This window comes from Pelomonas sp. BJYL3 (genome assembly GCF_027257975.1).
Lineage (GTDB): Bacteria > Pseudomonadota > Gammaproteobacteria > Burkholderiales > Burkholderiaceae_C > Roseateles_B > Roseateles_B flavus.
In genome coordinates, this window is sequence record NZ_JANZKX010000007.1 from 110,589 (window position 1) to 164,066 (window position 53,478).

Here is a 53,478-nt window from a genome sequence, read left to right on the forward strand (position 1 = left end):
AGGGCATCGTCGAAGAAGGAGAGGTCCGGCGGCAGGCCGTAGTGCATCAGCGTCCACAGGGGCTGGATGCCGGCGCGGCGTGCCGCCTGCGCCAGCTGCACGGCGCGCCCGAGGTCCAGCGCGCCGCCCGCACCCTCGCTGAGCCGCCAGCCGATGGTCTCGCGCAGCGTGCGCAGGCCCAGGCGGGCGGCGCGGCGGTAGTCCTCGTCCAGGCGGGCCAGGTGGCCGGTGGCGCGGACCATGTCCAGGGCCTCGCCGGCGGCGTTGACATGATCGGCGCCCTCGTAGCCCCCCATCCAGAAGGAGCGCAGCAGGGGCCCGGGGGGACATTCGCTCAAGAGCGGCCTTTCCCCGGCAGGGCTCAGCAGCCCGCCGCCGGCTGGGGCGCGGCGAGGCCCAGGCCATGCTCGATCTGGGCACACAGTGCATGGCCGATGAAGATGTGGGCCTCCTGGATGCGCGCCGTGTCCTCGTGCGGCACCACGATGCACTGGTCGCAGAAGCTGGGCATGTAGCCGCCGTCCCGGCCGGTGAGACCCACGGTGTGCAGGCCGGCGGCCCGGGCCACGGCCAGGGCTCGCAGCACATTGCGGGACTTGCCTGACGTCGAGATGCCGATGGCGCAGTCCCCCGGCCGGCCCAGGGCCGCGACCTGGCGGGCGAAGACCTCGTCGTAGCCGTAGTCGTTGGCCACGCAGGTGAGCACCGAGCTGTCGGTGGTCAGGGCCATGGCGGCCAGGGGGCGGCGCTCGCGCTGGAAGCGGCCGCTGAGTTCGGCGGCCAGGTGCTGGCTGTCCGCCGCCGATCCGCCGTTGCCGAAGAAGAACAGGGTGTGGCCGGCGCGCAGCACGGCGGCAAGCTGCCGGCCGATCTGGCCCACCAGCACCTGCTGCCGGTGCAGCTCATGGAAGACCGACTGGTGCTCCTGCAGCAGGCGGTGGAACAGCTGGCCCAGCTCGTCGACCTGGGGCTGGGCGGGCAGGCATGAAGCGGCCTTCATGCGGAACCTTCCTCGAAGATGCCCATCTCGGCCAGGCTCAGCCGCGCGGTGCCGAACTTGCCCACCACGATGCCCGCCGCCCGGTTGGCCGCGCGCACGGCCTGTTCCAGGCTGGCGCCGCGCACCAGGAAGCAGGTGAGGGCGGCCAGGGCGGTGTCGCCCGCGCCGCTGACGTCGTAGACCTCGCGCGCCTCGGCCGGCACGTGCAGGGTGGCGCCGCCGCGCGAGTACAGCGTCATGCCCCCGGCGCCGCGCGTCACGAGCAGGTGCTGCAGATCCAGCCGGGCCATGAGCGCCTGCAGCTTGCCCTCCAGGTCGGCCTCGTCCGTCCAGTTGCCCAGCGCCGCCTGCAGCTCGGCCAGGTTGGGCTTGAGCAGCCAGGCGCCGCGGTAGGCCGCGAGATCCGGGTTCTTGGGATCGACCAGGGTGCGGCAGCCCGCCCGGCGCGCGTCCATCAGCAGCTGCGCGCTCTCGCTGAGCGTACCTTTGCCGTAGTCCGAGAGCAGCAGGTAGCGCACCTGCGGCAGCAGCGGCCGGACCAGGGACATGAGGGCCTCGGCCACCTCGGCCGGCAGGGGCTGTTCGATGTCCATGCGCAGCAGCTGCTGGCGCTGGCTGACCATGCGAATCTTCTGCGTCGTCGGGAAGAGGTGGCTGCGCACCCAGTGGCGCTCGATATGGGGATGGTCCAGCAGGCGTTCCAGGCACAGACCCGCGGCGTCCTCGCCCACCGAGCCGGCCAGGCGGCAGGGGCAGCCCAGGCTCGCCAGGTTCAGCGCGACATTGGAGGCGCCGCCCGCCCGCGGGTCGCGGCGCTGCATGCGCAGCACCGGCACCGGCGCCTCGGGCGAGATGCGCTGCACGGCGCCTTCCAGGTAGACGTCCAGCATGCAGTCGCCCACGATCAGCACTTCGGGCGGCTTCATCGGCTCGCCTCCCGCCGGCCTTCGGAGGCGCTGCCCCGGATGCGCTGCAGCAGCGCCGTCGTCGAGTGCCCGGCGGCATAGGGCTCGATCTCCGTCCGCCCGCCCCAGGCGGCGACGAGGGCGGTTTCTGGCAGGCGCTCGGCGTGGTAGTCGCCGCCCTTCACGTAGACCTCGGGCTTCAGCAGCGCCAGCAGCGCGGCGGGCCCGCTGTCGTCGAACCAGCTGACCCAGCTCACGCAGCCCAGGGCCGCGACAAGGCGCGCCCGCTGCGGCAGCGGCAGCACGGGGCGGCGGCCCGGCTTGCCCAGCCGGCCGGCCGAGGCGTCGGTGTTCAGCGCCACGAGCAGGCAGGCGCCATGGCGGCGCGCCCGCTCCAGGCAGGCCACATGACCGACATGGAGCAGGTCGAAGACGCCATTGGTGAACACCAGCGGCCGCGGCAGCCGGGCCATGAGAGCGGGCAGGGCTGCCGGCGCCAGGCATTTGCTCGAGCTGTCCCAGGCGTTCTGCACAGTGCAGTGCCTCCATGTTGAAAGAGTGATGCGCCAGGGCAGCGGGCGTGCCCGGTCCTGGGCAGCAAGCGGGCATCGGGCGGAACGAAGGACTTGCCGCAAGGATTGCCGCGACCCAGCGCCACGGCGGGCTCAGGGCGCCGAGGTCTCGGCGCTGCGCGGCTGCTGCGCGGCCGTGGAGATCAGGCGCAGCACATGTTCCGGGTCCACCGGCTTGGTCAGGTGGTGGTCGAAGCCGGCGGCGATGGCCTCGCGGCGATCGGCCTCCTGGCCCCAGCCGGTGATGGCGATCAGCACCGGGTGCTCCCCGCCGGGCAGGGCGCGGATGGCGCGCGCGACCTCCTTGCCGTCCTGCAGGGGCATGCCGATGTCCAGCAGGCAGACGTCGGCCGGATCGGCACGGAAGGCCGCCACGGCCTGCTCGCCGTCGTAGGCGCAGCTCACCCGGTGGCCTTGCATCTGCAGCAGCGCGGAGAGGCTCTGCGCCGCTTCCTCGTTGTCATCGGCGATCAGCACATGCATGGGACGGGCCGGCTGCGGCCGCGGCGAGGCCGGAGCCGGCTCGCGCGGACCCGGCTGGCTGACATGCAGCAGCGGGATGCGCACGGTGAAGCAGCTGCCGCAACCGGGGCCGTCGCTGGCGGCCGTGATGCTGCCGCCGTGCAGGTCCACGAGGCCGCGTGCCAGCGCCAGCCCGATGCCCAGGCCGCCGCCGGGCTTGCCTTCGTCGCCGCTGCCCAGGCGGGTGTACATGTGGAAGACGTCACCCAGCGACGCCGGTGGCATGCCGATGCCGTTGTCGCTGACCTCGATGCACAGCTCGCCCTTGCCCGCCCGCGCCCGCAGATGGATCTCGCCGCCGGGCTCGGTGTACTTGGCCGCGTTGCTGAGCAGGTTGGCCACCACCTGGGAGAGGCGCAGGGCATCGGCGTCGAAGCGCAGCGGGCGGCGGGGCAGCTCCAGCAGCAGGCGGTGCTGCTTGGCGTCGATGAGGGGGCGCACCGCCTCGACCGCATTGTTGATGATGCCGCTCAGCTCCGCGCGGTCCAGGCGCAGCAGCAGCGCGCCGCGGGCGATGCGGGAGATGTCCAGGAGATCGTCCAGCAACAGGGCCATGTGGCGCACCTGGCGGTCGATCAGCTCGTTGCCCCAGCGCTTCTGCTCCTCCGTGGCCTCGGGGGCGCTGGACAGGTGGGCGGCCTGGCGTATCGGCGCGAGCAGATTGCGCAGCTCGTGCGCCAGGGTGGCGATGAACTCGTCCTTGCGGCGGTCGGCGTCGCGCAGCTGCTGATCGTGCCGCCTGCGATCGCTGACATTGGCCGCCCACACCGCCAGCGAGTGGCCCATGGGCGAGACGATGCAGTGGAAGTGCTGCTCCAGCCCCCGGCCGCCCTCCGGTGCGCTGAACTCGAACTCGCAGGTCTCGTTGCGCAGCAGCGCGCGCTGGCACTGGGCCAGCAGGTCGGGGCGGCGCTGCCAGACACCCACCAGGATGTCCTGCACCGGCCGCCCGACCAGCTGCTCGCGCCGGCCCTTGAGCGCACGGACCGTGGCGGCGTTGAGGTAGTCCAGGCGGAAGTCTTCCAGCTGGCCGCTGTCATCGCGCACCGGGCTCAGCACGACGAAGGGCACGGCCGAGGCCTCCAGCACGGCCTCGAAGCGGAGCTCCGAGGCCTGCAGCGCCGCGCGGGTGCGGGCACGCTCGATGAAGAGCACGGCCTTGTTGGCGCACATGTCCATGGCGGTCCGCTCGCGCGCATTGGGCAGCCGCGCCTCCTGCAGGAACAGGCTCATGGCGCCCATCAGCTCGCCCTGGTCGCTGATCAGCGGCAGGGCATGGGCGGCATGGAGCCGGCGGCCGGTCATGAGGGCGCGGATGGGCTGGCAGCGGGGGTCGCTCTGCATGTCCTGCACCATGAGGCGGGCCCGTTCCTTCATGGCCATGCCGCAGATGCCGCCGCCATTGACCAGGCGCTCCAGCTCGGCGGCAGGCATGTCAGAGAAGCCGTGCTGGGCCATGATGCGGGGCCGGCCGTCGTCCAGCATGCTGATGAGGCCGGCGCTGCTGTGGTGGATTTCAAGCGCCGTGGCCAGCACCTGCTCCAGCTGCTCCTCAAGGGTGCCCGGCGCCAGCAGGCGGCTGCTGAGCTCGTGCAGGCGCCGCAGGTCCTCCAGCTGCTCGCCCAGCGCCGCCTTGGCGCCCTGCAGGTCCACCTCGGCGCGCTTGCGGGCGCTGATGTCGATGCCGGCGCCCTGGACGCGGGTGTGGCGGGTCTCGATGTCCAGGCTGACCTGGCCGCACAGCAGGACCCAGTAGGGCAGGCCGTCGGCATCGCTGAGGTTCAACTCGTGGAGGAAGAAGCGGCTCGGGCCGGTGGCCAGGCCGTCCAGCACCTCGCGCAGCCGGCGGGCCGAGACCCCCGGCAGCAGGGCAAGCCAGGCATCCAGGGCCTGGGGGGCGGGCGACCAGGGCAGCTGCAGCATCTCCGCGAAGCGGGGCGAGGCCTGGAGGCTGCGGTGCTGCAGGTCCAGCTCGAACAGGCCCAGGCCGGCCTTCTCGACGATCTGGCGCTGCTGCTGTTCGGACTGCTCGGCCTTCAGCACAGACTGCTGGACGTGGCGCAGGCGGTGCGCCACGAGCGCCAGCAGCGCCCCGCCCAGCACGGCCTGCGCCGCCAGCGCCCCCACGGCCGGCGCAGGGGCCAGGCCCAGGGCGCCACCCAGCCAGGGCAGCGCCAGCCCGCCCAGCAGCAGGGTGAGGCCCGGCAGCGGGCCGGCCAGGACGCAGCAGACCAGGGCCAGCGGCACGGCGGCCCAGGGGGTGCTTGCAATGGAGGGTGACTGCTGGACGACGGCGTGCTCGCAGAGGGTGGCAAGAAGGGCCGTCGCCAATGCGAGGGCGTGCGCCTGCCAGCGACTCGGGCTCCCTGCAGTTGGCATGGGTGTCTGCCCCTATGGGTACTCAATCGGCTGTCCTGGCGCGGGCTCCGCGGATTCTGAGGGGAAGGGAGCCGGGCCGGGCGTGCCATTGAAGCACATCAATGGTGGTGTGGGAAAGCATCGATCCCCTCAGTGCCGCATGCTGCCTGGCATCGCAGGGAATGCCAACGCCCGTGTCGTCTGGCTTATGGAACGTTTGCGCACGCGCCTGCACAGCGCCGGGGTGTCGCAGGCTCAGGGCAGGGTGGCCTTGCGACGCCGATGGGTGCGCTGCACGCAGCAGACGCCCATGAGGCTCAGCGTGAGCAGGCCGAGCCATGTCAGGCGGCGGTTGCTGCGGCTGCATGACCCCTTGGACTGAAGGGACTCAGGGCCCTTGAAATGCGATGAATACATGGAACTCTCCGATTGGCATGCAGTGCGGGCCTCGGGCAATGGACGTTCCTGCGGCAACAAAGGGCAGTGTCACAAGCTGATGCAAAAAGAGCGCTCGCGTCTTGAACATTTCACGCGTCAACGTTGCAAGATGCACGCAGCCTCTCTGCCTGCATCCGTGCGGGCAGCAAGGCGCTCATGAGACCTGGAAGGGAGATGGCGTGGCACATGCGCTGATCGTTGATGACGATGGCGATTCGGTCGAATCGCTGCAAGCACTGATCACGGCCGAACAATTCACGGTGTCCGTTGCCCATAACCTGAGGGACGCCCGGCGGCACATCGCCCTGCAGCAGCCTGACCTCATCCTGCTGGATCTCGAACTGCCCGATGGCAACGGCATGGACCTCTTCACCGACCCCCAGCTGGTGGCCAACTCGGAGGTCGTGCTGATCACCGGCCATGCCTCGCTGGAGACCTCCATCCAGGCCTTGCGCCTGGGCGCCGCGGACTACCTCGTCAAGCCCATCAACCTGCGCCATCTGCAGGGCGTGCTTTCGCGCGTCACGCGGCCCGCGGTGCTGAAGGCCGAGGTCGCCGACCTCAACGCCCACCTGGCCGAGGACGGCAACTTCGGCCATCTGTGGGGGCGCGCGCCGGCCATGCTGCCGGTGTACGAGCAGATCTCGCGCGTGGCGGGCACGGGCGTGTCGGTCTTCATCCTGGGCGAGAGCGGCACCGGCAAGGAGCTGGTGGCCCAGACGGTCCATGACCTCAGCCGGCGGCGCAAGAAGCCCTTCCTGGCGGTCAACTGCGGCGCAATCTCGCCCAACCTCATCGAGAGCGAGATCTTCGGCCACGAGAAGGGCGCCTTCACCGGCGCCGACCACCAGCACCAGGGCTTCTTCGAACGCGCCAGCGGCGGCACGCTCTTCCTCGACGAACTGACCGAGATGCCCCTGGAGCTGCAGGTCAAGCTGCTGCGTGTGCTGGAGACCGGCCGCTACATGCGCGTGGGCTCCACGCAGACCATGGAGGCCGATGTGCGCGTGATCGCCGCCTCCAACAGGCCGCTGATCCAGGCGGTCGAGGCCGGCAAGCTGCGCGAGGACCTGCTGTACCGGCTCAATGTCTTTCCCATCGAGCTCCCGCCCCTGCGCGACCGCCTGAGCGACGTCCCCCTGCTGGCGCGCCACTTCCTGAGCGCGATCGGCGCCAAGGAAGGGCAGCACAAGCAGTTCACCGTGGCGGCCATGGAGCGCCTGTGCCGCTATCGCTGGCCGGGCAATGTGCGCGAGCTGCGCAATGCCGTGCAGCGGGCCTATGTGATGGCCTCGGGCGAGCTGATCACCGACCAGTGGCTGCCCGCGCCCGACCTGCCTGCCGCGCCCGGCAGCGTGGAGTCTCCGCCTGGCGTGCTGCTGGTTCAGGAGCCGCCGCCCCAGGGCGCCCTCGGCGCCCTCGGCGCCTTCGGCGCCGTACCGTCGGAGGGCGAGGGGGCCACCGGGCCGGGCGTGCCGCTCGGCACCGGGCTTGCTTCACCTGTCTATGCCGCCACGGCCGCCACGGCCGCCACGGGCCCGCTGGTGGCAGCGTCGGGCATGGCGGCCGGGGATGGCATGACAGCGGGCATGTCCCCAGGGTTGGCGGCGGCCGGGACCGGCGCCACCAACGGCGTGGAGCAGGACGCGCTGCTGGTGCCCATCGGCTGTTCCATGGCCGAGATCGAGCGGCGCTTCATCCTCGCCACGCTGGCGCACTACAAGCAGCACAAGGAACGCACCGCCGCCGTGCTGGGCATCAGCTTGAAGACGCTCTACAACCGCCTGAAGGAATACGCGGCCACCGAGTCCGACTGGCCCGAGGGCAGGCCCTGAGGCCGGCCGCGCTGCAAGGCTCCGGCGGGATTCATCAGCGCGGCATAGCGGCGCATCATCAGCCCGCTCACGCGGGACCAGTCCAGGGTGCGGGCCCGGCACAGCGCGAGGTCCAGGCGCAGTGCCTCCGGATCGTCCAGCGCCTGGCGCATGGCAGCGGCCCATTCGGCGGGGCTGGCGCTGTCGACGGCCAGCGCCACGTCCGCGCCCAGCTCGCCCAGGCCGGCCCGGCTGCTCAGCACCACCGGCGTGCGGCAGGCCATGGCCTCCAGTGCGGCCAGGCCGAAGGTCTCCTGATCGCCGGCATGCACGAAGGCATCACAGCTGGCCATGATGCGGGCCAGGCCCGACGGGTCCGCCACCGGCGGCAGCAAGCGGACTTGCGATCCCGAGGGGGCACAGGGGCCGGCGCCCACGCACAGCAGCACATGGCCGGGCCCGAGGGCTCGCACCGCACGGGCCAGCAGGGGCAGGCGCTTTTCCGGCGCAAATCGCCCGCAGTACAGCAGCAGTCGCGTGCCGGGCGGCAGGCCCAGCTCGCGCTTGAGCCAGCGCGCCCAACCGCCCTTGCGCGCGGCCGGCCGGAAGGTGCTGCAGTCCACGCCCAGGGGCTGGTACTGCACCTGGTCCAGGCCGCAGAGCCGCAGCTGATGCTCCAGCGAGCGGCTGGGCGCCAGCACCAGGTCGAAGCCGCCGTACAGGCGGAGCAGGTAGCGCTGGGCCCGTTCACGCGCCCATGCGCCGGCCCTGCGGCCGCCCAGCTGTCCCGCCCATCGTTCCAGCAGGGCCGGAAGATGGCTGTGGCAGAAGGCCACGGCCGGCACGCCCAGCTGCTGCGAGGCCTCCAGGCTGGCCCAGCCCAGCACGTAGGGGTCGGCTGCCTCGATGAGGTCCGGCTGGGCCTGCTTCATCAGGGCGACGGCACGGCGGCGGTCCACGACGAAGCGGTAGCCGCCCGAGCGCGGCAGGCTCAGCCCGCCACAGGCCAGCAGGCCGGGGCCCTGGCCCTCGGGGACCAGCAGGCTGTGGCGCCAGCCCGCGTCCAGCAGCTGCTGACGCTTGGCACTGATCACGCGCCGCACGCCGCCGGTGGGGCTGCTGCTCCAGAACATCGTGGCGTCCAGCACGTGAGGTCCGGGCGCTGCGTCCGGAGCCCGGGCGGTCTGCGAGGGAAGTGAGAGGGTCGGGTCTTGCATGGCAGCGGCTCAGCAAACCCTGTGCCCGGCACGCCGGCTGCCGCCGCACAGCATGGCGCGCTCCACCCCCGCACCGGCCCCCACGGCCCCGACCACGCCCCTGCGCTGGACCCCCAGCGACAGCCCCGGCCTGCGACGCGAGGGCCCGCCAGGCCGGTTCCGCTATCGTCTGCCGGATGACCGCCTGCTGCGCGCGGGGCCTGAGCTGGCCCGGATCCGCGCCCTGGCCATTCCGCCGGCCTGGCAGTCCGTCTGGATCTCGGCCGATCCCCGGGCCCATCTGCAGGCCACGGGCCGGGACCCGCGCGGCCGCAAACAGTACCTCTACCACCCGGCCTGGCGGCAGCAGCGCAGCGAGCACAAGTTCGCCCAGCTGCTGGACTTCGGCCGCGGCCTGCCGCGACTGCGCACGCGCCTGCGCCGCAGCCTGGAGACCGGCAGCACGCCGACGCGCGCCCGCGTGCTCGCCGCCCTCGTGCAGCTGCTGGACTGCAGCTGGATGCGCATCGGCAACGACAGCTATGCCCGCGAGAACGGCAGCTACGGCCTCAGCACCCTGCGCTGCCGGCACCTGCGGCTGCAGGGGGAGGCGCTGCACCTGCGTTTCATCGGCAAGACGGGGGTGGCTCATCATGTGAGCCTCAGCGATGACGGGCTGGCGGCGCTGGTGTGGCGCTGGTGCGGCACTGCCGCGAGCTGCCGGGCGACGAACTCTTCCAGTACCTGGACCAAGCCGGGCACGTTCACCGCGTCAGCTCGGCGGACGTCAACGCCTGGCTGCTCGAACAGCTGGGCCCTGGCATGACGGCCAAGGTGTTCCGGACCTGGCATGGCAGCGTGCTGGCCCTGGACCTCGTGCTGGCCGCGGCGCTGCAGGACCAGGCCCCGGACGTGCCGGCCCTCGTGCGCCAGGTGGCAGGGCGCCTGGGCAACACACCCGCGGTGTGCCGGGCGTCCTCCCTGCATCCGGCCGTGCAGGCCCTGGCGGCCGAGCTGGCCGATCCGGCCCGGCGCCAGGCACTGCGGCGCGAGCCCTGGCTGCAGGTGCCGCGGCGCCGTGGCCTCAGCCAGACCGAGGCCCGGCTGATGGCGATGCTTGCAGCGGCCCGCCCTGGGCCAGCAGCAGCGCCTCGAGCTCGGACCACTGCCTGACGCGGTGATCCGGCTCGCGCAGGGGGCTCATGCGCCACACGGTCTCGCCGCCGCAGTCGAAGAGCAGGCTGCGGCAGCCGGCGCGATGGCCGGCCTCCACGTCGTCCAGGGTGTCGCCCACCATCCAGGAGCGGGTCAGGTCCAGCTTGAGCTGGGTGGCGGCCTGCAGCAGCAAGCCGGCTGCCGGCTTGCGGCAGTGGCAGGCCGGCGCGCCGGCGTCGTCGGGCAGATGGGGGCACAGCAGCACGCCGTCGAGTTCCACGCCGTCGGACTCGCGCAGGCGCTGCCGCAGGGCCTGCTCCAGCAGGTCGAAGGCGGCCCGCGTGAACAGGCCACGCCCGATGCCGCTCTGGTTGGTGATCATCACGAGCGCGAAGCCCGCCGAGGACAGGCGCGCCAGGGTGCTGCCTGCACCCGGCATGAAGCGCAGCCGGGCGGGGTCGACGTTGTAGGGCACGTCCTCGACCAGGGTGCCGTCCTTGTCCAGGAACAGCGCGGGCGCCCAGGGCCTGCGGCTCTGCCTGGCCCTCAGGGCCGGCAGGCGCGCGCTCAGGGCCACGAGCTTTCCCGCTCGGGCAGCACCGTGAGCTCTGCGATGCAGGTGCCGCGCGGTTGCTCCAGCACATGGCGGATGGCGCGTGCCACATGGGCCGGGTCCTGCAGGCGCTCGGGGTCCAGGTCGGGGAAGCGGTCCAGCAGGAAGGGGGTCCGCATGCCGCCCGCCACAATGGCGCAGACGCGGATGCCCTGCTCGCGCAGCTCCGCATGCAGGGCGTGCGAGAGCCCGAGCAGCCCCCATTTGCTGGCATGGTAGGCGCTGGCGTTGGGCCAGGCACGCTTGGACGCCGTCGAGGCAATGTTGATGATGTGGCCGCCACCGCCGGCCTGGCGCGCCATGCAGTCCGCCGCGTACTTGCTCAGCACGAAGGGACCGGACAGATTGGTGTGCAGGATGCGCAGCCAGTCCTCCACCTCCAGCTCGGCCAGGGGCGCGGTGACGTCGGTCGCAGCATTGTTGATCAGCGCGTCCAGGCGGCCGAACTGCTGCTCGACACGGCCGATGGCCAGGCGGCACTGGGCCGGGTCGGCCACGTCCAGCGCGAGCGGCATCACCTCGATGTCCAGCGGGGCCAGTGTCGCGGCCTGCGCTTGGGCGCGCTGCAGGTCCATGTCGGCGAGCACCAGTCGGGCGCCCTGCCGGCCCAGCTCGAGGCTCAGCGCGGCGCCCAGGCCCTGGCCGCCACCGGTGATCAGCACCACGCGGCCCTTGAGGGAAAGCGGCCTGGGGGCTTCGCCGGCCTCGCTGTCGGGGCTGAGGAAGAGGTCCTGGGTCTTCGGCGTGGCCGCAGCAGCGGACCGGGTGGAGGAAGTGGAGGTGGCGGAGGAAGCTGGATTCATGCTGTGTTCCGGGCAGGAGGCCTCGCGGGCCGGGGTGGAAGGGAGGGGCTGCTGCACGCCGCCCCGAGCCCCTGAGCACGCGGCATGCCGGCCGTGCTGACCGCCTGTCCGCCTGCCCGGGTAAGCCTTGCAGCAGGATTTCCTGCGGCCTGGCCGGGGGATGGCGCGGAGCGGTGGCATGCCGCTTGCCCCAGGACGCCGGCAGGTCTCTGCAGGGTGAGCCGGAGCGCCGGCCTCCTTCTCCTGATCTTTGAAAGGAATGCACGATGGGCATGAATGAAACGCACGGTGGCGTGAGCAGCGCCAGGACTGAGGCCGCGGACCTGGTGGATCGCACCGCACAGGGCGCGCACCAGACCGTCGACCGCCTGGCCCAGCAGGCCGCGCCTGCGGTCCAGAAGCTGCAGGACCAGATGGAGAACGCCGGCGAGATGCTCCAGGAGCGCGCCGAACAGATGCGCGACATGGGTCGCCAGTGGCGCGAGGGCCTGCGCAGCAGCGTGCGTGAGCATCCCCTGACCACCGTGGTCGCGGCCCTGGCCGTCGGTGCCCTGATCGCACGGCTCTCTCGGTGACGGCGCCGCCCATGCCGCCGGGCATGGAGCCCGGCTCGGCTCGCGAGGGCCGCGACAGCCCGCCCGACGACGGCCCGCCCTCCGGCTGGCTGGGCGGGGTACAGACCCTGGTGCTGAGCTTCGTGGGTCTGCTGGGCGACGGCCTGGAGCTGCTGTCCCTGGAGCTGCAGCGCGGCCTGCGCCTGCTGGAGCGCCTGCTGTGGCTGTCGCTGCTGGGGGCCGCCGCCCTGTTCACGGCCTGGCTGTTCTTCTGGATCGGCCTGGCCGTGGTGCTGACGGACGCCGGCATGATGTGGCCCCTGGCCTGCGCCATCGTGGTGCTGGGCAACGCCGGCGTGCTGGCCATGTGCCTGTCACAAGCGCGGCTGCTGCGCCCCATGTTCGCGATGCCGGCGCTGCGGCGGCAGATGGGTCTGGGCAGCGAGGAGTCCCAGGCCGAGGCCGCCCGGGCCCAGGCGGCTCGCGACTACGCAGCCCGGCACGGCGCTTCCGGCGCTGCACCGGACGCCTCTGACACATCGTCGGGCCCCTCCCGCGCGGGTCCGGATGAAGGCCGCCATGATTGAACGCCCCGAGTCCTCGCCCCCCCGCAAGCCTTCGGCCGAGTCCGATCTGGAACAGCAGATCCTGGCGATCGAGGTGCGCATGCTGCAAAGACGCCGCCTGTTGCTGGGCTCATGGAACGAGGTCGAGCATGCGGTGGACCAAGTGCTGGCGCCGCGGGCCTGGCTGTGGCCCCTGGCCCTGGGCGGCGTGGCTGGCTGCCTGCTGGGCCTGCTGTGGCGGCGGGGTGACCGCGGCGCCACGCCTGCGTCTCGATCGGCGCACCGTGGCCAGGCCCACGCCCACGCCCACCACGGCGCCAGCGCGGCCGGTGCCGGTGCCCTGGCCGGAGCCCTGGCTCTGCTGGGGCCTTGGCTGCGCAGCCTGCTGACGCCCCTGGTGCACCAATGGCTGCGGCCCGCCGTGCTCGAGGCCGCCGAGGGGCTGATGCTGGCCCTGCTGGGCGGGGTGCTGAAGACACCGGCCCAGCGCCACCACGCCCGGCCGGTGGGCCCGGCCGCTGCCACGCCCACGCCTGCGGCTGCCGCGCCGGCCGGCTCCCGGCCGCCTGCCGCACCCTCGCATGACTGAGTGCCCGGGGGCGGGCGCCGCCCCGCCCCCGGCTGCAAAGGGTCAGGTCTTGCCTTTGAACGGATGGTGAACGCCTTGCCCCCCTGGCCGCCCTTGCCCGACTGGTCGTCCGTACTCGCCTTCTCCCTGCACCCGCTGGAGCTGGCGCTGCGCGGAACGGTCATGTACTGGCTGCTCTTCCTGATGTTCCGCTTCGTGCTGCGGCGCGACGCCGGCAGCATCGGCCTGGCTGATGTGCTGCTGGTGGTGCTGATCGCCGACGCCTCGCAGAACGCCATGGCCGGCGAGTACCGTTCCATCGGCGACGGCGTGGTGCTTGTGGGCACCATCGCGGGCTGGAACTGGGTGATCGATTGGGCGGGCTACCGCAGCCGTTTGCTGCGGAAATTCCTGCAGGCGCCTGCCACGCTGCTCGTGCGGGACGGCCAGGTGCTGCAGGCCAGCCTGCGGCGCGAGCTGATCACGCGGGACGAACTGATGGGGGCCTTGCATCGCGAAGGCCTTACTCAGCTGAACGAGGTGGCGCGCGCCTGGATGGAGAGCGACGGCTCCATCACCGTCGTGCCGCGCGACTGAGGCCTTCCGGCCTTCGCCGCGCGGCCCACGGCCTCAGATCAGGCCCGGTGCTCGGTGGCGCGGGCTTCGTCGCGCAGGCGCCGGACCTGATCATGGTTGCGCTGCACGCCGTTCATCTGGCGTTGGACCACCAGCAGCACGTCCGCCGGCAGGTCCTGCTGCAGGGCCTTGCGGTAGCGGGCCACGGCGGCGTCCTCGCCGCGTTCGCATTCCTCCAGCATGGCCACGTCGCTGTAGCCGGCCAGGGTGCCCTTGACGCTCACCCAGCCGCGGTGCATGGCGCCGCTGACGCTGCCTTCGTCCTCCGCCTTGCCGCCGTACTGGCGCACCAGCTGCTGAAGCTCCAGGGCGGCTTCTCGGCATTCCAGGGCCCGTGCCGCGAAGATCTGGCGGATGCTGGCGCTGCGCACATGCTCGGCGCTGGCGGTGAAGCCGTACTCGCCGTCCTTGCAGGTCTCGATCAGGTTGTTGAGCGTGTCGACGACATCGTCCTTTTCCATGGCTGTGCCTCCGAAAGTAGTGACTCGGCGCCGGCGGGTGCCGGCGCTCGCAGCGAGGCAGCAAGCCTTGTGCCCGGTCCCCGCGTGCACCCCTCAGGTGCCCTCAGTCCCGTGTGGCCTGGGGCCCGCTGATGGCGCGACGCAGGGCGTCCAGCAGCTGGGCGGGGGAGCAGGGCTTGCGCAGCACGATCAGCGTGGGGTCGTCGGTGACGGGCGTCGCGCTGTAGCCGCTGATCAGCACGGCGGGCAGCTCCGGCCGCATGGCGCGCAGGGCCTTGACCAGCGTGAGGCCGTCCATGCGGCCGGGCATCATCACGTCGGACAGCACAACGTCGATGCCCGCGCCGGTGCCGAAGCGCCGCAGGGCCTCGTCGGCGTCGTAGACGCACAGCACCTGGCAGGAGAAGGAGCGCAGCAGCGTGGCCGTGACCCGGCTGAGCTCCTCGTTGTCCTCGACCAGCATCACCCGGGCGCCCGCCAGGCTGCTGGTGGCACCGGCCTCGGCGCCGGCCTCTGCCGGCGCGCGCGTCTGGCTGGCCGGCAGCAGCAGGCTGACGACGGTGCCACCTTCCGGCGGGCAGTGGATGCGCGCCGTGCCGCCGGCCTGCACGCAGAAGCCCAGCACCTGACTCAGGCCCAGCCCCGTCGCGCGGCCGACGGGCTTGCTGGTGAAGAAGGGCTCGAAGACGCGGGGCAGGATGTCCGGCGGGATGCCCGGGCCGTCGTCCGCCACCTTGATCAGCACATAGGCGCCCGGCGCGAGTCCGGCCAGCTCGTCCTCGCGGGCATTGCGCAGGCTGAAGTGCACCTTGCCCGCGCCGTTGAGGGCGTCCCTCGCATTCAGGGCGATGTTGATCAGGGCCAGCTCCAGCTCTGCCGGGTCTGCCGTCACCAGGCGCACGCCGGGCTGGAGGTCCATGCTCAGGCTGACGCGCTTGCCCAGCACGGTGCTCAGCAGCGCCTCGAGGTCCTTCAGCGTGCTGGCCAGGTCCAGGGACTGCGGATGGACGGCCTGCTGCCCTGCAAAGCGCAGCAGGTGCTGGGTCAGGCGGCTGCCGACCTCCACCGAGCGCCGGATGGCGCTCAGCGGTACCTGCAGCGCCTCGTTGTGAACATGACGCTGGATGAGGTGGGCGCTGTTGCTGATGACGCCCAGCAGGTTGTTGAAGTCATGGGCGACGCCGCCGGTCAGCCGCCCCAGGGCGGCGATGCGCTGGCTGCGCGAGCTGAGCTGCTCGGTCTCCCGCGTGCGCTCCACGGCCTCGTTGACCCGCTGCTCCAGCTCGCTGCGGGAGCGCCGCATGGCCTCGCTGGCGTTGACCAGGGCGCGCGAGACGTAGTCCCATTCCTCGATCCCCGTGGGCTGCTGGCGCAACGGCCCGCCCGTCTGCAGGGTTTGCGCCATGGAGGTCAGATCGTCCAGGGGCCGCGCGATGCGCCGGCTGAGCCACAGCGCGCCGGCCAGGCCCATGGCGAGCAGGACCATGGCGCCCAGCAGCACGGGCAGCAGGGACTGCAGCTGACCGCCGGCCAGGCGCTCGCGTGGGGCGGTGATGATGAAGCTCCAGCCCTGCGAGGAGGTGCTGAAGTAGGTCAGCACCGCCTGCCCGTTGGGGTTGCGGCCCTGCAGCAGCGCCTCGTCATGGGCCTGCATCAGGGCGCTCAGGGCAGGCCAGGCCGCCGGCTCGGTGAGGGCGGGGCCGCCCGAGGAACTGGCCACGATATGGCCGCGCCCGTCCAGCACGGCAGCGGTCCAGTCCGGCGGGAGGTCCTGATGGTTGATCAGGCGCTGCAGTTCCAGGGGCACGATCGTGACCTCCAGGTTCGCCAGCACATGCCCGCGCCGCTCCACCGGCTGCACCAGCGAGGCGTGAGACGGGATGCCATGGCGGCCCGGTTCCAGCGAGCCGACCATGGGCCGGTTCGCCAGCGGCGGCGCGCCGGGCTCGCGCGGGCGGCGCGAGGAGAGGGGCTCCTCACCGGTCGAGGGCGCAAGGCGGGTGCTGAAGAGGACCTCGTCCGGCGTGCTCAGCACCACCCAGCCGTCCAGGCCCTGCACGGCGCGTCGGGCCTGGGTTTCCAGCAGCTGAAGCTGGGCGGGCTCGATGTCGGGCAGCGTGTCCAGGGTCCGCGCCAGGGCCAGCACGCGGGCGATGGCCGCGCGCTGGGCCAGCTCGCGGTCCACCACCATGGACAGGGCGCGGGCATCGTCCCGCAGATGGCGCACCAGGCGCTCCTCGCCGGCCCGCCACGCCGCCCAAAGGGCCGCCAGGGTGCCGGGCAGCACCACCGCAAGCACCAGCATGACCAGGCGCGTGCGCACCGACATGGTCAGCCGTGGCGCGTGCTCGCGCAGCCGGGCGCCCCAATGCCGCAAGCGCTGCCAGCCCGAGGAATCGTGGGCGGCAGGTGGGGGCTCCACTTCATCGCGTTCCAGCATGGGTCGACATCCAACACGGCAGACACCGCCCCCCGTCAGCCCGGAACCTTGGGCAAGGAGCGACCAGGTCCCAGCAGGCTGCGCAGGCTCGCGCAAGGCCGGCTGCTGGCAGAGAGGTAGAGGGCAATGACACGCAGTTTACGGTTGCGCCGGCAAACGCAGCGAAGGCAGATCAGCAGGGGCACGGCAATCAGGGCGCCTGCCAGGCCCCACAGCCAAGCCCACAGCAGCACCGACAGGAACACCGAGAGCGGATTGATGGCCAACCGGCTGCCGATCAGCCAGGGGCTGACCAGATTGCTCTCGATGGCATGGATGGACAGGAAGGCTGCCGCCGGCAGCAGCAGCTGCAGGCCCTGCGCATCGGTCATGGCGCCGGCCAGGGCGAGGGCCGCGGCGGCGACCCACGGCCCGATGTAGGGGATGAAGTTCAGCAGGGCCGCGGCCACGCCCCACAGGCCCGGGTTGGGCAGCTCCAGCAGGCTCAGGGCCAGGGCGGTGGCGAGGCCCACGCCGAGATTGATCAGGCTGAGGGTCAGCACATAGCGCGAGAGGTCCCGCTGCACGGCGCGCAGCCCGCCCAGCACCACGGCTCGCAGGCGGGGACGTGGCGGGAGGACCTCGATGCAGCGCGACAGCAGCCAGTGCTCGGAGGCCAGGAGGAAGTAGAGCAGGATCACGGTCGACGCCGCCGAGAGCGTGAAGCGCACCCCTTCCGTGAGAAGCGAGCCGGTGAGCGCGACGCCCTCGCTGGCCAGCCGGGCCTTGACGGAGTCCGTCGCCTCGACGGCGCCCTGGGCCCGGCCGCTGCCGCTGCGCAGGCCGGGAAACTCGCCCCGCCAGCGGTCGATGCGTGAGAGCACGCTGCCCAGTGCGCGGGGGGCGCGCTCCCACCACTGGGCCGCGGGCTCGGCCAGCAGCGCCGCCACCGTACCGCCGGTGCCCAGCAGGGCCCCCACGAGCAGCGCGGCGCCCAGGGTCTCGGGAATGCCGTGCCGCCGCAGCCGCCGCACCGCCGGCGTCAGCACAAAGGCCAGCATCAGCGCGATCACCACCGGCACCAGCAGCGAGCGCGCTTCCCGCAGCAGGAAGAGCAGGGCGATGACGAACAACCCCCCGATCGCCCATGCATTGCGCATGACGATCCAGGACGCGAGGCGTTCCGCGGGCACCCAGGTTTCCTGCTGCAGACCGTTCGCCGCCGGCGCCTACTTCTGCGGCGCGCTGACGACGATGTTGTTGCGCACGCCCTTCACGTCAGGCACGCCCGCGGCGATGGTGCCGGCATGGTCCTTCTCGGTCTGGCTGGTGGCGAAGCCCGAAAGCTGGACCGTGCCCTTGAGCGTCTCGACATTGATGCGCATCGCGGCGACCGTCGGGTCTTCCGCCATGCGCGCCTTGACGCGGGTGGTGATGGTGGCGTCGTCCACATACTGGCCGACGGAGCTTTGACCGCTGGTGACGGCACAACCCTGCAGACCTGCGAAGGAGAGGGCCACGGCTGCGGCAAAGAGGACATGCTTCATGTGCTTGCTCCGAAGTGACGGGGTTTGCGGGCAGGGCCCGCTGTCCCTCCGGGCAATTGCCGCGCCTGGCCTGCACCAGCGCTGCAGCTGGGGTCGCAGCGCGCGCGAAGGAATTGCCGCAAGTCTTGCCGCGAAGGCCCCCGGGATCGGGGGGTGTGGGCGCTGATCGCCCGGGCCAAAGACCCTGATGGCCGCTTGTACGGCTGCTTACATGCGTCAGGCGGTTCGTGGGCAGGCGCCGCCATGTCCGTGAAATCCCAATGAATTCGCGGTGCTGCGCGAGAAAGTGCTGCGGGCAAGCGCGCCTCCCAGGCGGCGCACGGACAGCGGGCAGCGGCGGGCCGGCATGCAAGTTGCGAGTCACCGCTCATCCGTTCAATCACGTCATGGGAGTGCGCAATTGATCTTCACCGAACTTCGAACCTCGCAGCGTCAGACGCAGACCCTGTCACCGCGCCTGCAGCACGCGGTCCGGCTGCTGCAGATGTCCTCGCTGGACTTCAGCGCCATGGTGCACGACATGCTGGGACGCAATCCCTTCCTGGAGACCGCCGAGGGCGCGGACGGCACCGAGGAGACCGAGCTTCCCCTGGCCCCGCCGCCCGCGGAGCCCACGCCCACGGAGCTGGCCGAAGCGCCGCCGCCGGTGGAGGCCGCCGAAGCCGACCTGGCGGACGACAGGGAAATCTGGAATGCCGAGGGCGGCTCCGGCGGCAGCCGCCCGGAGGACGGCGAGTTCGGCGCCCTGGACCTCACGCCCGTCCCCCAGAGCCTCCACGACCATCTGCGCAGCCAGATCAATGTGCTGAACCTGCCCGAGCGTGACCATGTGCTGGCCTGCATCGTGGCGGAGTCCGTGGACGAAGACGGCTACCTGCGCACCCCGCTGGAGGAGCTGGCGCCCCTCAGCGGCCTGGAGCCTGCGGCGGACATGGACGAGATGCAGATCGCCCTGAAGCGCGTGCAGTCCCTGGACCCGGCGGGCGTGGGCGCCCGCACGGTGGCCGAGAGCCTCTGGCTGCAGCTGCCGGGCATCGACTGCGAGCACACCCGCGGCCTGGCGGAATGCATCGTGCGGGACCACATCGAGCTGCTGGCCACGCGCGACATGCCGGCCCTGGCCGAACGCCTGGGCGTGACGCCGGCCGAGGCCGAGGCCGTCTGCCTGCGCCTGCGCCGCCTGGATCCCCGGCCGGGCTGGCGCTTCAGCAGCTCGCAGGCCGCCTACATCGTGCCGGATGCGCTGACGTCGAAAGTAGGTGGCCAGTGGCGCGTACAGCTGAACCCGGCCGTCATCCCGCGGGTGCGCATGAACCAGGTCTATGCCGAGCTGTTCCAGCGTCACCGCCGCCAGGGCGACAGCGAGATGGCCAGCCATCTCCAGGAGGCGCGCTGGACCCTGCGCAACATCGACCAGCGCTTCGCCACCATCATGGACGTGGCTGCCGCCATCGTGCGCCGCCAGCGCCATTTCCTGGAGTTCGGCGCCATGGCCATGAAGCCCCTGGGCCTCAAGGAAATTGCTGATGAGGTGGGCATCCACGAGTCCACCGTCTCGCGGGTGACGAACAACAAGTACCTCGCCACGCCCAGCGGCGTCTATGAGCTGAAGTACTTCTTCTCCCGCGCCATCGTCAGCAGCAACGGCAGCGCCTGCTCGGGCACGGCCATCCGCGGCCTGATCAAGGACATCATCGACGCCGAGAATCCCAGCACGCCCTTGTCCGACGCCGACATCACCCGGCTGCTGGCCCGCCAGGGCCTGGTGGTGGCGCGGCGCACGGTGACCAAGTACCGGCAGATGCTGAAGATCGACGCGGTGGAACGGCGCCGCCAGCATGCCTGAATCGCGCGTCCCCGGGCGCCCTCGGTGGTGCGCTCAGCGGCGCCCAGGAGCGGCCCCCGGGGGAGGGGGCGGACCGGCCGCGGGGTCCATCAGTTCCTTGCGCCGCTGGGCATCGAGGCCGGGGGTGGCGTGCAGGTCGGTGTCCACCTGGCCCTGGGCGAGGTCGGCCGCGGCCTGGCCCATCACCTCGCGCTGGCGCTCGCCCGCCGCTCCGCTGCCGTGCGGCGCCGTCGAGGCACTGCCGCTGGACTCGTCCCGCTCATGGGGCAGGGCCAGGTCGTGATCGTCGGGAGGCAGCGGCGAGCCGGGCGCCACGGGGCCGTGGTCCAGTCCATCGCTGGGTTTGCCGGGCCGATGCGGACGGTCCCCCGGGCGGCGCTCATGTGATCGTTTCGAGTCCATCTCTTGTCCTTCGTTCAGGGCCACGGCACGGCGCCGTCCGTGCTGCGGGCAAGGCGTGCGCCCAGGGCACACGGTTTGCTCCGCAAGGGTCGACGGCACCGCGCCACGACCGGCCGCGGCGCCTGATGATGAGGCCCACAACCCAGGAGTTATAGCGATGATGATTCCCCCCCCGACTCACCGATCCAAGGCCGTGCTGCTGTGCGCGGCGGCCCTGCTGTGCCTGTCCGCCTGCGAGCGGCGCAATGACGTCCCGGCACCGGACACGGGCCGCACGAGCACCCAGCCCGACCTGCAGGCCTCCGCCCCGTTGCCGCAGACGCCGGCCTCCTCGGCCAGCTCGGTGCCCTGAGCGGGGCGCCGGCCGGACGCCACCGTCAAGAAGAAGGGGCGACCTCGGTCGCCCCTTCTTCTGCCCGGCCCAGGCCTGAGGCCGGGCCGGTGTCTCCCTGAGCCGGGTGCGTCAGCGCGTGGCCGCGCCCAGCCGGTCCAGCGTGGCATCCACCTGGCGGCGGTAGTTGGGATCGTTGACATCGGGCCACTGCTTCTTCTCGAAGCCCTGCTTGGCGTCCAGCTGCTCGCGCGGCACCAGCAGGACCAGGTCGGCCTTGGTGTCCGCCGGGAAGCGCAGAGACTTCATCGGCAGCGTCAGCAGGCGGTCGTTCATGTTCCAGGAGCGGTCGAAGTCCAGCACGGCGTAGCGCAGGCGGCCCGTGGCCATGGACACCACCAGGTCCTTGATCTCGCCGGCGTTCTTGCCGTTGCTGTCGTCGACGTTCTTGTCCATCAGTTGGCTGGCGCGCAGCAGGTGCGCATTGGGCTTGGGCATGATGCGAGCGCCGGGGCCGAAGTGGCGCTCGATCGAGCTGTTGTAGTCCGGCGAGGTCCAGTCCGGCCAGTGCTTGCGCTCGAAGCCGGGGGCGCGGCGCAGGCGTTCCTTGTCCACGTCCAGCACCAGCTCGTCGCGGTCCATGGAATGGCGGAACACCGTCAGGGGGTAGGCGAAGAGCTTGTCGCCCAGCCCCAGAAAGCCGCCGAAGGACAGGATGGCGTAGTGAATGACTTCGTTGTTGACGTCAATGATGAGGTCATTGATTTCCCCGAGCTTTTCTCCCTGCGGATTGCGCACGTCCTTGCCGATCAGCTGGCTGACGCGCGCATCGCGCGATGTCGCCTGGGCGACCTGCCGGGTGGCGGTGGGGCTGCTGGGCGGGGTGGCGGTCTGGGCTTGGCTCGTCAGGGCGGCCAGGCCCAGCAGGGTCGCGATCCACAGGGGGCGCAAGCTCGGTTGGCCGTGGGCTCGTTGAAATTTGTCGTGCATGGAGGGCTCCGAAGTTGAGGGGCTTGATCGGCAGACGGGCTGCCGCTCACCCGGTTCAGGCAAGCCCCGTGCCCGACCCCGGAGCCCCCCGCCCCACGCTCAGGCACTGAGTGGCTGCGAGGGGTCCTCGGCCGCGCCGCCGCCCGTGGTGCCGGTGGTCCGCGGCGCGCCCGCATGGGCCGGGCCGGTGGGCTGGGAGATATCCGACAGCGCCTGGCCGGTCCTGCCGTGCTCGGCCGCACTTGTCCTGGCGGCCACGTCGCCCAGGGTGACCATGCCGACCAGGCGATGCTCGGCGTCCAGCACCGGCAGGCGCCGGACGGCGGCATCGCCCATCTTGTGCAGCACCTCGTCCAGCGAGTCGTCCTCGTGGCAGCACTGCACCTCGCGGGTGATCATGCCGTCCAGCCGGGTGGTGTCGGCCGGATAGCCCTGGGCCATGCCGCGCAGCACCAGGTCGCGGTCCGTCACCAGGCCCACCAGGCGCTCGCCATCGCAGACGGGGATGACGCCCACGTCCAGCGTCTCCATGGCCTGTGCGGCCTGCAGCATGCTGTCCTCGGGCGTCAGGGTGCGGACCCCGCGCGTCATCACGTCGGATACCTTGCCGGATACCTTGCTCATCGTGGGACTCCTGCGGGCTAGCGGCGTTCAGAGGCGGCCAGGCGCTCGCTCAGGCTGCGGGCCAGCTGCAGGTGTTCCTGCAGGCCGGGCAGCGTCTTCTGGGCGAAGGTCTTGACCTCGGGATCGCCGGCCGAGGTGGCAGCGCGCTGGAAGTCCGCGACCGCAGCCTTGTGGTCCGTCACCATCTGCTTCATGAACTCGCGGTCGAACTCTGCACCGTTGAGGCCCTGCAGGCGGTCCAGGCTGTGCTGGGCGGACGCCGACAGCTTCGGATGCGAGCCGTCCGCGCTGCCCATGCTGCCCATGGGCATGCCGGTGCCGGGCGTTGCCGTCGAGGAGCTTGCGGTGTTGCTGCCGGGACCGCTGCTGGGGCGAGCGCCGATGCCCGCGGCGGGTGGCGCCTCCATGAGCCTGTCCGACCGGGACGATGCCGTGCTCGTCGTGCCGGTGTCGTCCGGGCCGAGCAGGCCACGGCTGCTGGCCAGGGCCTGCAGCTCGCCGTAGACCCTTGTGTGTTCCTGCACCATGCGCTCGGCGAAGCTCTTCACCTCGCTGCTCTGGGCGCGCGTCTGCCCCAGTCGGCCCATCTCGACCTCGGCCCTGCCGGCCGCGGCGGACTTGCTGAGGAACTGCTGGTCGCTCTTCGAGACCTTGCCGGTGTTGCCGGCGCGCTGGCGCGTCTGAAGAACGGCGTCGGCGCCATCGGAATGCGGGCCCGAGGCCGCGTGCGGCCGGGTGCCGGGTTCCTTGGGCGTGTCGGCCGTACCGGCCAGGGCCCAGGCCGCAGTGCCGACGGCGGCCATCCAGCTGACCATCAGATGGGTCAGCGCAGGGGTTCGAAAGGATCGCTTCATCGGTTCACTCCTTCCATCAGCTTTCAACGCGAAGCTGGCGGAAGGGGTCCGGCAATCGGCGTACGAGCGGGACGGGAAGTGCGGGACAGGCAACAGCGGCGAGCCACCGCTGGATCACGCGCCGAGCGACTCAGCGAAGCCGGGCCGCCGCTCGGCCCTGCCCGAGGGCCCGGCGCAGCAGCAGCGCGCCGGACAGCATCAGCAGCAGGGCGCAGGCCAGCAGGGCGGCCTCCCGGACGCCGGGTTCGGCCGCTTCGCCGGGCGCGCCCATCAGCAGGTTCAGGCCCAGCCAGTAGTGGCACACCAGGCCGTCGAGCACCTCGAACAGGCCCCAGCCCAGCAGGCCGGCGCCCAGCAGGCCGCTGGCCGACCACCAGCGCTGCGTCCCCCGCCCCGCTCCGTAGAGCAGGACCAGGCCCAGCAGCAGGAAGATCCACATCAGGCCCAGGAAGAGGCCGTCGATGAACTGGTTGAGGCGCAGGTCCTGCAGCGTCTCGGGAGGCAGCCAGGCCGACATGGTGTGGTGGCTCTGCAGGATCTCGTGGAAGAGGATGCCATGCGCCATCCCGCCCAGGCCCAGGCCCAGCAGCACGCCGGCCACGATCAGGGGTCCGCGACGGCCGTCGGGCTTCATGCGGCCCTCCGCGCGGGGGGCGCTGCGGCGAGCGGCGCGTGCTGCGCCGGGCTCGGCACGAGCCGGGCCGGGCGCGGCGCTCGCGGGGCGGCCTTGCACAGCTCGCCCAGTGCGAGGCCGACGGCAAAGCCCAGGTAGACCAGGCACAGGCTGTCGGCCCGCAGGCGACGCTCGAAGCCGGGGCTCAGGGCGGGCGGCACCCCTTTCAGGTCCACCCAGGCCGCCAAGGCGCTCAGGGCCAGAGCATCCCGCAGGACCTCCTGGGGCCGGGGCTCCGGCGCCTGCGCGCCGCGCAGCAGCCGGCGGCCCTCGAAGACCAGGCTCCAGAAGCAGGACGCGCCGAAATGGATCAGCGCGCCCGTGACCGTGTGGCGAGCGCTGAAGCCCCGTGCGCGGAAGGCGCTGCGGGGCCACAGCCAGTGGCTGATGGCGTTGAGGGGCACGGCGCCGTCGCCATCGTCACGCCGGCCGCGCAGGACCAGCAGCAGGCCGGAGAGCAGGGCCCCTCCGGCGGCGCGTTGCAGTATTCGCTGCGGCATGAATGTCAGACCCTGACGGGCGCTTGCCGCAGCTCTGTCGGCAAATCGTGCCGCAGCAGCCGGCAGGGGCTGCGCCAGGCGGGGCTCCGGCGCCGCGCATGGGCCGGCAGCCCCATGGGCGGGGGCATGGTGGGCGGTTCACCCAGGGGCGGGGGCATCTCGATGGGCTCGGGCTCCTGGATGTCGGGCGGCAGCGGGTCCGGCGAGCGCTGCGGCCCGTGAGGCGGCGGCGGCACAGGCGGCAGCTCCGGGGGGATGGGCGGCGTGGTGTGGGCGTGCAGGGTGGGGGTGCGCTGAATGGGCATGGACATCTCCTGGGGCCGCGCAAGAGGGCCCGGGCGCTCACCTGCAATCGGCGCGCCTGCCTGCCTCGCGCGGGCGGCCGTCCCGGATCGCCACTTGCCTGCAGGCGATACCGCGGGGGCACCGCCTGTCAGCCTGCTGGCGCCCCCTGTCAGCCCCAAGACCGCACAGCCAGGAGTCCCACCATGAGCCATTCGCAAGGGCGGGCCATCGACGCCCAGGAGCCCCCCGCCACGCCGTCCGACCAGCCGCCGCCGCAGCACCTGTCCGGGTCCGGCAGCGAAGCCCGGCTGGATCCGCCGCCGCGCTTCATGGCCGAGCACTACCAGGGCAGCGGCAAGCTGCAGGGCCTGGTCGCGCTGATCACGGGCGGAGACTCCGGCATCGGCCGCGCCGTGGCCGTGCTCTTCGCGCGTGAGGGCGCCGATGTGTGCATCGTGCACCTCAGCTCTCATGAGGACGCCCGGCACACGGCGGACTTGGTCGAGGCCGAGGGGCGGCGTGCCCTGGTCGTGGCCGGCGACGTGCAGGAGCCCGACTTCTGCGAGTCCGCCGTGCGTGCCTGCGTGGACGAGCTGGGCCGCCTCGACGTGCTCGTCAACAACGCCGCCTTCCAGCGGCACGCGGACTCCCTGCTGGACATTGACCAGGAGCAGCTTGAGCGCACCTTCCGCACCAATGTCTTCGGCTACCTGCAGATGGCGCGGGCCGCGCTGCCGCACCTGAGGCGGGGTGCCTGCATCATCAACACGGGCTCGTCCACCGGCCTGCGCGGCAACGCGAAGCTGATCGACTACTCGGCCAGCAAGGGCGCGGTCCATGCCTTCACCAAGGCCCTGGCGCTGGCGCTGCTGCCCGAGGGCATCCGCGTCAATGCGGTCGCGCCGGGCCCGGTCTGGACGCCATTGAACCCGGCCGATCTGCCGGCCGAGCAGGTCCCCCAGTTCGGCAGGCACAGCGACATGAAGCGCCCCGCCCAGCCCGAGGAGCTGTCCCCGGCCTATGTGTTCCTGGCCTCGTCGGTGTGCTCGTCCTACATCAGCGGCGTGGTCCTGCCGGTGACGGGCAGCGTGGGAGCCATCTGAAGCGTCGCGGGCAGCGGCGAAGGCGCGCCGATTGCCCCTGCGGTGCTTCATCCATCCCGTCCCGCCTGTTCCGAGGAGGCCTCGTGCGTATCGCCTATGTCACCGAAACCTATCCGCCCGAACTCAACGGCGTCGCCCTTGGCGTGGAGCGGGTGGTCAGCTACCTGCGCGGCCGCGGGCATGAGGTCGACCTGCTGAGGCCGGCCCAGCGCGGCGAGCGCCCGGCGCCGGCGGGCGGGCAGGAATGGCTCTGCACCGGCTGTCCCATCCCCGTCTATCCCGAGCTCCGCTTCGGCCTGGCCTCGGCGGCGGCCGTGGCGCGCCGGCTGCAGGAACGCCAGGCGGAGCTGGTGCACATCGCCACCCCGGGCCCCCTGGCCTGGGCCGCGGTGCGGGCCGCGCGCAAGCTGGGCCTGGCGCTGAGCTCGGACTTCCGCACCAACTTCCACCAGTACAGCCGCTACTACGGCCTGGGCCTGCTGTCCCCGCTGGTCGAGGCCGGCCTGCGCCAGCTGCACAACCGCACCCAGCGCACCTTCGTGCCCTCCCGCTCGGCCTACCGCCAGCTGGCGGCGCGGGGCTTTCGGCATCTGCAGCTGCTGGGACGGGGCGTCGATGCCGACCGCTTCTCGCCCGCCTGGCGCTGCGAGGCCCTGCGCGCCGAATGGCAGGCGGGCAGGGGGCCGGTTCTGCTGCATGTGGGCCGGCTGGCCGCCGAGAAGAACGTGGAGCTGGCCCTGCGCGCCCATGCCCTGCTGAGCCGGGCGCGGCCGGATTGCCGCATGATCGTGGTGGGGGACGGGCCCCTGCGTGCGCGCCTGGAGCGGCGCTACCCGGCCGCGCGCTTTCTGGGCGTGCTGCGCGGCGAGGCGCTGTCGCGCGCCTATGCCAGCGCCGACGCCTTCCTCTTCCCCAGCCTCTCCGACACCTTCGGCAACGTGACCCTGGAGGCCATGGCCTCGGGCCTGCCGGTGCTGGCCTTCAACACGGCCGCGGCGGCGGACCTCATCGTGCCGCGCCTCAACGGCTTCCTGGCCACGGTGGGCGACGACACCGCCTTCCTCGACGGCGCGCTGCGCTTCGCCGCGCCGCCGGCCGTCTTCAACACGATGCGGCTGCAGGCCCGGCGGACGGCGCTGCAGCAGCATCTGCCGGAGCTGCTGGCCCGCTTCGAGACGACGCTGCAGCAGCTCTGCGAGGAGCGGCCGCTGGCCGCGGCCCTGCAGATGCCGGCCGTCTGAGCATGGACTCGGAGGCCCTGCCCGCACGCAAGCGCTCCGCGCCGTCGCTGCGCGAGGCCCTGGCCGCCTGGGCCGCCCGCAGCCCGGCGCTAGCCCTGTCCCGGCGCTGCGAGCTCGCCTGCCTGCGCGGACTGCATGGCCGCGCCCGCCACCCCGTCCTGCTGCGCCTCATGGTGCTGGCCAGCCGTGCCGGCAACGGACCGCTGTGGGGCCTGCTCATCGCGCTGCAGGCCTGGCCCGGCGGCCGGCCCTTGCTGGCGCCGGCCCTGGTGGCCATGGGCGCGCTGCACGTGCTGCTGGTGAAGGGGCTCAAGGCTGCCTTCGCCCGTGCCCGGCCCTGCGAATGCTGCGAGGGCGTGCAGGCCCTGGAGGCGCGGCTGGACCGCCACAGCTTTCCCAGCGGCCATACGCTGCATGCGCTCGCCTTCAGCCTGGTGCTCTCGGCGCAGGACCCGCGCTGGGGCTGGCTGCTGTGGCCGCTGAGCCTGGCCATCGCCCTGTCCCGCTTGGTCCTGGGCCTGCACTATCCCAGCGACGTGCTCGCCGCCTGCCTGCTGGGCCTGATGGGCGGCAGCCTGTGCCTGCTCCTGCTGCGGCAGTTCGGGGTCTGACCTCAGGCGGTGCTCTCCAGCAGCTGCGCCACCTGCAGCAGGCTGACCGGCTGGCGGCGCTGGCTCATGGCTGCCGTGGCCACCCGCTGCCAGGAGCGGCGGGCCGAGGCATGGCGGGCATCCAGGGGGTGAAGCTCCAGGCGCAGCAAGGGGCGCTCGGCCTGCAGGCTCAGCAGGGCGGCATTCCACCAGGCCGAGGCCAGGCGCCGCGAGGCACTGCGTGCGCTCCACACCTGGGCCATGGCGCTGAGCGTCGGACCGTGAGGAAGCAGCACCACCTGGCGCAGGGTGCAGGTGTAGAGCAGGGGCTGCTCGCGCAGGGCCTCCCAGCTGCCGGCGCTCATCAGCCAGGCTGGCGGCACGAAGCCGGCCGGCCTCACCCCCAGGGACTCCATCCAGCGCCGCCCCGCCGTCAGCCGGCGCCGCGCCTCGGCATAGGGCAGGGCGGAGAACTCGCCCTCGCCGTGCGTGTACCACAGGCGCTTCACTCGCTGCCAGCCACCCCGGGGCAGCAGCGGGTCGCGGTGGTCGTAGCCGTGCAGCACCAGTTCGTCGCCCGCCTCGGCGCGCTGCAGCAGCCAGCGCTCGAAGGCCGGGTCGCGGGGGCTGCCATGGAAGCGTGGCACCGCCAGCAGGCTCAGCGGCCGGATGCCCATCTCGTCCAGCTGGTCGATCAGGCTGCGGCAGTCGGACCAGCTCGAGGGCGCAACGTCATGGATCACCGCCGCCAGCAGGCGCGGGGCCAGACCCTCCAGTTCCTCCGGCAGCGGACGGACCGCAGCCAGGAAGGCGGGGTCAGGTGTTGCCAGTCGGGTGTCGGCGCGCAGCGAAGGCTCAGTCACCCAGGGCCTCTCTTTCGAAATGGCGATGGCGGGCCAGCGCGGCGATGAAGCTGGACACGGAGTCGGCGTCGATCTGCAGGGCCGGGTCGCGCGGCGCCTCGCAGCGGAACAGACCCAGCTGCGGGTCGCCGTCCAGCAGGGCCTCGGGCACGCCGGCGGCCCGCAGCAGCTCGGCCGCGTCGCCCAGCATCAGCAGGGGCTTGCAGTGGCGGTACTGATCGCGGACGAAGTCCACGAGCTCCGGCTGGCGTTGCAGCGGCAGGCCGCGGCCGTCCGCCACGGCGCCGTCAGGCAGCACGAGGGCGTCCCATAGCACCGAGGGGGCGGCCTCCAGCGTGACCTCCACCTGCAGCGCCTCGCCGTCCAGCGACGGCTCCAGGGTGCCCAGACGGCGGCCGATGAAGCGCGGCACGGCGCCTGCCGCGAGCAGGGCCGCCTGGACGCTGCGCATGCCGGCGACGTCCATGCCCGCATGACTCAGCAGCGCCACGCGGCGCCCCGCCAGCGACCCCTCGCCCGGGCGTGCCATCAGGGACAGTCCGGCCGAGGCGGGCGGGTCGGTCTCGGCCTCCGCCGGGGCGGGCACCAGCAGGGGCGCAGGCTCGGGCACCGGCAGTCCCAGGCCCGCGGCCACCGCGCTGGCGAGGCGCACGTCCACGCGGGCCAGCTGCGAGAGCACGCGCGTGCGCACCGCCGCCACCTGCACCCGCGAGAGCTCGAAGCGGAAGGCCGCCACGACGTGCGCCTGCTCGACCAGGGTCTGGCTGCGCCAGAACAGCCGCGCCTGGGCATGGTGCTCGGCAAAGCGCTCCGGCTTGGCGCGCAGCTTCTCGCCCTGCACGGGCTCGGGGAAGCTGATGAAGCCGGCACGCCCCGCCTGGAAGGGGCAGCCGCCGCCCAGCGAATTGGGCTCATAGGCTACGCGGCCGCGGGCGATGACCTGGCGGTGCATGCCGTCGCGCTGGTGGTTGTGCACCTGCGCGGTGGGCGTGTTGATGGGGATCTCGTGGAAGTTCGGGCCGCCCAGCCGGGTGAGCTGGGTGTCGACATAGGAATGGATGCGGCCCTGCAGCAGCGGGTCGCTGGTGAAGTCGATGCCGGGAATGATGTGGGCCGTGCAGAAGGCCACCTGCTCGGTCTCGGCGAAGAAGTTGTCCGGGTTGCGCGTCAGCACCAGGCGGCCGACGGGCCGCACCGGCACCAGCTCCTCGGGGACCAGCTTGGTGGGGTCCAGCACGTCGAAGTCGAAGGCCTCCGCCTCGTCCTCGCTGAAGACCTGCAGGCCCAGCTCCCACTCGGGATGCAGGCCGCCCTCGATGGCTTCCCAGAGGTCGCGGCGGTGGAAGTCCGGGTCGGCGCCGGCGATCTTCACCGCCTCGTCCCACAGCAGGGAGTGCGTGCCGGCCACCGGCGTCCAGTGGAACTTGCACAGCCGCGACTCGCCCTGGGCATTGACCAGGCGGAAGGTGTGCACGCCGAAGCCCTGCATCATGCGGTAGCTGCGCGGGATGGCGCGATCCGACATCACCCACATCAGCATGTGCGTGGACTCGGGGCTCAGGGAGACGAAGTCCCAGAAGGTGTCGTGCGCGCTGGAGGCCTGGGGCATGGCATGGTGAGGCTCGGGCTTCAGGGCGTGCACGAGGTCGGGGAACTTCATCGCGTCCTGGATGAAGAAGACCGGGATGTTGTTGCCCACCAGGTCCCAGTTGCCGTCCTCGGTGTAGAACTTCACCGCGAAGCCGCGCACGTCGCGCACGGTGTCGGCCGAGCCGCGCTCGCCGGCCACGGTGGAGAAGCGCACGAACACTGGCGTGCGCTTGCCCGCTGCTGCGAAGGGCGCGGCCTGGGTCAGGTCCGGCAGCGGGTCGTAGCACTCGAAGTAGCCGTGGGCGCCGGAGCCGCGCGCATGGACCACGCGTTCGGGGATGCGCTCATGGTCGAAGTGGGTCAGCTTCTCGCGCAGGATGAAGTCCTCGAGTAGCGAGGGGCCGCGCAGTCCGGCCTTCAGCGAGTTCTGGTTGTCGGCGATGCGCACGCCCTGGTTGGTGGACAGCGCCTGGCCGGTGGCGTCGGCACGCACGCGGTCCAGGGACTCGTTGCTGGCGTTGTAGCCCGTCTCCTGCAGGCCGTCGCCCACCTTGTGCGAGGACCAGCCTTCGGTGACGGTGCTGGCGGTGACCAGTTCGTCCGGCGTGGCGATCTGCTCGCCCGCGACAGGCTCCAGGGCCTGGCCCCGGCCGTGTTCCGCGGCCTTGTGCCGGTTGGCGGGCATGGACGCGGCCAGGGCCTGGGTCCCCAGCGCGCGGCGCAGCAGCCGCACCTGCGCTTCGGTCTGCAGGCTCTGGCCGGCCTGCGGATCGGCGTCCAGGTGGGCGGGGCCGGAGACGGTGCTCAGCGCCGAGCCCACGGCGGGCAACGGCCGGGCGGCGCGCGCCGGGCTGCCGGCCCGACTGCTGCTGCGGGGCGCGGTCTTGCGGCCCGGGCCTGCGGGCGCGCCTTCATCGGAGGGGGGAGGGAGCTTTCGGCTGGCCATGGGCAGTCCTTCAGATGGTTTCGGTTGACCGGCCCTCAGCCGGTGTGCGGAGGCATGCGGCGCGGAATGCGCCCGCGCAGGGCACGGCGCTTGCCGCCCCTGGCAGAAGAGGTGCCAGGTGGCGCCATGGGAGCAGACCATGGCGAAGTACGGCAAGAAGGCTCAGCAGGAAGTGGCCAAGGCCCTGCACGAAGAGAAGCACGGCCAGCTCAGGAGCGGCCGCAGCGGCAAGAAGGTCACGGACCCGAAGCAGGCCATTGCCATCGGCCTGTCGCGGGCCCGCAAGGCCGGCGGCAAGGTGCCTGATCCGCCGCCGCGTCACTGAGGCGGCCTCAGCTGGGACGCTCGCTGAGCAGGATCTCGACGCGCCGGTTGCGCGCCCGACCCTGCTCGGAGTCATTGCCGGCCAGCGGCTCGCGCGAGCCGCGACCGGCCACCGTCATCTGCGAGCTGGGCACGCCGCGCGCGGCGAGATAGTCCCGCACGGTCTCGGCGCGCTGCAGGGACAGCGGCTGGTTGAGCGCGTCGTTCCCGCTGTTGTCCGTGTGGCCGATGATGTTGACCTGCATGCCGGTCCCGAACTCGCGGGCGAACTGGTCCAGCACGGGGCGCATGGAGGGCCGCAGGTCGGCACGGCCGGTGTCGAAGGACAGGTCGCCCGGCACGTGCACGCGCAGCTGGTTGTCCTGGGTGCGGCTGACCTCCACGCCGGTGCCGGCGCTGGCCTGTTCGAGGGCACGCTGCTTTTCCTCCATGCGCCGCGACCAGGCATGGCCGGCCACCGCGCCGATGGCCCCGCCGATGACGGCGCCGGTGCCGGCCTTGCCGCCCGTGACGGAGCTCAGCACCGCGCCCGCGGTCGCGCCCACCGCGGCGCCGGTCGCCGTGCGCCGGCTGCTTTCATCCATGGAGGTACAGCCCGTGGCGACACAGACCGCGGCAATGAGGCAGACGCGGCGGCTGCCGCGCAGGAACTGGTATTGCTGGAGTTGAGGCATGGCTAGTCTCCCTGGCCCCGTGCCGGGGCCGCATGACATGAAGTGGCACCACAGGCCGCTGTGGAAACCGAGGAGAGAAAGGGCCCGGGCCGAGGCGGCCCGGGCCAAATGAGCGCCGGGAGGCGCCCATGGGGAGGTCGTTCAAGCAAGGCGCTGGGGGTCAGGTCTTGCCCCGGTCCGGCGACCCCGCGGGCGGCCCTTCCGCCGCCGGGCGCTGCCGCGTGCGGCCGCGCGTGGCCGGCCTGCTGCGGGGATCGTCCGGGGCCAGGGGCTGGCGGGACGACCGGGTGCCAGCGGGCTTGTCCCGCCTGTGCGCTGCTTGCTGTGGCTCGCCGATGCCGGCGAGTTCCGTGTGCTTCGATGGATTCATCGGCTTTGCGTCTCCGGGCGCCGCCAGCGGCTCCCATGGCCCTCCAGGGGCAAACCCCGTGCCGGGCCCTCATGGCTGGCGGCTGCCGGCCTGCGCAAGCTGCCGCAGCTCGGGCTTGAGCAGCAGGAAGCGGCCGATCACCAGGGCATCCAGCGGCGTGCTGAAGAAAGCCTCCAGCGCATGGCGCGGCGTGCAGACGATGGGCTGGCCCCGCACATTGAAGGAGGTGTTGATGAGCACCGGCACGCCGCTGTGGCGTTCGAAGGCCTTCAGCAGCCGGTGGAAGAGCGGATGCCCCTCGCCGCTGACGGTCTGCACCCGCGCGGTCTGGTCCGTGTGGCAGGCCGAGGGAATGCGTTCGCGCCGACCCGGCTGCAGGCGGTGGACAAAGAGCATGAAGGGCGAGCCCCTGTCGTCCAGCGCGGCGGGCTCGAACCAGTCGGCGAAGTCCTCCAGCGGCACGGCCGGGGCCACGGGGCGGAAGTCCTCGCGGTCCTTCAGCTCGTTGAGCCGGGCCTGCATGGCCGGGTCGATGGGCGAGGCCAGGATGGAGCGCGCCCCCAGGGCCCGCGGGCCGAACTCCATGCGGCCCTGAAACCAGCCGACGACGCGGTTCGCCGCCAGCAGCTCGGCCGTGCGCTCGGCGACGTCGTCCAGGGGTTCGTAGTCCAGGTGGGCCCACTGCAGCAGGGCCTCGATCTCCTGGTCCTCGAAGCCGGGACCGTAGTAGACATGCTCCATCTGCCAGCGCCGCGGCGCCAGCGGGTAGACCGGCGCGGAGGCCGAGGCCAACGTGCTGGAGAGGCGGTCCAGGGAGGAGTCCGCGCCGTCCTCCAGCTGGCGCTCGCGGGCATCCACCCACAGCGCCGCACCCAGGGCGGTGCCGGCGTCGCCGGCCGCGGGCTGGACCCAGACGGCGTCGAAGAGCCCGCTGTCGCGCAGCCGCGCGTTCATCACGCAGTTGAGCGCCACGCCACCGGCCATGGCGAGGTCGCGCTCGCCGCTGGCCTCGCGCAGCCAGCGGGCCAGCTGCAGCACGGTCTCCTCCAGCAGGTCCTGCAGCGAGGCGGCGAGGTCCAGCTGGCGCTCGTCCAGCCGGCCGCCGGGACCGCGGGCAGGGCCGAAGGCGCGCTCCATGTCCAGCGGCGTCAGCTCGTACTGGCCCTGCTCGCCGGTGCGCAGATGCTCGCGCAGCAGGCCGGCATAGCGCGGCGTGCCCAGCGCGGCCAGGGCCATGACCTTGTATTCGTCGCTGGAGTGCAGAAAGCCGAGGTGGGCGGTCACGGACTCGTAGAGCAGGCCCAGCGAATGCGGCATCAACACCTCGCCCAGCGTGCTGTAGCGCTCGTCGTGGTAGCGGCCGTAGGTGGTGGTGGAGCGCTCGCCGCGGCCGTCCAGGGTCATCACGGCGCAGCGCTCGAAGGGCGAGGCCAGGAAGGCGCTGGCCTGGTGGCAAAGATGGTGGGCGACGAAGTGCCACTCGTAGGGCGCCTGCTCATGCCGCACGCCCGCGAAGCGCGCCCGCAGATGGTGCGGCACGCCGTCCACCAGCAGGCGCGGCGCGCAGCTCACATAGCTGGCGAAGAGCGGGTCCCAGGGGCTCTCCCAGGCGCCCTTGTCCTCGGCGGAGGGCTCGAGCGGCAGGCGCAGGCCGCCGTCACGCGCGCGGTCATCGATGAAGAGCTGCGGATTGAAGCTGTAGGCCACATGGTCGACCTCGGCCAGCGTGATGCCGGCCTCTGCCAGGCAGTAGTCGACGGCATGCCAGGGCAGCTCCCAGGCGGTGAAGGGCAGGGGGCGCTTGCCGTGCTTGATCCGGGTGAAGCGCTCCTCCTCGGCCGCGGCGATGAGCTGGCCATCGCGCATCAGGGCGGCGGCGGGATCGTGGAAGCAGGCGTTCAGTCCCAGGGTGATCATGCGCAGTTCCGTCAGTGAAGGCGGCGAAGCTTGGCAATCGCGATGCCAAGGGCGCGCGCTCAGGCGCCGCAGCGGCGCGTGCCCGCCTTCAGCACGCAGCGCATATAGGCCAGCGAGGCGCGCTGGTGACGCGGGTCCAGGGTGGCGGTGCAATCGCCGGGAATGTGCAGCCCATAGCCCCGCAGGAAGGCGTCCATCGCGGTGAACTGGATGCAGAAGTCGGTGGACAGTCCCACCAGCACGAGGCGCTGCGCGCCCATCTCCTTCAGCACAAGGTCCAGCGGCGTGCCCAGAAAGGCCGAATGGCGCGGCTTGAGCAGGAAGAGGTCGGCCGGCTCCGGCTGCAGGCGCTGCGCAATTTCTGCCGCAAGCTTGTCCTGGGCGCGGTGCTGGCTGGTGATCGTCATGGGAGGCGGGGCGCGCAAGACCAGGGGGCGCCGTCGAGGCAAGCGGGGGGGCCGGGCATGCGGTCTGCCGCCGCGGGGCATCGTCCCGCAGCCAGGAGTGCCGATGGAGGAGCTGATGAATGGCCCGATGCAGGGCCCGATGCAGGGCCCGAAGCATGACCTGGAGCAGTGCCCGCAGGTCAGGCCGCCGGATCGGACCGCGCCGCGGCGCCTGGCCGTGTTCGGGGCCGGGTATGTGGGGCTGGTCACCGCCGCCTGCCTGGCCTGGCTGGGCCACGAGCTGGTCTGCGTGGACAGCCAGCCCGAGCGCGTGCGCCAGCTGCGCCGTGGCGGCCTGCCCTTTCACGAACCGATGCTGGGCGAACTCGTGCAGGAGCAGATGCGCGCCGGGCGCCTGCGCTTCAGCAGCTCGGCCGAGGAGGCGGTGGCGCACGGCGAGCTGCTGTTCATCGCGGTCGGCACCCCCACCGCGGCGGATGGCGCGGCCGAGCTGGCGCAGGTGATGCAGGTGGCCGATGCCATCGGCCGCCACATGCCGGGGCCGCGCCAGGTGGTGATGAAGAGCACGGTGCCCGTGGGCACGGGCGAGCGGGTGCGCCAGCGCATCCGCGAGCAGCTGGCGTTGCGCGGGGAGTCCTGGCCGCTGGGCATCGCCTCCAATCCCGAGTTCCTGCGTGAAGGCCTGGCCGTGCAGGACTTCCTGCGGCCCGAACGGGTGGTGGCCGGCAGCGACGATGCCGGCCTGCTCGAGGCCCTGCGCGCGCTGCATGCGCCCCTGCTGTCCGACCGCCGCCCCTTCCTGGCCATGGACCTGCGCAGCGCCGAGCTGTGCAAGTACGCGGCCAATGTCATGCTGGCCGCGCGCCTGAGCCTGATGAACGAGCTGGCCCTGCTGGCCGAAGGCCTGGGGGCGGACATCGAGCAGGTGCGCGAGGGGCTGGGGCGCGATCCGCGCATCGGCGCTCAGTTCCTGCGCGCCGGCTGCGGCTTCGGCGGCTCCTGCCTGCCCAAGGATCTGCGCGCGCTGCGCCACAGCGCCGCGGCCCTGGGTCAGGCCACGCCCATGCTGGATGCCATCGCGGCGAGCAACGAGCGCATGGTCGGCCTGCTGGAGACGCGGGTCTGCGAGGCGCTGGGCGAGCTGCTGGACGGCCGCCGCATCGCCGTCTGGGGCCTGGCCTTCAAGCCGCAGACCGACGACGTGCGGGACTCGCCCGCCCTGGCCCTGGTGCGGGCCCTGCTCGCACGCGGCGCGCAGGTGCAGGCCTACGATCCCATGGCCGGCCCGGCCGCCCGCGAGGCCCTGGGCGAGCGGCCCGGCCTGCATCTGGCGGGCTCCGCCCTGGAGGCGCTGCAGCAGGCCGATGTGCTGGTGCTGGTCACCGACTGGCCGCAGTTCGCCGAGCTGCCGGCCGAGGCCCTGCGCGACCGGCTGCGCGGCACCCTGGTGCTGGACGGGCGCAATGCGCTGGACGGCGCGCGCCTGGCTGCGGTCGGCCTGCGGTACCGCGGCATCGGCAGGGCCACTGCGCAGGCCCTGCCGCCGGTGCAGGCCTGGCCCCTGACGCAGGACCGGTCCGCGCCCCTGGGGACCGCCTGGCCGCATCGACCGGACCACGCCGGGGCCGCGTGGCTGGCCAGCTGAGGCGGGGGCCCGGTCCATGGCGGCGGTCTGGTGGCACTTCCGGGGCGGAGCGCCGCGATGTTGACCCAGCTGCTGCTGCTCTTCGGCGGGGTGCTGCTGGCGCTGGCGCTCTGCCATCGCCTGCTGCGGCGTCTGCCGCTGACGGCGGCGGTGGTCTATCTGATGGCCGGCTGGCTGGCCGGCCTGGGCCTCGGGGCGCCACCCGTGGACCTGTGGACCCGGCATGCCTCCCTCCTGGCCCTGGGCACCGAGCTGGCCCTGCTGATGTCGCTGTTCGCCGTGGGCCTGCGCCTGCGCGTGCTGCCCCATCTGCATCCCTGGAAGCTGGCCCTGCTGATGGCGGGGCCCGGCGTGGTGCTGGCCATGCTGCTGGGCGGTGTCGCGGGCGTGTACCTGCTGGGCCTGCCCTGGCCGGCCGCGCTGCTGCTGGCCTGCATCCTGGCGCCCACGGACCCGGTGCTGGCCTCGGAGGTGCAGGTCCGCTCCGAGAGCGACCGCGACGCGCTGCGCCTGGCCCTGACGGCCGAGGGGGCGCTCAACGACAGCACCGTGTCTCCCGCCGTGATGCTGGCCCTGGGCCTGCTGGGCCTGCATGCCCTGGGCGTGGGCGGTCCGCTGGGCAGCGTGCGCTGGTGGCTGGAGGACCTGCTGTGGCCCATGGCGGGCGGCGCCCTGCTGGGCCTGGGCCTGGGCACGCTGCTGGGGCGGCTGCTGCGCCGGCGCTGGCTGCAGGGCGAGCTGCTGCTGCGTGACGAGCTGCTCTACGCGGGCACCGTCGCCCTGGCCTGTGGCCTCGCCCGGCTGACGTTCACCTCCACCTTTCTCGTGGTCTTCTGCACCGGCCTGGTCTTGCTGCAAGCCTTGCGGGGTGAGACCTCGGGCGATGTCGGCTTCTCGCTGCCCGAGCGCTTTCACGCCTTCGGCTCGCGCATGGAGCGCCTGGTGGAGGCGGTGTCGGTGCTGGCCCTGGGCCTGGCGCTGCACAGCGTGCGACTCACGGCCTGGACGATGGCCTTCGCGCTGGTGCTGGTGCTGGTGGTGCGGCCGCTGTCGGTGCTGCCGCTGCTGCGGGAGAAGGAGCTGCTGCCGGGGCAGCGCCGCCTGCTCGCCTGGTTCGGCATCCGCGGCCTGGGCTCGCTGTTCTACCTGAGCCTGGCCCTCGAGAAAGGCCTGGCCGGGCCGGTGGCCGAGACCCTGATCGCGGCCACGCTGCTGAGCGTGGCCCTCTCCATCCTGCTGCATGGCGTCTCGGTGACGCCCATGATGACGGCCTATCGGCAGCGCCGCGGCCCGGGGCCGCGGCAGCCTGTACCCGCCGAGGAAGCCTCAGCGGGCACGCCCGCGACGCAGCAGGTTGACGATGGCCAGCAGGATGACGGCACCCAGCAGCGAGACCGCCAGCGCCCCGATGCTGAAGACGCCCTGGTTGATCGTCGGAATGCCCAGGATGGGCGAGATGAAGATGCCGGCAATGGCGGCGCCCACGATGCCCACGACGACGTTGAGCAGGAGGCCCTGCTGCCCGTCCGTACGCATCAGCAGGCTGGCGACCCAGCCGATCAGACCGCCCATCACGAGCAGCACGATGAGATTGACCATGAAATGCCCTCCTATACGGCCCGACGGGGCCAGGCGGCTGTTTCTGGCAATCCTCGTGCCATCGGGCGGGACCGCCGCCAGGGGCGCCGGCCATGATCGTTCGCCTGGCTCGCGCGGGGTGGCGGGACCTGGCCGGCGCCGCCAATGCCTGGCTGGACGACTACGCCCCCAGCATGGGCGCGGCTCTGTCCTTCTACACGCTGTTCTCGATCACGCCACTGCTGCTGATCGTGATCTCCCTGGCAGGCCTGGTCTTCGGCGCGCAGGCCGCGCGTGCCGCCATCCTCAAGCAGTTCAGCGCCCTGGCCGGGGCCGACATCGCGCGGCTGCTGGACGCCACGCTCAGCAGCCTGGACCGGCCCGAGGCGGGGCTGCTGGGCCTGGCCCTGGGGGTGCTGAGCCTGCTGGTGGGCGCGACCACGGTGTTCGGTGAGCTGCAGAACGCGATGGACCGCATCTGGCACCTTTCGCACGAAGGCCGCGGCGGGCTGTGGGCGATCCTGCGCTCGCGGCTGCGGGCCCTGGGCCTGGTGCTGAGCCTGGGCTTTCTGCTGATCGTCTCGCTGCTGGCCAGCGCGGCGCTGGAGGCCCTGCGCGCGCGCTGGAACCCCTGGCTGGGCCAGTGGCTGCCGCTCGCCCGGGGCCTGGATTTCGGGCTCAGCTGGCTCCTGGTGAGCGCCATGTTCGGCATGATCTACAAATGGGTGCCGCAGGTGCGGCTGCGCTGGCGCGATGTGCTGGGCGGCGCGGCGCTGGCGGCCCTGCTGTTCTCGCTGGGCAAGTCCCTGATCGCGCTGTACATCGCGCACAGCGGCCTGGCCTCGCCCTTCGGCGCCGCGGGCTCCCTGGTGGTGCTGCTGCTGTGGGTGTACTACGCCGCGCTCATCTTCCTGTATGGCGCCGAGTTCAGCCGCGCGGGGGTGCTTCGCCGGGCGGCGGGGGCGCCCCCTGCTCCGGCCCTTGCTCCGCCTTCTGTCCCGCCGTCTGTCCCGCCGTCTGTACCGCCGTCTGTACCGCCATCTGCCCCGGCATCTGTACCACCATCTGCCCCGCCCCCGGCACCGGGGCCCCGGGGCTGACCAGGGTGTCCACCGCGGCGCCCGGGTCTTCCTCGCCGGCCGCGGAGAGGGACTCGACGCTTGCCTGCGCCGCGGGGCGGGGCGCGCCTGCCGGCGCGGGCCGCCGGGCCGCCTGTTGCCGGTGTTGGCGGCGCTTCATGGCGTTCCGGGCCGCTGCAGCTGCTTGAACTGGCTCAGCGCCTGAGCCACCACCTGGTCCATGTTGTAGTACTTGTAGGTGGCCAGCCGGCCGATGAAGGTGACGTCCTTCAGCTGCGCGGCCTCGGCCTCGTAGCGCCGGTACAGGGCGGTGTTCTCGGCCCGGGGCACCGGGTAGTAGGGATCGCCCTGGGCCTGCGGGTACTCGTAGACCACGGCCGTGGCGGGATGCAGCTGGCCGGTGAGGTGCTTGAACTCGGTGACGCGGGTGTAGGCGTAGTCGTTCGGATAGTTCAGCGTGGCACAGGGCTGCAGGTGCTCGCGCCCGGCGGGCAGGGGCAGGGTCTGGTGCTCGAAGCGCAGGCTGCGGTAGGGCAGGGCGCCGAAGCACTGATCGAAGAACGTGTCGATGGGCCCGGTGTAGATCATGTGGCGCCAGGGCACGCAGTGGACGATGTCGCGGTAGTCGGTGTTGAGCATCAGCCGGATGTTGGGATGCGCCAGCAGGCAGTCGAAGAGCCGCGCATAGCCGTGCAGGGGCATGGCCTGGTAGGTGTCAGTGAAGTAGCGGCCGTCTCGGTTGCAGCGCACGGGCACGCGGGCGGTGACGCTGGCATCAAGCTCCGAGGGGTCCAGGTCCCACTGCTTGCGGGTGTAGCCACGGAAGAACTTGTTGTAGAGCTCGCGGCCGATGCGCGAGACCACCACGTCCTCGGAGGTCCGCACCGCCGGCACCGCCTCGGCCCGCTGCTGGAAGAAGGCCTCGACCTCCTCGCTGCTGAGCTGCAGACCGTAGAGCCGGTTGATGGTGTCCAGGTTGATGGGCATGGGCAGCAGCTGGCCGTCCACGCTGGCCAGCACGCGGTGCTGGTAGGGGCGCCACCGGGTGAACTGCGAGAGGTAGGCGAAGACCTCGGCCGAGTTGGTGTGGAAGATGTGCGGTCCGTAGGGATGGACCAGCAGGCCGTCGGCGTTGTAGTGGTCCCAGGCATTGCCGCCCGCATGCGGCCGGCGGTCCACCACCAGCACGCGCTGGCCGGCCTGGCTGGCCAGCCGCTCCGCCATCACGCTGCCCGCGAAGCCGGCCCCGACGATGAGGTAATCGAAGCCCGCTGCGCCGGCGGGTGGCTGAGGGAAGCGCTGTCGGTAGCTTTGCATGGGGCACTGCAGGCAAGCGCGATGCCTGAGGGGCAGGGCTGGCGGGGTCCTTCAGGCGCCCTGCGCCAGAGGCTGGCGGCGCGCGCCAAGCCCCGGTGCCGAGGCGGCACGCCATTTGCCCCCGGGCCTCACCCCGTCGGCCGCGGGCCCAGTGCCCGTGGCTCCCTGCACTGCAATTTCACAGGAGGTGACCCATGGCATCGTCCACGTCGAGTTTCCCGTCTTCAGCGCCGTCGTCTTCCGCGTCGTCTTCACCGTCCGCTTCATCGCCCCCCGGCACGGCCGGCGCGCCGCACGGCAGCGTGTCGGTGGGCGAGGATCTGCTCAGCCCCGGCACAGGGCAGGGCCCATCCCGGCATGAGGCCGGCGATCGGGGCGAGCGCCAGGGCCCCGAGGCGCTGGAGCGCTGGGTCGAACGCCTGCATGCCGGCATCGACCGGCTGGCCGAGGTCGCCGCGCCGCGCCTGCAGCGCCTGCAGGATGGCGTGAGCGCCACCTGCGGCACCCTGCGGCGCCAGGCCCACCTCGTGCGCGAGGACGGCGAGGAATGGGCGGAAAGCCTGCGCTGCACCGTGCGCGAACACCCGGTGACTGCGGTGGCCCTGGCCGCCGCCTTCGGCATGCTGCTGGGGCGGCTGAACCGCTGAGCCGGCGGGGCCTTGAAGAGAGGCCTTGAAGCTGCATTGAAGCGCCCAGGCCGCCCCGCGCGGGCTGCCCGGGCATCTTTCGTCGGGCGGCGAGCCCTCGGCAGCAGGTGCCTCGGCGCCTGCTGCCTCGTTCTAGGCCTCGCCGGACGAGGCCATGGCCTCCTCGTCATCACCGGTGCCGTCCCCGGCCTGGCGACCCCGCGCGCCCCGCGGGTCTCCCTGGTCCGGCGACTCGCCCTTGAGTTCGGCGCGCCGCGCCTTGAAATCCCGTGCCAGCCCCAGCCAGTCCAGCTTGGCCTTCATGAGCTGAGGGAACATGTCGCGCTCTTCCTCCTTCACATGGTGCAGGGTGTACTCGCACAGCACGGTGAAGCGCGCCTGCTGCTGGGCCTCCTGGGCCTCGTCCTCGGGGTCGAGCTCGCGCAGCTGGCCGATCAGGAGGTGCAGCATCTCGTGCTCCACCTCGGCCTCGTCGATCTGGCTGCAGTCGGCCAGCTCCTCCTTCGCGGCGGGATAGAGCAGCTCTTCCTCGAGCCGGGCATGCACGCTCAGCTCGTCAAGAATCAGCTGCACCAGTTCCTGGCGGGTCTCGGCGTCTTCCTGGGCATCCAGCCGGCGGTACTTGCTGTAGGCCTTCTTGACGCGCTGGTGGTCGTCCTTCAGCTCGGTGAGCAGCTCGTTGCGCGCCTTCGAGGCCGGGCGGCCGGACTTGCGAGCGGTGCGACTGGATACGGATTGCGGTGTGGGCATAGGGCCTCCGGGGACAGGGTGGCGCCATGCAGGCAATCGCCATGCCGGGATGCCGGGGGCGGCCTGGCATGGGTGGCGGCCTGCGCCGGGGCCTCCTGCTGGGCCCGGCGCTTGCCGGGAGGGGAACGGTCCCGCCCGTTGATCGCGCGGGTCGCACACCCCCGCCGGGCCTTCGGGCTCGCATCCAAGGAGATACGCACCATGGCAGACCCCACCCTTCCTCATGTCACCGCGCTGTTCCCCGACCGCGAGAGCGCCGAGCGCGCCTACCAGCAGGTCATGGACCACGGCTACCGCCGTGAAGACGTCAGCGTGCTGATGTCCGACGAGACACGCCACCGCCACTTCACCACCGCGGGCGGGCAGACCACCGAGCTCGGCACCAAGGCGGCCGAGGGCACGGGCGTGGGAGCCAGCATCGGCGGTGCGCTGGGTGCCATCGCTGCCGCCATCGCCGCGGCCGGCACCACCCTGGCCATCCCCGGACTCGGCCTGGTGATCGCCGGGCCGCTGGCCGCCGCGCTGGCCGGCGCGGGCCTGGGCGGCACGGCGGGCGGCCTGGTGGGCGCGCTGATCGGCTGGAGCATTCCGGAGGAGCGCGTCAAGGCCTACGAGTCCGGCCTGCGCGAGGGGGGCATTCTGCTGAGCCTCAAGCCCCGCAGCGAGGAGGACGCGCGCTACGTCGAGGCGCAGTGGAAGGCCCAGCAGGGCCGGCACGCGGCGATCTGAGCCCGCCACAAGCGAGCCTCCCTGGCAGCCTCTCTTGCCGGGTCAGGGGAGGCTCACGGCGGGGTCAGGCCTTGCCTGCGCCGGCCGCTCACCGGCGCGGGCGGCCTGCGGTCCACGCTCCGGCCGCTCCGGCCGGCCCGGCATCGAGATGGAACGCAGCGTGGCCTCCACGCCGGCCGGGTCCCGCACCGCGAAGTCGCCCAGCGAGATGACGCCCACCAGGCGCTGGGCCTGGTCCAGCACCATCAGGCGGCGGATCTGCACCCGGGCCATCTCGGTGAGCACCTCGCCCACGTCGGAATCGCCGGTGCAGGCGTGGACCTTGTCGCTCATCACCTCGCCCACACGGGTCTCGGTGGGGTCCTGGCCCACGGCCACGGCGCGCACGGCGATGTCGCGGTCGGTGATGATGCCCAGCAGCTGCCCGTTCTCGCAGACCGGCAGGGCGCCGACGTTGAACTCGTCCATCAGCTGCGCGGCGCGCTGCAGGGTCTCACGTGGGGCGATGGTGATGGGATCCGTCGTCATGATCTCGGCGGCTTGGGTCATGGGTCCTCCTGGGCTGGGATGAGCCCAGGCAGCAAGCACCGTGCCCGGACCCATCTGGCGACACATGGGCGACACATGGGCGACACATGGGCGACACATGCGCAGCGCATTTTTCTGCACTTCTTGCCGCGCGGGCGCGGGCATGTCGATTGCGTCCGCGCGCCGATGGATGCGCACCCCGCCCACCCCCTGGCCCGCCGGATGCTGCCCGAGCTCTGGCGCGTGCTGCGGCCCTGGCGCGGGCGCGTGCTGCTGGCGCTGGCCCTGCTGCTGCTGTCCCGGCTCGCCGCGGTGGGGGTGCCGGGTCTGCTGAAGGCGGTGGTGGACGCGCTGACGCCGGGCTTCACGCCTGCGGGCGCGCTGGCCCTGCCGGCCTGGCTGCTGCTGGCCTACGCGCTGCTGCGCTATGCCTCCACCCTGTTCACCGAGCTGCGCGACCTGGTCTTCGCCCGCGTGGGCAAGCAGGTGCTGGGGGACTATGCCGAGCGCGTCTTCGCCCACCTGCTGGCCCTGAGCCCGCGCTTCCATGCGCGGCGCCAGACGGGCAGCCTGCTGCGGGAGGTGGAGCGCGGCACCGACGGCCTGGGCTATCTGCTGGGCGCGGGGCTCTTCACCGTGCTGCCGACGGCGGTCGAGTTCCTGGCGGTGCTGGGCGTGCTGGGCTTCAACTACGGCAGCCGCTACCTGCTGGTCATCGTCGCCACGCTGATGGGCTATGTGAGCTGGACGACCTGGAAGACCCGGGCCCGCGTCGAAAGCCAGCGCGAGATGAACCGCCATGACAGCCGCGCCCACGACCTGCTGGTGGACACCCTGCTGAACCACGAGGCCGTCCGCGCGCATGGGCGCGAGGCCGGCGAGCGCGCGCGCTACCGGCAGGTGCTCACGCAGTGGGTGGATGGCGCGGTGCGCAGCCAGCGGCGCCTCACCGCCCTGCACCTGGGGCAGGGCGCGGTGATCGCCCTGGGCGTGGGCGCGGCCATGCTGCTGGCGGGGCGCGACACCCTGGCCGGGCGCATGAGCATCGGGGACCTGGTCCTCGTCAACGCCTATCTGATCCAGGTCTTCCTGCCGCTCAATACCCTGGGCTTCGTCTTCCGCGAGACGCGGGACGCCCTGCTCAATGCCGAACAGCTCTTCGCCCTGCTGCGCCAGGAGGTCGAGATCCGCGACAGCCCGCAGGCCCGCCCGCTGCGCCTGCAGGACACCACGCTGCGCTTCGAGCACGTCGACTTCGGCTACGAGCCGCAGCGCCAGGTGGTGCATGAGCTTTCGCTGGAGATCCCGCACGGCCAGCGCTTCGCCGTGGTCGGCAGCAGCGGTTCCGGCAAGTCCACGCTGGCACGGCTGCTGATGCGCCTGTACGAGCCGGACGCGGGCCGCATCAGCATTGGCGGGCAGGGCCTGCAGGAGGTGACGCTGCAGAGCCTGCGCGACGCCATCGGCCTGGTGCCGCAGGAGCCGCTGCTCTTCAATGACAGCATCGCCTACAACATCGCCTACGGCCGGCCCGAGGCCAGCCGCGCGGAGGTGGAGGCCGCCGCCCGTGCGGCGCAGGCGGACGCCTTCATCCAGCTCCTGCCCGAGGGCTACGAGACGGTGGTGGGCGAGCGCGGGGCGCGGCTCTCGGGCGGGGAGCGCCAGCGCATCGCCATCGCCCGTGCGCTGCTGAAGAACCCGCCCATCATGGTGCTGGACGAGGCCACCTCGGCCCTGGACACCCGCTCCGAGCGCGCCATCCAGGCCGCACTGGACCAGGCGGCCCGGCAGCGCACGGCGCTGATCATCGCCCACCGCCTGTCCACCGTCGTGGACGCCGACCAGATCGTGGTGATGGACCGTGGCCGCATCGTCGAGCAGGGCCGCCATGCCGCTTTGCTGGAGCGCGGCGGGCTCTACGCCCAGCTGTGGACCCTGCAGCGCCAGGAGGAGCAGGCGCAGACCCTGGCTCGGCGGCTGAGCCAGCATCCGGTGAATCTGGCGGGGCTGCTGATCCTGGCGCTGGACAGCCTGCACGGTCAGCTCGACGCCCAGCGCACGGAGCTCTTCACCAGCATCGACATGAGCGTGGCCCGCGTGATGGGCGATGCCAGCCAGATGGCGCGCATCGTGCAGCTGGTCTGCGAGCTGGCCCTGCAGGCCGCGGCGGGCGGGCGCATGGAGGCCCGCCTTTCGCGCGAGGCCCTCAGCAGCCGGCTGGCGCTGACCAGCCATGGCCGGCCCGAGTCTCACGAGGCGCCGGACACCCTGGAGCTGCGCACCCTGGTGGACGAGGCCGGCGGGCGCCTGCTGCTGCAGCGCGACTCGCCGTCCGACCTCAGCGTGCAGGTGGCCTTCGCGCTGCCGGTGCTGGCGGCAGACGCGGCGCGCCCCCGGGTGGCGGCGACCGCGGAGCCGTCGACGCCCGAGGCCTCCCTGGTCCTGGGCGCCGGGCCGGGCCTGCAAGGCATGCGCCTGATGTGCATCGACGACGACGAGGACGCCCTGGCCTCGCTGGCGGCGTTGCTGGAAGGCGAGGGCGCCCAGGTGGAGGCGGTGGGCAGCGGGCCGGAGGCCCTGCAGCGCCTGAGCGCCCGCGACAGCGCGCACTGGCCCGATGCGCTGATCTGCGACATCGTGCTGGGCCAGGAGGACGGCCATGCCGTGGCCCGCAGCATCCGCAGCCTGGAGGCGCAGCGGGACACGCCGCTGGCCCGGCGCCTGCCCGCGGTGGCCCTTACCGGCATGGCCCAGCCCGAGGACCGCCTGCGCGCGCTGGCCGCCGGCTTCCAGCGCCACCTGGCCAAGCCGGTGATGCCCCAGGAGCTGCTGCGGGTGCTGCGCCAGCTGGTGCGACCGCAGGCCTGAGCGGCGGCCGGCCGGGCGGGGCCTGGAGCCAGGCACGCCGTGTGCCCCACCCCCTCCGGGCAGCGCCGTCGCCGCGGAAGGCCCGGCTTTTCAGGCGGCAGGCCTGCCACTGCAGCGCACACGGAGACCTCGCCCATGAACCTGATGAACCACCGCTTCTCGGACCTGTTCGCCCAGCTGGGCCTGCCGGATCATCCGGAGGAGATCCGGCATTTCATCTGGCAGCACTCGCCCCTGGACCCGGCCCTGCGCATCGACGAGGCGCCGTTCTGGACGCCCGCCCAGGCCCGGCTCCTGCGCGAGGAGCTCTCGGCCAACGCCGACTGGGCGCAGCTGGTGGACCAGCTCAGCAACGCCCTGCGCGTGGCCTACGTGCGTGACGACAGCGAGTGAGGCCGCCCGCCTCAGCCCTGCAGCAGCTTGTGCACCAGCTCCGGGGTGGTGGCGGCCTGGTACTTCTTCATCAGCCGGGCGCGGTAGACGTCCACCGTGCGGGGGCTGATGTCCAGGCGCTTGCCGATCAGCTTGCTGGTCAGCCCCTCGATGAGCAGGGCGGCGATCTCGCGCTCGCGCGGGGTCAGGTCGCCCGTGATGCGGCGGCGGGCCGAGAGGTCCTCGAAGCTCCAGATGCCCTGGGCATGGGGCTCTTCGGGCCGCAGGGCCCGGCCGGCGACGTGGCACCAGAAGAGCTCGCCGACGCTGGCGCCGCCCACGCGTTTCATCACCCGGTCGTCGGCGTAGTAGCCGCGGGCGTCCAGGCTGGCGGCGATGCGCTCGCCCATGCGCTCGAACTCGTCCGGGCTGGGGTAGAGCAGGGCGAAGCTCTGGCCGATCAGCTGCTCGCGCGTGGCGCCGAAGATGGCCAGGGCCTGCTCGTTGCAGTCGCGGATGAGCCGCCGCTCCGACAGCATCAGGCCCACGGGCGCCTGGTGGAAGGCGATGCGGTAGTCCAGCGTCATGGCCGGCGCGTCAGAGCAGGGCGTAGGTGGTGGTGGCCTGCACGGCCAGGCGGCCCTGCTCGTCCAGGATGTCGATGCTGCCGAAGGCCAGGCTCTTGCCGCTGCGCAGCACCCGGGCCTGCACCGTGGCATGGCTGCCGCTCAGGGGGCGCAGGAAGCTGGTCTGCAGCTGTACCGTGGTCATGGGCTTGAAGGCGCCCAGCTGGCTCATCATGGCCAGCACCATGGCGGTGTCGGCCGCGGCCATGGCGGTCTGACCGCACATGACGCCCCCCACGTGCACGAAGTCCGGCTTGATGGGCAGGCGCAAGCTCACGAGACCGGGCTCGCTGGTCTGCACCTCCAGGCCCATCTGCGCGATCCACGGCGCGAAGATCTCTGGAATGGCGGCTTGCAGCGCATCAGCGTTCATGGGGTTTCCTTGGGGGGGGGCGATAGTCAATTCTACGTAACGACTACGTAAAGGCATACGTAGTACCCTTCGGCGCTGAGGCCGCGGACTGCGGCACGCCTTTCCACCAGGAGATCCCGATGAACAAGCTTTACCCCAGCGCCGCCGCGGCCCTGGACGGCATCGTCAAGGACGGCCAGTTGCTGGCCGTGGGCGGTTTCGGTCTGTGCGGCATTCCCGAAGCCCTGATCGCCGCCCTGCGTGACAGCGGCGTCAAGAACCTCACCGTCATCTCCAACAACGCCGGCGTGGACGGCTTCGGCCTGGGCCAGCTGCTGGAAACGCGCCAGATCAAGAAGATGATCTCCAGCTACGTGGGCGAGAACAAGGAGTTCGAGCGCCAGTACCTGGCCGGCGAGCTGGAGCTGGAGTTCACGCCGCAAGGCACCCTGGCCGAGAAGCTGCGCGCCGGTGGCGCCGGCATCCCCGCCTTCTTCACCCGCACCGGCGTGGGCACCATCGTGGCCGAGGGCAAGGAGCTGCGCGAGTTCGACGGCCAGACCTATGTGATGGAGCGGGCCCTGACGCCCGAGGTCTCGCTGGTGAAGGCCCACATCGCCGACAAGAGCGGCAACCTCGTGTTCCGCCGCACCGCCCGCAACTTCAATCCGGCCGCCGCCATGGCCGGCAAGATCACCGTGGTGGAGGTGGAGCAGGTCGTGGAGATCGGCGAGCTCGATCCGGACGCCATCCACCTGCCGGGCATCTATGTGCACCGCATCGTGCACAACCCGAATCCCGAGAAGCGCATCGAGAAGCGCACGACCCGTACCGCCTGAGGAGACGACCATGGCCTGGACCCAAGACCAAATGGCAGCCCGCGCTGCCCAGGAACTGCAAGACGGCTTCTACGTGAACCTCGGCATCGGCATCCCGACCCTGGTGGCCAACCACGTGCCCGCGCACATGGACGTCTGGCTGCAGAGCGAGAACGGCATGCTGGGCATCGGCCCCTTCCCGACGGAGGACGAGGTCGACGCCGACCTGATCAATGCCGGCAAGCAGACCGTCACCACCATCCCCGGCTCGTCCATCTTCGGCAGCCATGACTCCTTCGCGATGATCCGCGGCGGCAAGATCAACCTGTCCATCCTGGGCGCCATGCAGGTGACGGCCCAGGGCGACCTGGCCAACTGGATGATCCCCGGCAAGATGGTCAAGGGCATGGGCGGCGCCATGGACCTGGTGGCCGGCGTCAAGCGCGTGATCGTGCTGATGGAGCACGTGGCCCGCAAGAAGGACGGCACCGAGGACATGAAGATCCTGCCCCAGTGCACCCTGCCGCTGACCGGCAAGGGCGTGGTCAACCGCATCATCACCGACCTGGCCGTGATGGACGTGACGCCCGAGGGCCTGAAGCTCGTCGAGCTGGCCGAGGGCGTGACGCGCGAGTTCGTGCAGAGCAAGACCGGCGTGCCGCTGGTCTGAGGCTGGGCGGCAGACGCCGGCGTTGCGCCGTCAAGAGAACCGGCCCTCCAGGCAGGGTCTCCTGCTGGAGTAAGGCCCGCATCCACAGGCCAGGAGACGATCGAACGTCGCGGCTTGTGTCGGCACCGACATAGGTGTCCTTGCGCTGAGCCTCGCGTATGGGCCTCGCCCTTGCGTGCCGGTGGCTGCCGCCGGCGCTCAGCTCTCGGCAGGGGGCGGCCTCAGGATGAATCGCGCCTGCTCCTTGCGCAGCATCTGGTACGGTGACAGGAAGTCCACGCCCAGGCCGATGCACGCGTTGGGTATCTTGATCTTCCTGAGCGATGGCGACGCAACTTCGTGCGTCACCAGCGTGTGATGTCCAGCCAGGGCGGCCGCTACAAGCCAGAAATCTGCCACCTGCATGAAGGTGTTCACAGCGGCTGGCTCCCACCCTTGCTGCAGCACCCAGGCACTGAGCCTTTGCGCGGCGGCCAGGACGGCGGCGTCAGGCGATGGGAAGAAGCCATCGTCCTGGGCATTGGCCCAAGCTGCCAGTTCATCACCGCCGGCACTCAGCTCGTCGCCCACTTGACGGATGCTGCGTACTGCGCCAGCCAGTCCCAGAAACCAGGGCAGAAGTCGAAGCCATATTGCAGGTTCTTGGCCTGGATGAAGACGTTGGCGTCGAGCAGGTAGGCCATCAGGTCGGGAATCCCAGAGTCCGGCCCAGCTCGTTGAAAGTGCCTGGCTTGGCGATACCCAGCATGCGGAAGGCATCGCGGTACAACGTGCGACCTTCCAGCGTGCTGGCCACCAGCGTCTGGGCAAACCGCTTGCTGACCCGGGCCACGGTGGTGCGGTAGAAGTCACCACCGCCGGCATTGCGTGCAACCATGGCGTTCAAACGGGCCACTTCGGCGCGGTAGGCACCCCGGAACGTCTCCCGGTCCAGCCAGTCCACGTCGAGCATGCGACGCAGCAACACCAGCGAGCTCACCTTGAAATGCCGAGCCAGACGCTGCAGCGCCAGGTCCAACGCTTCGTCGCGCAGCAGCGCGGCGCGGAACTCCGCTTGCGGCACCAGCAGTTCGGCCGCCACGCGATTGCACCAAATCTCGGTGGCGTGGTCGGAGGTTTCAGGCAGCGCCGCATCAGACAGTGCCGTTTGCCCCAGCCACACGTGCGCCAGCTCAAGAGCCAGCGTGAACATCTGTGCTGCCTTGCTGTCGGCGCCATTGATGAAAACCAGCGGTGCGATGCTGTCGGCCAGTGCGAACCCGCGGAATTCCTGCGGGTCCAGGTGGCGCTTGTTGTTGTTCATCACCACACCGCTGACCATCACCATCACGCCTGCCTGCTCGGCCTGCGCGATGAACAGCCGCAGGGCCTCGGTCCACGTGGAGCACTCGTGCCGCGCTTGCACGCTGAAGCCAAGCTGTTGGCGAATCGATTCCGCCGCATCCGCCGGCGGCGTGGCCATCGTCACGCTGCCGACGTAGGACAGCGGTGCTTCGCCATTGACCAGGGCCTCATCCCGATACCAGGTCTGCCGTGCCTGGCAGGTGTAGATGACGTCCAGCAGGTCGGCGCTCAGTCGTGGCATGCCGAGACCCATGGTCCGAAAGTCCGGGATGGGGACGGCCTCTTGAGGAGGCGCAGGCAGGAAGAAATAGCCCAGCGGCGCATGGGTGGCCTGGGCGTACTGCTCCAGTTGGCGCAGCGTGGGTTGCAACTCGCCCGCCTCCCATGCCGCAAGGTGCGGAAAACGCGCCGCCAGCACAGCCTCATCCAGCCGGGCGCGCTGGCGTGCCCAGGTGAATAGAGAGGCTTGGACGGGGACACGGGTCATGATCTGGATAGCTTATCGCAGCGGTCTCTGGCGGACCTCGACGGGCCGGCGATGGCGTCGCCGCCGAGCCTATCCGAATTTCTGGGCACAGGGTCGGGAAGGGGCGGTATGCATTGATCTGCATTTGGGATGGAAGGGCGGCCGCACAAGGTAAAGATGCGTCAAGACGCAAGCGGCGGTCAGCCACGCAAGTGCTTGTCAGCGTTGGCAACTGACGGGTTTACGTACGGCTGCGTCGTTAACGAATGCTTGCGACATTGCTGTGGCAATTCGCATTGCGGACAGTCTGATGCCCTAGGCTGCGCGGATTCCGTTTTTCCTCACGCTGCCTGGAGCCTGCCATGAGCGCCACCGACCTCGCCGACGCCGAGCCCGCCCTCCGCCCCACTGCTGATGCTGCCGCCATCGAGGCACCGCCCGCCGCCGAGCCCAGGCCCGCTGCCTGGCCCAGCGTGGCGGCCCTGGCCGCCGCCCTGCCGCTGGCAGCCTGCGGTGGCGGTGGTGGGGACAGCGCGTCCCCCTCGCCCAGCCCGACCCCGACGCCCACCCCCACGCCGGTCCCGACGCCCGTCCCCGCGCCCCCGCCCGCGCAGCCCACCGACGCCAGCGCCGCCCGCTTCCTGACGCAGGCGGGCTTCAATGCCACGCCCGAGGCCATCGCCACCGTCAAGGCCCAGGGCTACGCCGCCTGGCTGGACGCCGAGTTCGCCAAGCCCCTCAGCCAGAGCCACTTCGACTGGATGATCGCCAAGGGCTACGGCGGCGTGGACTTCCGCAATGACTTCCGCGGCGTGGACAACACCATCTGGCGCAAGCTGATCAGCTCGCCCGACGCCCTGCGCCAGCGCGTGGTGCTGGCCCTCAGCGAGATCTTTGTCGTCTCCATGGCCGGCATCCCCGTGGCCTGGCGCGGCATGGCCGTCGCGAGCTACCTGGACATGCTGGAGGCCAAGGCCTTCACCAGCTACCGGGAGCTGCTGGAGGGGGTGACGCTCTCCAATGCCATGGGCGTCTACCTGAACATGCGCGGCAACCAGAAGGAGAACACCAAGACCGGCCGCGTGCCCGACGAGAACTACGCCCGCGAGGTGATGCAGCTCTTCAGCATCGGCCTGTACCAGCTCAACCTCGACGGCAGCCTCAAGCTCAACGGCGGCAAGCCCATGGAGACCTACGGGCAGGCCGAGATCACCGAGCTGGCCAAGGTGCTGACCGGCTGGGAATTCGACGGCGCCAATGCCGACGACCCCAGCTTCATGCGCAAGCCCATGGTCAACATCGCGACCCGCTTCTCGACCGGCCCGAAGCGGGTGCTCAACGTCAGCATTCCCGAGACCGCCGACGGCCCGGCGGCGCTGAAGATCGTGCTGGACACCCTGGCCAACCATGCCAACACCGCGCCCTTCATCTCGCGCCAGCTGATCCAGCGCCTGGTCTGCTCCAACCCGAGCCCGGCCTATGTGCAGCGCGTGGCCACCGTCTTCAACAACAACGGCCAGGGCCAGCGCGGTGACATGAAGGCCGTGCTCAAGGCCATCCTGCTGGACAGCGAGGCCCGCTCGCCCGCCGGCGGCCCGGACGTCGGCAAGCTGCGCGAGCCCGTGCAGCGCTTCGTGCAGTGGGCCCGCCTGGCCGGGCTGACCTCACCCACGGAGCTGTGGAACATCGGCGACCTCAGCAACCCGGCCAACCGCCTGGGCCAGAGCCCGCTGCGCAGCCCCTCGGTCTTCAACTTCTTCCGCCCCGGCTATGTGCCGCCCAACTCCGTGCTGGGGGACAACAAGGTCACCGCGCCCGAGTTCCAGCTGCTCAATGAGAGCACGGTGGCGGGCTACCTCAACTTCATGCAGAGCGTGATCGCCAACGGCATCGGCGAGCTCAAGCCCGTCTACACCGCCTTCGACGCCCTGGCGCTTGACCCGCCCAAGCTCGTGGCCCAGCTGGCCCTGCTGCTGGGCGGAGACACCATCAGCGGCAACACCCAGGCGCTCATCGCCAACGCCATCGGCGCCATCGCCGCCAGCAATGTGGCCAACGATGCCGGGCGCCTCAACCGCGTGCGAGCCACGGTGCTGATGCTGATGGCCTGCCCCGAGTACCTGATCCAGAAGTGAGGAGCGACGCCATGCACATCAACAAGCTGCCCCAGCTGCAACGCCGCGAATTCCTGCGCCGGGCCTCGGCCCTGGGCCTGGCCGGCACCGCCGCCCCCTTCGCGCTCAACCTGGCCGCCATGGGCGAGGCCGCGGCGCAGTCCGCTGGCAACGACTACAAGGCCCTGGTCTGCGTCTTCCTCTACGGCGGCAACGACTACGGCAACACCCTGGTGCCCTATGACAGCGCCAGCTACAGCGCCTACGCCACCATCCGCGGCAGCATCGCCACCCCGCGCGACCAGCTGGCCGCCACCGCGCTGACCCCGCGCGTGGCCCTGCCCGACGGCCGCCAGATGGCCCTGGCGCCGCAGCTGGGCCGGCTCAAGACCCTGTTCGATGCCGGCCGCCTGGGCGTGCAGCTCAATGTGGGCACCCTGATCCAGCCCACCACCCTGGCCCAGTACAAGGCCCAGAGCGTGCCGCTGCCGCCCAAGCTCTTCTCCCACAACGACCAGCAGAGCGTCTGGCAGGCCTCCAGCCCCGAGGGCGCCGTGACCGGCTGGGGCGGCCGCATGGGCGACCGCTTCCTCGGCAGCAACGGCAACACCACCTTCACCTGCATCAATGCCTCGGGCAATGCCGTCTTCATGGCCGGCCAGCAGGCGGTGCAGTACCAGGTGGCCACCAATGGCGCCGTGGCCGTCAACGCCGTGACCAAGCCGCTGTACGGCTCCCAGCAATGCGCGGACGCCCTGCGCAGCCTCATCACCGCGCAGCGCTCGCACTGGATGGAGCAGGAACTCAACCGGGTGGTATCACGCTCCATCTCGGCGCAGACCATCGTCTCCAGCGCGCTGACCAATCTGCCGCCGCTGACCACCGTCTTCGATCCGGCCAACAACCTGGCCCAGCAGC

Annotated in this window: 55 protein-coding genes and 2 pseudogenes (2 of these 57 running past the window's edge); 24 read left to right on the top strand and 33 right to left on the bottom strand. The window is 71.6% G+C overall.

Annotated features, from left to right (window positions below; translation table 11 throughout):
* The 6 genes from O9Y01_RS19830 to O9Y01_RS19855 form a co-directional block, all read right to left on the bottom strand.
* Window positions 1-338 carry the 5' portion of a hypothetical protein gene (locus O9Y01_RS19830; protein WP_269633352.1) on the bottom strand. The gene continues 2,266 nt to the left of window position 1, outside the view, so 338 of the gene's 2,604 nt are visible here — the first part of the coding sequence; its start codon is at window positions 336-338; its stop codon lies off the left edge, out of view.
* A 23-nt stretch (window positions 339-361) separates the two neighbouring features.
* Window positions 362-1,000 carry a D-sedoheptulose-7-phosphate isomerase gene (locus O9Y01_RS19835; protein WP_269633353.1) on the bottom strand — a complete coding sequence of 213 codons (639 nt, stop codon included), beginning with the start codon at window positions 998-1,000 and terminating at the stop codon, window positions 362-364.
* Window positions 997-1,926 carry a bifunctional heptose 7-phosphate kinase/heptose 1-phosphate adenyltransferase gene (locus O9Y01_RS19840; RefSeq protein WP_269633354.1) on the bottom strand — a complete coding sequence of 310 codons (930 nt, stop codon included), beginning with the start codon at window positions 1,924-1,926 and terminating at the stop codon, window positions 997-999. The genes O9Y01_RS19835 and O9Y01_RS19840 overlap by 4 nt, the downstream gene beginning before the upstream one ends.
* Window positions 1,923-2,378 (bottom strand): adenylyltransferase/cytidyltransferase family protein, encoded by a 456-nt coding sequence (locus O9Y01_RS19845; protein ID WP_269633355.1) that lies wholly within the window; start codon window positions 2,376-2,378, stop codon window positions 1,923-1,925. The genes O9Y01_RS19840 and O9Y01_RS19845 overlap by 4 nt, the downstream gene beginning before the upstream one ends.
* Window positions 2,379-2,570: 192 nt before the next feature.
* Window positions 2,571-5,378 (bottom strand): hybrid sensor histidine kinase/response regulator, encoded by a 2,808-nt coding sequence (locus O9Y01_RS19850; protein WP_269633356.1) that lies wholly within the window; start codon window positions 5,376-5,378, stop codon window positions 2,571-2,573.
* Window positions 5,379-5,612: 234 nt separating this feature from the next.
* Window positions 5,613-5,774 carry a hypothetical protein gene (locus O9Y01_RS19855; RefSeq protein WP_269633357.1) on the bottom strand — a complete coding sequence of 54 codons (162 nt, stop codon included), beginning with the start codon at window positions 5,772-5,774 and terminating at the stop codon, window positions 5,613-5,615.
* A 200-nt stretch (window positions 5,775-5,974) separates the two neighbouring features.
* On the opposite strand from O9Y01_RS19855, the gene O9Y01_RS19860 reads away from it, so the two are divergent.
* The gene (locus O9Y01_RS19860) at window positions 5,975-7,630 is read left to right on the top strand and encodes a sigma-54-dependent transcriptional regulator (RefSeq protein ID WP_269633359.1); all 1,656 of its coding nucleotides are present in this window, start codon (window positions 5,975-5,977) and stop codon (window positions 7,628-7,630) included.
* On the opposite strand, the gene O9Y01_RS19865 is transcribed toward O9Y01_RS19860, so the two are convergent.
* Complete coding sequence (locus O9Y01_RS19865; RefSeq protein WP_269633361.1) at window positions 7,570-8,826, bottom strand: glycosyltransferase; 1,257 nt, start codon at window positions 8,824-8,826, stop codon at window positions 7,570-7,572. The two genes, O9Y01_RS19860 and O9Y01_RS19865, sit on opposite strands and share 61 nt — an antisense overlap.
* Window positions 8,827-8,878: 52 nt before the next feature.
* Here O9Y01_RS19865 and O9Y01_RS19870 point away from each other — a divergent pair, with 52 nt between their 5' ends.
* Window positions 8,879-9,631, top strand: a complete 753-nt coding sequence (locus O9Y01_RS19870) for a hypothetical protein (RefSeq protein WP_269633362.1) — start codon at window positions 8,879-8,881, stop codon at window positions 9,629-9,631.
* The gene (locus O9Y01_RS19875; RefSeq protein WP_269633601.1) at window positions 9,550-9,978 is read left to right on the top strand and encodes a hypothetical protein; all 429 of its coding nucleotides are present in this window, start codon (window positions 9,550-9,552) and stop codon (window positions 9,976-9,978) included. Before O9Y01_RS19870 ends, O9Y01_RS19875 begins: the two co-directional genes overlap by 82 nt.
* On the opposite strand, the gene O9Y01_RS19880 is transcribed toward O9Y01_RS19875, so the two are convergent.
* On the bottom strand, window positions 9,890-10,537 hold the full coding sequence (locus O9Y01_RS19880; RefSeq protein WP_269633363.1) for a D-glycero-alpha-D-manno-heptose-1,7-bisphosphate 7-phosphatase: 648 nt from the start codon (window positions 10,535-10,537) through the stop codon (window positions 9,890-9,892). The two genes, O9Y01_RS19875 and O9Y01_RS19880, sit on opposite strands and share 89 nt — an antisense overlap.
* Window positions 10,528-11,376: an SDR family oxidoreductase gene (locus O9Y01_RS19885; protein ID WP_269633364.1), complete on the bottom strand. Its 849-nt coding sequence runs from the start codon at window positions 11,374-11,376 to the stop codon at window positions 10,528-10,530. The genes O9Y01_RS19880 and O9Y01_RS19885 overlap by 10 nt, the downstream gene beginning before the upstream one ends.
* Before the next feature lie 272 nt (window positions 11,377-11,648).
* Between O9Y01_RS19885 and O9Y01_RS19890 the strand changes: the two genes are divergently transcribed.
* From O9Y01_RS19890 to O9Y01_RS19905, 4 genes are all read left to right on the top strand, one after another.
* Entirely contained in the window at window positions 11,649-11,951 is a 303-nt protein-coding gene (locus tag O9Y01_RS19890; protein ID WP_269633365.1) for a DUF883 family protein, read from the top strand.
* Window positions 11,952-11,962: 11 nt separating this feature from the next.
* Entirely contained in the window at window positions 11,963-12,517 is a 555-nt protein-coding gene (locus tag O9Y01_RS19895) for a hypothetical protein (protein ID WP_269633366.1), read from the top strand.
* The gene (locus O9Y01_RS19900) at window positions 12,510-13,085 is read left to right on the top strand and encodes a hypothetical protein (protein WP_269633367.1); all 576 of its coding nucleotides are present in this window, start codon (window positions 12,510-12,512) and stop codon (window positions 13,083-13,085) included. The genes O9Y01_RS19895 and O9Y01_RS19900 overlap by 8 nt, the downstream gene beginning before the upstream one ends.
* A 66-nt stretch (window positions 13,086-13,151) precedes the next feature.
* The gene (locus tag O9Y01_RS19905; protein WP_269633368.1) at window positions 13,152-13,661 is read left to right on the top strand and encodes a DUF421 domain-containing protein; all 510 of its coding nucleotides are present in this window, start codon (window positions 13,152-13,154) and stop codon (window positions 13,659-13,661) included.
* A gap of 38 nt (window positions 13,662-13,699) precedes the next feature.
* Here the strand turns inward: O9Y01_RS19905 and O9Y01_RS19910 are convergent, their stop codons facing one another.
* The 4 genes from O9Y01_RS19910 to O9Y01_RS19925 all read right to left on the bottom strand — a co-directional run bounded on the left by O9Y01_RS19910 (window position 13,700) and on the right by O9Y01_RS19925 (window position 18,127).
* Complete coding sequence (locus O9Y01_RS19910; RefSeq protein ID WP_269633369.1) at window positions 13,700-14,161, bottom strand: PA2169 family four-helix-bundle protein; 462 nt, start codon at window positions 14,159-14,161, stop codon at window positions 13,700-13,702.
* Between the two features lie 103 nt (window positions 14,162-14,264).
* Window positions 14,265-16,601 (bottom strand): hybrid sensor histidine kinase/response regulator, encoded by a 2,337-nt coding sequence (locus O9Y01_RS19915; protein ID WP_269633370.1) that lies wholly within the window; start codon window positions 16,599-16,601, stop codon window positions 14,265-14,267.
* A 35-nt stretch (window positions 16,602-16,636) separates the two neighbouring features.
* Window positions 16,637-17,773 carry an AI-2E family transporter gene (locus tag O9Y01_RS19920; RefSeq protein WP_269633372.1) on the bottom strand — a complete coding sequence of 379 codons (1,137 nt, stop codon included), beginning with the start codon at window positions 17,771-17,773 and terminating at the stop codon, window positions 16,637-16,639.
* A gap of 36 nt (window positions 17,774-17,809) precedes the next feature.
* Window positions 17,810-18,127 carry a BON domain-containing protein gene (locus tag O9Y01_RS19925; RefSeq protein ID WP_269633373.1) on the bottom strand — a complete coding sequence of 106 codons (318 nt, stop codon included), beginning with the start codon at window positions 18,125-18,127 and terminating at the stop codon, window positions 17,810-17,812.
* A 400-nt stretch (window positions 18,128-18,527) separates the two neighbouring features.
* Between O9Y01_RS19925 and rpoN the strand changes: the two genes are divergently transcribed.
* On the top strand, window positions 18,528-19,973 hold the full coding sequence (gene rpoN / locus O9Y01_RS19930; RefSeq protein WP_269633374.1) for an RNA polymerase factor sigma-54: 1,446 nt from the start codon (window positions 18,528-18,530) through the stop codon (window positions 19,971-19,973).
* Window positions 19,974-20,006: 33 nt separating this feature from the next.
* Here the strand turns inward: rpoN and O9Y01_RS19935 are convergent, their stop codons facing one another.
* Window positions 20,007-20,375: a hypothetical protein gene (locus O9Y01_RS19935; RefSeq protein ID WP_269633375.1), complete on the bottom strand. Its 369-nt coding sequence runs from the start codon at window positions 20,373-20,375 to the stop codon at window positions 20,007-20,009.
* 157 nt (window positions 20,376-20,532) lie between these two features.
* On the opposite strand from O9Y01_RS19935, the gene O9Y01_RS19940 reads away from it, so the two are divergent.
* Window positions 20,533-20,727 carry a hypothetical protein gene (locus O9Y01_RS19940; RefSeq protein WP_269633376.1) on the top strand — a complete coding sequence of 65 codons (195 nt, stop codon included), beginning with the start codon at window positions 20,533-20,535 and terminating at the stop codon, window positions 20,725-20,727.
* 111 nt (window positions 20,728-20,838) lie between these two features.
* Here O9Y01_RS19940 and O9Y01_RS19945 read toward each other — a convergent pair whose 3' ends face one another.
* The 6 genes from O9Y01_RS19945 to O9Y01_RS19970 form a co-directional block, all read right to left on the bottom strand.
* Complete coding sequence (locus O9Y01_RS19945) at window positions 20,839-21,696, bottom strand: PRC-barrel domain-containing protein (protein ID WP_269633377.1); 858 nt, start codon at window positions 21,694-21,696, stop codon at window positions 20,839-20,841.
* A gap of 99 nt (window positions 21,697-21,795) precedes the next feature.
* On the bottom strand, window positions 21,796-22,320 hold the full coding sequence (locus O9Y01_RS19950) for a CBS domain-containing protein (protein ID WP_269633378.1): 525 nt from the start codon (window positions 22,318-22,320) through the stop codon (window positions 21,796-21,798).
* Window positions 22,321-22,337: 17 nt separating this feature from the next.
* A complete protein-coding gene (locus O9Y01_RS19955; protein ID WP_269633379.1) occupies window positions 22,338-23,174 on the bottom strand; it encodes a DUF4142 domain-containing protein in 837 nt (278 codons plus the stop codon).
* Window positions 23,175-23,304: 130 nt separating this feature from the next.
* The gene (locus O9Y01_RS19960; protein ID WP_269633380.1) at window positions 23,305-23,808 is read right to left on the bottom strand and encodes a DUF2243 domain-containing protein; all 504 of its coding nucleotides are present in this window, start codon (window positions 23,806-23,808) and stop codon (window positions 23,305-23,307) included.
* On the bottom strand, window positions 23,805-24,347 hold the full coding sequence (locus O9Y01_RS19965; protein WP_269633381.1) for a hypothetical protein: 543 nt from the start codon (window positions 24,345-24,347) through the stop codon (window positions 23,805-23,807). The genes O9Y01_RS19960 and O9Y01_RS19965 overlap by 4 nt, the downstream gene beginning before the upstream one ends.
* Before the next feature lie 5 nt (window positions 24,348-24,352).
* Window positions 24,353-24,652, bottom strand: a complete 300-nt coding sequence (locus O9Y01_RS19970; RefSeq protein ID WP_269633382.1) for a hypothetical protein — start codon at window positions 24,650-24,652, stop codon at window positions 24,353-24,355.
* 183 nt (window positions 24,653-24,835) lie between these two features.
* Here O9Y01_RS19970 and O9Y01_RS19975 point away from each other — a divergent pair, with 183 nt between their 5' ends.
* The 3 genes from O9Y01_RS19975 to O9Y01_RS19985 all read left to right on the top strand — a co-directional run bounded on the left by O9Y01_RS19975 (window position 24,836) and on the right by O9Y01_RS19985 (window position 27,587).
* Complete coding sequence (locus O9Y01_RS19975) at window positions 24,836-25,735, top strand: SDR family oxidoreductase (protein WP_269633383.1); 900 nt, start codon at window positions 24,836-24,838, stop codon at window positions 25,733-25,735.
* An 83-nt stretch (window positions 25,736-25,818) separates the two neighbouring features.
* Window positions 25,819-26,976, top strand: coding sequence for a glycosyltransferase family 4 protein (locus O9Y01_RS19980; RefSeq protein WP_269633384.1), 1,158 nt, complete (start codon window positions 25,819-25,821; stop codon window positions 26,974-26,976).
* Window positions 26,977-26,978: 2 nt separating this feature from the next.
* Window positions 26,979-27,587, top strand: coding sequence for a phosphatase PAP2 family protein (locus O9Y01_RS19985; protein ID WP_269633385.1), 609 nt, complete (start codon window positions 26,979-26,981; stop codon window positions 27,585-27,587).
* Window positions 27,588-27,589: 2 nt separating this feature from the next.
* Here O9Y01_RS19985 and O9Y01_RS19990 read toward each other — a convergent pair whose 3' ends face one another.
* Together O9Y01_RS19990 and O9Y01_RS19995 are read right to left on the bottom strand one after the other, a co-directional pair.
* Complete coding sequence (locus O9Y01_RS19990; protein WP_269633386.1) at window positions 27,590-28,429, bottom strand: polysaccharide deacetylase family protein; 840 nt, start codon at window positions 28,427-28,429, stop codon at window positions 27,590-27,592.
* Window positions 28,422-30,965: a catalase gene (locus O9Y01_RS19995; protein ID WP_269633387.1), complete on the bottom strand. Its 2,544-nt coding sequence runs from the start codon at window positions 30,963-30,965 to the stop codon at window positions 28,422-28,424. Before O9Y01_RS19995 ends, O9Y01_RS19990 begins: the two co-directional genes overlap by 8 nt.
* A 139-nt stretch (window positions 30,966-31,104) precedes the next feature.
* Here O9Y01_RS19995 and O9Y01_RS20000 point away from each other — a divergent pair, with 139 nt between their 5' ends.
* Window positions 31,105-31,290 (top strand): DUF6496 domain-containing protein, encoded by a 186-nt coding sequence (locus O9Y01_RS20000; RefSeq protein ID WP_269633388.1) that lies wholly within the window; start codon window positions 31,105-31,107, stop codon window positions 31,288-31,290.
* Window positions 31,291-31,297: 7 nt separating this feature from the next.
* Here O9Y01_RS20000 and O9Y01_RS20005 read toward each other — a convergent pair whose 3' ends face one another.
* From O9Y01_RS20005 to O9Y01_RS20015, 3 genes are all read right to left on the bottom strand, one after another.
* Entirely contained in the window at window positions 31,298-31,963 is a 666-nt protein-coding gene (locus O9Y01_RS20005; RefSeq protein ID WP_269633389.1) for an OmpA family protein, read from the bottom strand.
* 439 nt (window positions 31,964-32,402) lie between these two features.
* Entirely contained in the window at window positions 32,403-34,250 is a 1,848-nt protein-coding gene (locus tag O9Y01_RS20010; RefSeq protein WP_269633390.1) for a carbamoyltransferase family protein, read from the bottom strand.
* A gap of 59 nt (window positions 34,251-34,309) precedes the next feature.
* Entirely contained in the window at window positions 34,310-34,657 is a 348-nt protein-coding gene (locus O9Y01_RS20015; protein WP_269633391.1) for a cysteine hydrolase family protein, read from the bottom strand.
* A 115-nt stretch (window positions 34,658-34,772) separates the two neighbouring features.
* Between O9Y01_RS20015 and O9Y01_RS20020 the strand changes: the two genes are divergently transcribed.
* Together O9Y01_RS20020 and O9Y01_RS20025 are read left to right on the top strand one after the other, a co-directional pair.
* Window positions 34,773-36,302 carry a UDP-glucose dehydrogenase family protein gene (locus O9Y01_RS20020; RefSeq protein WP_269633392.1) on the top strand — a complete coding sequence of 510 codons (1,530 nt, stop codon included), beginning with the start codon at window positions 34,773-34,775 and terminating at the stop codon, window positions 36,300-36,302.
* A 57-nt stretch (window positions 36,303-36,359) separates the two neighbouring features.
* Window positions 36,360-37,559 (top strand): annotated as a pseudogene (locus tag O9Y01_RS20025) (cation:proton antiporter domain-containing protein); the annotation flags it as partial.
* A 69-nt stretch (window positions 37,560-37,628) separates the two neighbouring features.
* On the opposite strand, the gene O9Y01_RS20030 reads toward O9Y01_RS20025, so the two are convergent.
* Complete coding sequence (locus O9Y01_RS20030; RefSeq protein ID WP_269633602.1) at window positions 37,629-37,901, bottom strand: GlsB/YeaQ/YmgE family stress response membrane protein; 273 nt, start codon at window positions 37,899-37,901, stop codon at window positions 37,629-37,631.
* 92 nt (window positions 37,902-37,993) lie between these two features.
* Between O9Y01_RS20030 and O9Y01_RS20035 the strand changes: the two genes are divergently transcribed.
* The gene (locus O9Y01_RS20035) at window positions 37,994-38,980 is read left to right on the top strand and encodes a YihY/virulence factor BrkB family protein (protein ID WP_269633393.1); all 987 of its coding nucleotides are present in this window, start codon (window positions 37,994-37,996) and stop codon (window positions 38,978-38,980) included.
* A gap of 135 nt (window positions 38,981-39,115) precedes the next feature.
* Here the strand turns inward: O9Y01_RS20035 and glf are convergent, their stop codons facing one another.
* Complete coding sequence (gene glf / locus O9Y01_RS20040) at window positions 39,116-40,276, bottom strand: UDP-galactopyranose mutase (protein WP_269633394.1); 1,161 nt, start codon at window positions 40,274-40,276, stop codon at window positions 39,116-39,118.
* A 194-nt stretch (window positions 40,277-40,470) separates the two neighbouring features.
* On the opposite strand from glf, the gene O9Y01_RS20045 reads away from it, so the two are divergent.
* Window positions 40,471-40,923, top strand: a complete 453-nt coding sequence (locus O9Y01_RS20045) for a hypothetical protein (RefSeq protein ID WP_269633395.1) — start codon at window positions 40,471-40,473, stop codon at window positions 40,921-40,923.
* Window positions 40,924-41,055: 132 nt separating this feature from the next.
* Here the strand turns inward: O9Y01_RS20045 and O9Y01_RS20050 are convergent, their stop codons facing one another.
* Complete coding sequence (locus O9Y01_RS20050) at window positions 41,056-41,673, bottom strand: hemerythrin domain-containing protein (RefSeq protein WP_269633396.1); 618 nt, start codon at window positions 41,671-41,673, stop codon at window positions 41,056-41,058.
* 201 nt (window positions 41,674-41,874) lie between these two features.
* Here O9Y01_RS20050 and O9Y01_RS20055 point away from each other — a divergent pair, with 201 nt between their 5' ends.
* On the top strand, window positions 41,875-42,402 hold the full coding sequence (locus O9Y01_RS20055) for a hypothetical protein (protein ID WP_269633397.1): 528 nt from the start codon (window positions 41,875-41,877) through the stop codon (window positions 42,400-42,402).
* A 42-nt stretch (window positions 42,403-42,444) separates the two neighbouring features.
* Here the strand turns inward: O9Y01_RS20055 and O9Y01_RS20060 are convergent, their stop codons facing one another.
* On the bottom strand, window positions 42,445-42,951 hold the full coding sequence (locus O9Y01_RS20060) for a CBS domain-containing protein (protein WP_269633398.1): 507 nt from the start codon (window positions 42,949-42,951) through the stop codon (window positions 42,445-42,447).
* Window positions 42,952-43,116: 165 nt separating this feature from the next.
* On the opposite strand from O9Y01_RS20060, the gene O9Y01_RS20065 reads away from it, so the two are divergent.
* Entirely contained in the window at window positions 43,117-45,798 is a 2,682-nt protein-coding gene (locus tag O9Y01_RS20065) for an ATP-binding cassette domain-containing protein (RefSeq protein ID WP_269633400.1), read from the top strand.
* 135 nt (window positions 45,799-45,933) lie between these two features.
* Window positions 45,934-46,191, top strand: coding sequence for a DUF2789 family protein (locus tag O9Y01_RS20070; RefSeq protein ID WP_269633401.1), 258 nt, complete (start codon window positions 45,934-45,936; stop codon window positions 46,189-46,191).
* A gap of 11 nt (window positions 46,192-46,202) precedes the next feature.
* On the opposite strand, the gene O9Y01_RS20075 is transcribed toward O9Y01_RS20070, so the two are convergent.
* Together O9Y01_RS20075 and O9Y01_RS20080 are read right to left on the bottom strand one after the other, a co-directional pair.
* Complete coding sequence (locus tag O9Y01_RS20075; RefSeq protein ID WP_269633402.1) at window positions 46,203-46,757, bottom strand: LuxR C-terminal-related transcriptional regulator; 555 nt, start codon at window positions 46,755-46,757, stop codon at window positions 46,203-46,205.
* Between the two features lie 10 nt (window positions 46,758-46,767).
* A complete protein-coding gene (locus tag O9Y01_RS20080) occupies window positions 46,768-47,169 on the bottom strand; it encodes a PaaI family thioesterase (RefSeq protein ID WP_269633404.1) in 402 nt (133 codons plus the stop codon).
* Window positions 47,170-47,288: 119 nt separating this feature from the next.
* Between O9Y01_RS20080 and O9Y01_RS20085 the strand changes: the two genes are divergently transcribed.
* Complete coding sequence (locus O9Y01_RS20085) at window positions 47,289-47,987, top strand: CoA transferase subunit A (protein ID WP_269633405.1); 699 nt, start codon at window positions 47,289-47,291, stop codon at window positions 47,985-47,987.
* A gap of 10 nt (window positions 47,988-47,997) precedes the next feature.
* The gene (locus O9Y01_RS20090; protein ID WP_269633406.1) at window positions 47,998-48,636 is read left to right on the top strand and encodes a CoA transferase subunit B; all 639 of its coding nucleotides are present in this window, start codon (window positions 47,998-48,000) and stop codon (window positions 48,634-48,636) included.
* A gap of 198 nt (window positions 48,637-48,834) precedes the next feature.
* Here the strand turns inward: O9Y01_RS20090 and O9Y01_RS20095 are convergent.
* A pseudogene (locus O9Y01_RS20095) lies at window positions 48,835-49,319 on the bottom strand (DUF4411 family protein).
* The gene (locus O9Y01_RS20105) at window positions 49,319-50,467 is read right to left on the bottom strand and encodes an ImmA/IrrE family metallo-endopeptidase (protein WP_269633407.1); all 1,149 of its coding nucleotides are present in this window, start codon (window positions 50,465-50,467) and stop codon (window positions 49,319-49,321) included. The pseudogene O9Y01_RS20095 and the gene O9Y01_RS20105 overlap by 1 nt, the downstream one beginning before the upstream one ends.
* Before the next feature lie 341 nt (window positions 50,468-50,808).
* Here O9Y01_RS20105 and O9Y01_RS20110 point away from each other — a divergent pair, with 341 nt between their 5' ends.
* A complete protein-coding gene (locus O9Y01_RS20110; RefSeq protein ID WP_269633409.1) occupies window positions 50,809-52,581 on the top strand; it encodes a DUF1800 domain-containing protein in 1,773 nt (590 codons plus the stop codon).
* 11 nt (window positions 52,582-52,592) lie between these two features.
* Window positions 52,593-53,478, top strand: the 5' portion of a protein-coding gene (locus O9Y01_RS20115) for a DUF1501 domain-containing protein (protein ID WP_269633410.1). It continues 503 nt past the right edge of the window; the window shows 886 of its 1,389 coding nt (coding positions 1-886); its start codon is at window positions 52,593-52,595; its stop codon lies off the right edge, out of view.

Bases quoted from the DNA above. Each gene is read 5' to 3' on its own strand.
- O9Y01_RS19835 (WP_269633353.1), bottom strand. From the start codon at position 1,000: ATGAAGGCCGCTTCATGCCTGCCCGCCCAGCCCCAGGTCGACGAGCTG.
- O9Y01_RS19840 (WP_269633354.1), bottom strand. From the start codon at position 1,926: ATGAAGCCGCCCGAAGTGCTGATCGTGGGCGACTGCATGCTGGACGTC.
- O9Y01_RS19845 (WP_269633355.1), bottom strand. From the start codon at position 2,378: ATGGCCCGGCTGCCGCGGCCGCTGGTGTTCACCAATGGCGTCTTCGAC.
- O9Y01_RS19850 (WP_269633356.1), bottom strand. From the start codon at position 5,378: ATGCCAACTGCAGGGAGCCCGAGTCGCTGGCAGGCGCACGCCCTCGCA.
- O9Y01_RS19855 (WP_269633357.1), bottom strand. From the start codon at position 5,774: ATGTATTCATCGCATTTCAAGGGCCCTGAGTCCCTTCAGTCCAAGGGG.
- O9Y01_RS19865 (WP_269633361.1), bottom strand. From the start codon at position 8,826: ATGCAAGACCCGACCCTCTCACTTCCCTCGCAGACCGCCCGGGCTCCG.
- O9Y01_RS19870 (WP_269633362.1), top strand. From the start codon at position 8,879: ATGGCGCGCTCCACCCCCGCACCGGCCCCCACGGCCCCGACCACGCCC.
- O9Y01_RS19885 (WP_269633364.1), bottom strand. From the start codon at position 11,376: ATGAATCCAGCTTCCTCCGCCACCTCCACTTCCTCCACCCGGTCCGCT.
- O9Y01_RS19890 (WP_269633365.1), top strand. From the start codon at position 11,649: ATGAATGAAACGCACGGTGGCGTGAGCAGCGCCAGGACTGAGGCCGCG.
- O9Y01_RS19895 (WP_269633366.1), top strand. From the start codon at position 11,963: ATGCCGCCGGGCATGGAGCCCGGCTCGGCTCGCGAGGGCCGCGACAGC.
- O9Y01_RS19900 (WP_269633367.1), top strand. From the start codon at position 12,510: ATGATTGAACGCCCCGAGTCCTCGCCCCCCCGCAAGCCTTCGGCCGAG.
- O9Y01_RS19910 (WP_269633369.1), bottom strand. From the start codon at position 14,161: ATGGAAAAGGACGATGTCGTCGACACGCTCAACAACCTGATCGAGACC.
- O9Y01_RS19915 (WP_269633370.1), bottom strand. From the start codon at position 16,601: ATGCTGGAACGCGATGAAGTGGAGCCCCCACCTGCCGCCCACGATTCC.
- O9Y01_RS19925 (WP_269633373.1), bottom strand. From the start codon at position 18,127: ATGAAGCATGTCCTCTTTGCCGCAGCCGTGGCCCTCTCCTTCGCAGGT.
- O9Y01_RS19935 (WP_269633375.1), bottom strand. From the start codon at position 20,375: ATGGACTCGAAACGATCACATGAGCGCCGCCCGGGGGACCGTCCGCAT.
- O9Y01_RS19940 (WP_269633376.1), top strand. From the start codon at position 20,533: ATGATGATTCCCCCCCCGACTCACCGATCCAAGGCCGTGCTGCTGTGC.
- O9Y01_RS19945 (WP_269633377.1), bottom strand. From the start codon at position 21,696: ATGCACGACAAATTTCAACGAGCCCACGGCCAACCGAGCTTGCGCCCC.
- O9Y01_RS19950 (WP_269633378.1), bottom strand. From the start codon at position 22,320: ATGAGCAAGGTATCCGGCAAGGTATCCGACGTGATGACGCGCGGGGTC.
- O9Y01_RS19955 (WP_269633379.1), bottom strand. From the start codon at position 23,174: ATGAAGCGATCCTTTCGAACCCCTGCGCTGACCCATCTGATGGTCAGC.
- O9Y01_RS19960 (WP_269633380.1), bottom strand. From the start codon at position 23,808: ATGAAGCCCGACGGCCGTCGCGGACCCCTGATCGTGGCCGGCGTGCTG.
- O9Y01_RS19965 (WP_269633381.1), bottom strand. From the start codon at position 24,347: ATGCCGCAGCGAATACTGCAACGCGCCGCCGGAGGGGCCCTGCTCTCC.
- O9Y01_RS19970 (WP_269633382.1), bottom strand. From the start codon at position 24,652: ATGCCCATTCAGCGCACCCCCACCCTGCACGCCCACACCACGCCGCCC.
- O9Y01_RS19975 (WP_269633383.1), top strand. From the start codon at position 24,836: ATGAGCCATTCGCAAGGGCGGGCCATCGACGCCCAGGAGCCCCCCGCC.
- O9Y01_RS19985 (WP_269633385.1), top strand. From the start codon at position 26,979: ATGGACTCGGAGGCCCTGCCCGCACGCAAGCGCTCCGCGCCGTCGCTG.
- O9Y01_RS19995 (WP_269633387.1), bottom strand. From the start codon at position 30,965: ATGGCCAGCCGAAAGCTCCCTCCCCCCTCCGATGAAGGCGCGCCCGCA.
- O9Y01_RS20000 (WP_269633388.1), top strand. From the start codon at position 31,105: ATGGCGAAGTACGGCAAGAAGGCTCAGCAGGAAGTGGCCAAGGCCCTG.
- O9Y01_RS20005 (WP_269633389.1), bottom strand. From the start codon at position 31,963: ATGCCTCAACTCCAGCAATACCAGTTCCTGCGCGGCAGCCGCCGCGTC.
- O9Y01_RS20010 (WP_269633390.1), bottom strand. From the start codon at position 34,250: ATGATCACCCTGGGACTGAACGCCTGCTTCCACGATCCCGCCGCCGCC.
- O9Y01_RS20015 (WP_269633391.1), bottom strand. From the start codon at position 34,657: ATGACGATCACCAGCCAGCACCGCGCCCAGGACAAGCTTGCGGCAGAA.
- O9Y01_RS20020 (WP_269633392.1), top strand. From the start codon at position 34,773: ATGAATGGCCCGATGCAGGGCCCGATGCAGGGCCCGAAGCATGACCTG.
- O9Y01_RS20030 (WP_269633602.1), bottom strand. From the start codon at position 37,901: ATGGTCAATCTCATCGTGCTGCTCGTGATGGGCGGTCTGATCGGCTGG.
- O9Y01_RS20035 (WP_269633393.1), top strand. From the start codon at position 37,994: ATGATCGTTCGCCTGGCTCGCGCGGGGTGGCGGGACCTGGCCGGCGCC.
- glf (WP_269633394.1), bottom strand. From the start codon at position 40,276: ATGCAAAGCTACCGACAGCGCTTCCCTCAGCCACCCGCCGGCGCAGCG.
- O9Y01_RS20045 (WP_269633395.1), top strand. From the start codon at position 40,471: ATGGCATCGTCCACGTCGAGTTTCCCGTCTTCAGCGCCGTCGTCTTCC.
- O9Y01_RS20050 (WP_269633396.1), bottom strand. From the start codon at position 41,673: ATGCCCACACCGCAATCCGTATCCAGTCGCACCGCTCGCAAGTCCGGC.
- O9Y01_RS20055 (WP_269633397.1), top strand. From the start codon at position 41,875: ATGGCAGACCCCACCCTTCCTCATGTCACCGCGCTGTTCCCCGACCGC.
- O9Y01_RS20060 (WP_269633398.1), bottom strand. From the start codon at position 42,951: ATGACCCAAGCCGCCGAGATCATGACGACGGATCCCATCACCATCGCC.
- O9Y01_RS20065 (WP_269633400.1), top strand. From the start codon at position 43,117: ATGGATGCGCACCCCGCCCACCCCCTGGCCCGCCGGATGCTGCCCGAG.
- O9Y01_RS20070 (WP_269633401.1), top strand. From the start codon at position 45,934: ATGAACCTGATGAACCACCGCTTCTCGGACCTGTTCGCCCAGCTGGGC.
- O9Y01_RS20075 (WP_269633402.1), bottom strand. From the start codon at position 46,757: ATGACGCTGGACTACCGCATCGCCTTCCACCAGGCGCCCGTGGGCCTG.
- O9Y01_RS20080 (WP_269633404.1), bottom strand. From the start codon at position 47,169: ATGAACGCTGATGCGCTGCAAGCCGCCATTCCAGAGATCTTCGCGCCG.
- O9Y01_RS20085 (WP_269633405.1), top strand. From the start codon at position 47,289: ATGAACAAGCTTTACCCCAGCGCCGCCGCGGCCCTGGACGGCATCGTC.
- O9Y01_RS20090 (WP_269633406.1), top strand. From the start codon at position 47,998: ATGGCCTGGACCCAAGACCAAATGGCAGCCCGCGCTGCCCAGGAACTG.
- O9Y01_RS20105 (WP_269633407.1), bottom strand. From the start codon at position 50,467: ATGACCCGTGTCCCCGTCCAAGCCTCTCTATTCACCTGGGCACGCCAG.
- O9Y01_RS20110 (WP_269633409.1), top strand. From the start codon at position 50,809: ATGAGCGCCACCGACCTCGCCGACGCCGAGCCCGCCCTCCGCCCCACT.